54 protein-coding genes, 4 pseudogenes and 1 riboswitch (2 of these 59 only partly in view) are annotated in these 56,487 nt (G+C 70.7%); of the genes and pseudogenes, 23 read left to right on the top strand and 35 right to left on the bottom strand.

The window, feature by feature from the left end; translation table 11 throughout:
• Positions 1-54 carry the final stretch of a Mut7-C RNAse domain-containing protein gene (locus QMO76_RS19785; RefSeq protein ID WP_306362803.1) on the top strand. The gene continues 741 nt to the left of window position 1, outside the view, so the window shows 54 of its 795 coding nt (coding positions 742-795); its start codon lies beyond the left edge, outside the window; the stop codon is at positions 52-54.
• 184 nt (positions 55-238) lie between these two features.
• Here the strand turns inward: QMO76_RS19785 and QMO76_RS19790 are convergent, their stop codons facing one another.
• From QMO76_RS19790 to QMO76_RS19800, 3 genes and pseudogenes are all read right to left on the bottom strand, one after another.
• Positions 239-1,261, bottom strand: coding sequence for an alpha/beta hydrolase family protein (locus QMO76_RS19790; RefSeq protein ID WP_306362804.1), 1,023 nt, complete (start codon positions 1,259-1,261; stop codon positions 239-241).
• 93 nt (positions 1,262-1,354) lie between these two features.
• Positions 1,355-1,555, bottom strand: a pseudogene (locus QMO76_RS19795) (3-hydroxyacyl-CoA dehydrogenase); the annotation flags it as partial.
• 166 nt (positions 1,556-1,721) lie between these two features.
• A complete protein-coding gene (locus QMO76_RS19800; RefSeq protein WP_306362805.1) occupies positions 1,722-3,227 on the bottom strand; it encodes an NAD(P)/FAD-dependent oxidoreductase in 1,506 nt (501 codons plus the stop codon).
• 209 nt (positions 3,228-3,436) lie between these two features.
• Here QMO76_RS19800 and QMO76_RS19805 point away from each other — a divergent pair, with 209 nt between their 5' ends.
• Positions 3,437-4,819, top strand: coding sequence for an AIM24 family protein (locus QMO76_RS19805; protein WP_306362806.1), 1,383 nt, complete (start codon positions 3,437-3,439; stop codon positions 4,817-4,819).
• A gap of 46 nt (positions 4,820-4,865) precedes the next feature.
• Here the strand turns inward: QMO76_RS19805 and QMO76_RS19810 are convergent, their stop codons facing one another.
• From QMO76_RS19810 to QMO76_RS19825, 4 genes are all read right to left on the bottom strand, one after another.
• Positions 4,866-5,708: a hypothetical protein gene (locus tag QMO76_RS19810; RefSeq protein ID WP_306362807.1), complete on the bottom strand. Its 843-nt coding sequence runs from the start codon at positions 5,706-5,708 to the stop codon at positions 4,866-4,868.
• A gap of 42 nt (positions 5,709-5,750) precedes the next feature.
• Positions 5,751-6,101: an HPF/RaiA family ribosome-associated protein gene (locus tag QMO76_RS19815; RefSeq protein ID WP_306362808.1), complete on the bottom strand. Its 351-nt coding sequence runs from the start codon at positions 6,099-6,101 to the stop codon at positions 5,751-5,753.
• Between the two features lie 77 nt (positions 6,102-6,178).
• The gene (locus QMO76_RS19820) at positions 6,179-6,955 is read right to left on the bottom strand and encodes a helix-turn-helix transcriptional regulator (RefSeq protein WP_306362809.1); all 777 of its coding nucleotides are present in this window, start codon (positions 6,953-6,955) and stop codon (positions 6,179-6,181) included.
• A gap of 206 nt (positions 6,956-7,161) precedes the next feature.
• Positions 7,162-7,647 carry a PaaI family thioesterase gene (locus QMO76_RS19825; protein ID WP_306362810.1) on the bottom strand — a complete coding sequence of 162 codons (486 nt, stop codon included), beginning with the start codon at positions 7,645-7,647 and terminating at the stop codon, positions 7,162-7,164.
• A gap of 79 nt (positions 7,648-7,726) precedes the next feature.
• Here QMO76_RS19825 and QMO76_RS19830 point away from each other — a divergent pair, with 79 nt between their 5' ends.
• Positions 7,727-8,575, top strand: coding sequence for an NAD(P)H-binding protein (locus tag QMO76_RS19830; protein WP_306362811.1), 849 nt, complete (start codon positions 7,727-7,729; stop codon positions 8,573-8,575).
• A 68-nt stretch (positions 8,576-8,643) separates the two neighbouring features.
• On the opposite strand, the gene thpD is transcribed toward QMO76_RS19830, so the two are convergent.
• The 6 genes from thpD to QMO76_RS19860 form a co-directional block, all read right to left on the bottom strand.
• Positions 8,644-9,528: an ectoine hydroxylase gene (gene thpD, locus QMO76_RS19835; protein WP_306362812.1), complete on the bottom strand. Its 885-nt coding sequence runs from the start codon at positions 9,526-9,528 to the stop codon at positions 8,644-8,646.
• A 23-nt stretch (positions 9,529-9,551) separates the two neighbouring features.
• Positions 9,552-9,947: an ectoine synthase gene (locus QMO76_RS19840; RefSeq protein ID WP_306362813.1), complete on the bottom strand. Its 396-nt coding sequence runs from the start codon at positions 9,945-9,947 to the stop codon at positions 9,552-9,554.
• Position 9,948: 1 nt separating this feature from the next.
• A complete protein-coding gene (gene ectB, locus QMO76_RS19845; protein WP_306362814.1) occupies positions 9,949-11,220 on the bottom strand; it encodes a diaminobutyrate--2-oxoglutarate transaminase in 1,272 nt (423 codons plus the stop codon).
• Positions 11,217-11,642, bottom strand: a complete 426-nt coding sequence (gene ectA, locus QMO76_RS19850) for a diaminobutyrate acetyltransferase (RefSeq protein WP_372342023.1) — start codon at positions 11,640-11,642, stop codon at positions 11,217-11,219. The genes ectB and ectA overlap by 4 nt, the downstream gene beginning before the upstream one ends.
• Before the next feature lie 209 nt (positions 11,643-11,851).
• Positions 11,852-12,631 carry a cell wall metabolism sensor histidine kinase WalK gene (locus QMO76_RS19855; RefSeq protein WP_306362815.1) on the bottom strand — a complete coding sequence of 260 codons (780 nt, stop codon included), beginning with the start codon at positions 12,629-12,631 and terminating at the stop codon, positions 11,852-11,854.
• On the bottom strand, positions 12,628-13,359 hold the full coding sequence (locus tag QMO76_RS19860; protein ID WP_306362816.1) for a response regulator transcription factor: 732 nt from the start codon (positions 13,357-13,359) through the stop codon (positions 12,628-12,630). Before QMO76_RS19860 ends, QMO76_RS19855 begins: the two co-directional genes overlap by 4 nt.
• Positions 13,360-13,536: 177 nt before the next feature.
• Here QMO76_RS19860 and QMO76_RS19865 point away from each other — a divergent pair, with 177 nt between their 5' ends.
• The 3 genes and pseudogenes from QMO76_RS19865 (at position 13,537) to QMO76_RS19875 (ending at position 15,814) form a co-directional block, all read left to right on the top strand.
• Complete coding sequence (locus tag QMO76_RS19865; protein ID WP_306362817.1) at positions 13,537-13,929, top strand: hypothetical protein; 393 nt, start codon at positions 13,537-13,539, stop codon at positions 13,927-13,929.
• Positions 13,930-14,155: 226 nt separating this feature from the next.
• A pseudogene (locus QMO76_RS19870) lies at positions 14,156-14,459 on the top strand (sigma factor-like helix-turn-helix DNA-binding protein); the annotation flags it as partial.
• A gap of 302 nt (positions 14,460-14,761) precedes the next feature.
• Positions 14,762-15,814, top strand: coding sequence for a DoxX family membrane protein (locus QMO76_RS19875; RefSeq protein ID WP_306362818.1), 1,053 nt, complete (start codon positions 14,762-14,764; stop codon positions 15,812-15,814).
• A gap of 129 nt (positions 15,815-15,943) precedes the next feature.
• Here QMO76_RS19875 and QMO76_RS19880 read toward each other — a convergent pair whose 3' ends face one another.
• Positions 15,944-17,128, bottom strand: a complete 1,185-nt coding sequence (locus tag QMO76_RS19880; protein ID WP_306362819.1) for a hypothetical protein — start codon at positions 17,126-17,128, stop codon at positions 15,944-15,946.
• A 209-nt stretch (positions 17,129-17,337) separates the two neighbouring features.
• Positions 17,338-17,814 (bottom strand): annotated as a pseudogene (locus tag QMO76_RS19885) (hypothetical protein); the annotation flags it as partial.
• Between the two features lie 71 nt (positions 17,815-17,885).
• Between QMO76_RS19885 and QMO76_RS19890 the strand changes: the two are divergent.
• Positions 17,886-19,847, top strand: coding sequence for a molybdopterin-dependent oxidoreductase (locus tag QMO76_RS19890; RefSeq protein ID WP_306362820.1), 1,962 nt, complete (start codon positions 17,886-17,888; stop codon positions 19,845-19,847).
• Positions 19,844-22,396, top strand: coding sequence for an ATP-dependent helicase HrpB (hrpB, locus tag QMO76_RS19895; RefSeq protein ID WP_306362821.1), 2,553 nt, complete (start codon positions 19,844-19,846; stop codon positions 22,394-22,396). Before QMO76_RS19890 ends, hrpB begins: the two co-directional genes overlap by 4 nt.
• On the opposite strand, the gene QMO76_RS19900 is transcribed toward hrpB, so the two are convergent.
• Positions 22,397-22,624 (bottom strand): hypothetical protein, encoded by a 228-nt coding sequence (locus QMO76_RS19900; protein ID WP_306362822.1) that lies wholly within the window; start codon positions 22,622-22,624, stop codon positions 22,397-22,399.
• Positions 22,625-22,666: 42 nt separating this feature from the next.
• On the opposite strand from QMO76_RS19900, the gene QMO76_RS19905 reads away from it, so the two are divergent.
• A complete protein-coding gene (locus tag QMO76_RS19905; protein WP_306362823.1) occupies positions 22,667-22,939 on the top strand; it encodes an FAD-dependent oxidoreductase in 273 nt (90 codons plus the stop codon).
• On the opposite strand, the gene QMO76_RS19910 is transcribed toward QMO76_RS19905, so the two are convergent.
• From QMO76_RS19910 to QMO76_RS19925, 4 genes and pseudogenes are all read right to left on the bottom strand, one after another.
• Positions 22,927-23,697, bottom strand: coding sequence for an SDR family NAD(P)-dependent oxidoreductase (locus tag QMO76_RS19910; RefSeq protein ID WP_306362824.1), 771 nt, complete (start codon positions 23,695-23,697; stop codon positions 22,927-22,929). The two genes, QMO76_RS19905 and QMO76_RS19910, sit on opposite strands and share 13 nt — an antisense overlap.
• Before the next feature lie 44 nt (positions 23,698-23,741).
• The gene (locus tag QMO76_RS19915; protein WP_306362825.1) at positions 23,742-26,102 is read right to left on the bottom strand and encodes a glycoside hydrolase family 65 protein; all 2,361 of its coding nucleotides are present in this window, start codon (positions 26,100-26,102) and stop codon (positions 23,742-23,744) included.
• Positions 26,099-26,839 (bottom strand): HAD family phosphatase, encoded by a 741-nt coding sequence (locus QMO76_RS19920; protein WP_306362954.1) that lies wholly within the window; start codon positions 26,837-26,839, stop codon positions 26,099-26,101. The genes QMO76_RS19915 and QMO76_RS19920 overlap by 4 nt, the downstream gene beginning before the upstream one ends.
• A 197-nt stretch (positions 26,840-27,036) precedes the next feature.
• Positions 27,037-27,609, bottom strand: a pseudogene (locus QMO76_RS19925) (alpha-hydroxy-acid oxidizing protein); the annotation flags it as partial.
• On the opposite strand from QMO76_RS19925, the gene QMO76_RS19930 reads away from it, so the two are divergent.
• The gene (locus tag QMO76_RS19930; protein ID WP_306362826.1) at positions 27,592-28,161 is read left to right on the top strand and encodes an Lrp/AsnC family transcriptional regulator; all 570 of its coding nucleotides are present in this window, start codon (positions 27,592-27,594) and stop codon (positions 28,159-28,161) included. The pseudogene QMO76_RS19925 and the gene QMO76_RS19930 sit on opposite strands and share 18 nt — an antisense overlap.
• A gap of 8 nt (positions 28,162-28,169) precedes the next feature.
• Here the strand turns inward: QMO76_RS19930 and QMO76_RS19935 are convergent, their stop codons facing one another.
• Positions 28,170-29,024, bottom strand: a complete 855-nt coding sequence (locus tag QMO76_RS19935) for a bifunctional 2-polyprenyl-6-hydroxyphenol methylase/3-demethylubiquinol 3-O-methyltransferase UbiG (protein WP_306362827.1) — start codon at positions 29,022-29,024, stop codon at positions 28,170-28,172.
• Positions 29,025-29,266: 242 nt separating this feature from the next.
• A riboswitch (cobalamin riboswitch) is annotated at positions 29,267-29,457 on the top strand.
• A 28-nt stretch (positions 29,458-29,485) separates the two neighbouring features.
• Here QMO76_RS19935 and QMO76_RS19940 point away from each other — a divergent pair.
• The 5 genes from QMO76_RS19940 to QMO76_RS19960 are packed head-to-tail and all read left to right on the top strand — an operon-like array spanning position 29,486 to position 33,999.
• Positions 29,486-30,523, top strand: a complete 1,038-nt coding sequence (locus QMO76_RS19940; protein WP_306362828.1) for an ABC transporter substrate-binding protein — start codon at positions 29,486-29,488, stop codon at positions 30,521-30,523.
• On the top strand, positions 30,520-31,518 hold the full coding sequence (locus QMO76_RS19945; protein ID WP_306362829.1) for an iron ABC transporter permease: 999 nt from the start codon (positions 30,520-30,522) through the stop codon (positions 31,516-31,518). The genes QMO76_RS19940 and QMO76_RS19945 overlap by 4 nt, the downstream gene beginning before the upstream one ends.
• The gene (locus QMO76_RS19950) at positions 31,515-32,582 is read left to right on the top strand and encodes an iron chelate uptake ABC transporter family permease subunit (protein WP_306362830.1); all 1,068 of its coding nucleotides are present in this window, start codon (positions 31,515-31,517) and stop codon (positions 32,580-32,582) included. The genes QMO76_RS19945 and QMO76_RS19950 overlap by 4 nt, the downstream gene beginning before the upstream one ends.
• Entirely contained in the window at positions 32,579-33,382 is an 804-nt protein-coding gene (locus QMO76_RS19955; RefSeq protein ID WP_306362831.1) for an ABC transporter ATP-binding protein, read from the top strand. Before QMO76_RS19950 ends, QMO76_RS19955 begins: the two co-directional genes overlap by 4 nt.
• Positions 33,379-33,999: a (2Fe-2S) ferredoxin domain-containing protein gene (locus QMO76_RS19960; protein ID WP_306362832.1), complete on the top strand. Its 621-nt coding sequence runs from the start codon at positions 33,379-33,381 to the stop codon at positions 33,997-33,999. The genes QMO76_RS19955 and QMO76_RS19960 overlap by 4 nt, the downstream gene beginning before the upstream one ends.
• Before the next feature lie 116 nt (positions 34,000-34,115).
• Here QMO76_RS19960 and QMO76_RS19965 read toward each other — a convergent pair whose 3' ends face one another.
• The 7 genes from QMO76_RS19965 to QMO76_RS19995 form a co-directional block, all read right to left on the bottom strand.
• Positions 34,116-35,564 carry an NADH-quinone oxidoreductase subunit N gene (locus QMO76_RS19965; protein ID WP_306362833.1) on the bottom strand — a complete coding sequence of 483 codons (1,449 nt, stop codon included), beginning with the start codon at positions 35,562-35,564 and terminating at the stop codon, positions 34,116-34,118.
• A gap of 10 nt (positions 35,565-35,574) precedes the next feature.
• A complete protein-coding gene (locus QMO76_RS19970) occupies positions 35,575-37,068 on the bottom strand; it encodes a NuoM family protein (RefSeq protein WP_306362834.1) in 1,494 nt (497 codons plus the stop codon).
• Positions 37,069-37,479: 411 nt separating this feature from the next.
• Positions 37,480-39,411: a proton-conducting transporter membrane subunit gene (locus QMO76_RS19975; RefSeq protein WP_306362835.1), complete on the bottom strand. Its 1,932-nt coding sequence runs from the start codon at positions 39,409-39,411 to the stop codon at positions 37,480-37,482.
• 4 nt (positions 39,412-39,415) lie between these two features.
• Entirely contained in the window at positions 39,416-39,718 is a 303-nt protein-coding gene (gene nuoK, locus QMO76_RS19980) for an NADH-quinone oxidoreductase subunit NuoK (RefSeq protein WP_306362836.1), read from the bottom strand.
• A complete protein-coding gene (locus QMO76_RS19985) occupies positions 39,715-40,278 on the bottom strand; it encodes an NADH-quinone oxidoreductase subunit J (protein WP_306362837.1) in 564 nt (187 codons plus the stop codon). Before QMO76_RS19985 ends, nuoK begins: the two co-directional genes overlap by 4 nt.
• Before the next feature lie 19 nt (positions 40,279-40,297).
• On the bottom strand, positions 40,298-41,221 hold the full coding sequence (locus tag QMO76_RS19990) for a complex I subunit 1 family protein (RefSeq protein WP_306362838.1): 924 nt from the start codon (positions 41,219-41,221) through the stop codon (positions 40,298-40,300).
• Positions 41,214-42,287: a hypothetical protein gene (locus tag QMO76_RS19995; protein WP_306362839.1), complete on the bottom strand. Its 1,074-nt coding sequence runs from the start codon at positions 42,285-42,287 to the stop codon at positions 41,214-41,216. Before QMO76_RS19995 ends, QMO76_RS19990 begins: the two co-directional genes overlap by 8 nt.
• Positions 42,288-42,308: 21 nt before the next feature.
• Here QMO76_RS19995 and QMO76_RS20000 point away from each other — a divergent pair, with 21 nt between their 5' ends.
• On the top strand, positions 42,309-42,701 hold the full coding sequence (locus QMO76_RS20000; protein ID WP_306362840.1) for a hypothetical protein: 393 nt from the start codon (positions 42,309-42,311) through the stop codon (positions 42,699-42,701).
• Positions 42,702-43,018: 317 nt separating this feature from the next.
• Here QMO76_RS20000 and QMO76_RS20005 read toward each other — a convergent pair whose 3' ends face one another.
• Positions 43,019-43,360 carry an NADH-quinone oxidoreductase subunit A gene (locus QMO76_RS20005; RefSeq protein WP_306362841.1) on the bottom strand — a complete coding sequence of 114 codons (342 nt, stop codon included), beginning with the start codon at positions 43,358-43,360 and terminating at the stop codon, positions 43,019-43,021.
• Positions 43,361-43,680: 320 nt separating this feature from the next.
• Here QMO76_RS20005 and QMO76_RS20010 point away from each other — a divergent pair, with 320 nt between their 5' ends.
• Positions 43,681-43,857: a hypothetical protein gene (locus QMO76_RS20010; RefSeq protein WP_372342027.1), complete on the top strand. Its 177-nt coding sequence runs from the start codon at positions 43,681-43,683 to the stop codon at positions 43,855-43,857.
• 136 nt (positions 43,858-43,993) lie between these two features.
• Here the strand turns inward: QMO76_RS20010 and QMO76_RS20015 are convergent, their stop codons facing one another.
• Complete coding sequence (locus tag QMO76_RS20015; protein ID WP_306362842.1) at positions 43,994-44,230, bottom strand: hypothetical protein; 237 nt, start codon at positions 44,228-44,230, stop codon at positions 43,994-43,996.
• A gap of 268 nt (positions 44,231-44,498) precedes the next feature.
• On the opposite strand from QMO76_RS20015, the gene QMO76_RS20020 reads away from it, so the two are divergent.
• Positions 44,499-45,164 carry a helix-turn-helix domain-containing protein gene (locus QMO76_RS20020; protein WP_306362843.1) on the top strand — a complete coding sequence of 222 codons (666 nt, stop codon included), beginning with the start codon at positions 44,499-44,501 and terminating at the stop codon, positions 45,162-45,164.
• Positions 45,165-45,206: 42 nt separating this feature from the next.
• Here QMO76_RS20020 and QMO76_RS20025 read toward each other — a convergent pair whose 3' ends face one another.
• A complete protein-coding gene (locus QMO76_RS20025) occupies positions 45,207-46,109 on the bottom strand; it encodes an alpha/beta hydrolase (protein ID WP_306362844.1) in 903 nt (300 codons plus the stop codon).
• A gap of 227 nt (positions 46,110-46,336) precedes the next feature.
• On the opposite strand from QMO76_RS20025, the gene QMO76_RS20030 reads away from it, so the two are divergent.
• From QMO76_RS20030 to QMO76_RS20050, 5 genes are all read left to right on the top strand, one after another.
• On the top strand, positions 46,337-47,200 hold the full coding sequence (locus QMO76_RS20030) for an ADP-ribosylglycohydrolase family protein (RefSeq protein WP_306362845.1): 864 nt from the start codon (positions 46,337-46,339) through the stop codon (positions 47,198-47,200).
• A 92-nt stretch (positions 47,201-47,292) separates the two neighbouring features.
• Positions 47,293-48,138, top strand: a complete 846-nt coding sequence (locus QMO76_RS20035) for a 3-hydroxybutyryl-CoA dehydrogenase (protein WP_306362846.1) — start codon at positions 47,293-47,295, stop codon at positions 48,136-48,138.
• A gap of 177 nt (positions 48,139-48,315) precedes the next feature.
• Complete coding sequence (gene ligA, locus QMO76_RS20040) at positions 48,316-50,307, top strand: NAD-dependent DNA ligase LigA (RefSeq protein ID WP_306362847.1); 1,992 nt, start codon at positions 48,316-48,318, stop codon at positions 50,305-50,307.
• Between the two features lie 133 nt (positions 50,308-50,440).
• Positions 50,441-51,793: a diguanylate cyclase domain-containing protein gene (locus tag QMO76_RS20045; protein ID WP_306362848.1), complete on the top strand. Its 1,353-nt coding sequence runs from the start codon at positions 50,441-50,443 to the stop codon at positions 51,791-51,793.
• Positions 51,790-52,599 (top strand): SAM-dependent methyltransferase, encoded by an 810-nt coding sequence (locus QMO76_RS20050; protein WP_306362849.1) that lies wholly within the window; start codon positions 51,790-51,792, stop codon positions 52,597-52,599. Before QMO76_RS20045 ends, QMO76_RS20050 begins: the two co-directional genes overlap by 4 nt.
• Positions 52,600-52,633: 34 nt before the next feature.
• Here the strand turns inward: QMO76_RS20050 and QMO76_RS20055 are convergent, their stop codons facing one another.
• The 4 genes from QMO76_RS20055 to QMO76_RS20070 all read right to left on the bottom strand — a co-directional run.
• Complete coding sequence (locus QMO76_RS20055; RefSeq protein WP_306362850.1) at positions 52,634-53,854, bottom strand: cytochrome P450; 1,221 nt, start codon at positions 53,852-53,854, stop codon at positions 52,634-52,636.
• Between the two features lie 75 nt (positions 53,855-53,929).
• On the bottom strand, positions 53,930-54,424 hold the full coding sequence (locus QMO76_RS20060; RefSeq protein WP_306362851.1) for an SRPBCC domain-containing protein: 495 nt from the start codon (positions 54,422-54,424) through the stop codon (positions 53,930-53,932).
• Positions 54,425-54,535: 111 nt separating this feature from the next.
• A complete protein-coding gene (locus QMO76_RS20065) occupies positions 54,536-55,753 on the bottom strand; it encodes an RNA polymerase sigma factor (protein WP_306362955.1) in 1,218 nt (405 codons plus the stop codon).
• Positions 55,750-56,487, bottom strand: partial view of a LysR substrate-binding domain-containing protein gene (locus tag QMO76_RS20070; protein WP_306362852.1) — the 3' portion only. It continues 567 nt past the right edge of the window; 738 of the gene's 1,305 nt are visible here — the last part of the coding sequence; its start codon lies beyond the right edge, outside the window — the gene reads right to left on this strand; the stop codon is at positions 55,750-55,752. Before QMO76_RS20070 ends, QMO76_RS20065 begins: the two co-directional genes overlap by 4 nt.

Below are 56,487 nucleotides of genomic sequence, written 5' to 3' on the forward strand. Positions count from 1 at the left end.
CACGCCCGGCTGGACGCGATCGTGATGCACGCCCAACAACGGTACGGCGCTTGAACTTTCGCCCCGCACCCAGGGCGTCACCCGCTGCGCGACCCGTGCGCACCGGACAGGTGGAAGTTGCGCCGGGTGCCGTTCTCACAGCGGCAGCCGAGTTGCTCGAAGGCGCTGGATCGCAACATTCTCGACGCGGCGGCATCGCGCGGTGCGACGAGCGCTGCTCGCGCTGCTGCGGACGTGATCAGGCGGGCAGGCCCAGTCCCGCCGCCAGCACCGGCCAGGACTTCTCCATGGCGTCCTGCCAGTACCCCCACGAGTGGGTGCCGGTCGGCGTGAAGTCGTAGGTGGCCGGAATGCCCAAACCGTTCAATCTGGTCTGGAGGTTGCGCGTGCAGTAGTCGGTCGCGGCCTCGAGGCTGCCGCCGACCACGACCTGGTTGGCGAGCCCACCCGGACCGGGCAGGGCGTACTGCCCGTCGAGCGTGTCGTAGCGGCCGGGCATGCCGGAGCCGCTGGAGATGAACAGGTTCACCCCGCGCAGCTGGTCGGCGTGCACGTACGGATCGTTCGCGGCCCACATCGGATCGCCCTGCGGCCCGTACATGTTCGCGGAATCTCCGCCACCCGCCGCCACCACGGTATTGACGAAGTTGTAGCCGACGGGATCGCTGATCTGCGCGCAGCCGCTGTAGGAGGCCACCGACCCGTACAGCCCCGGGGCGGCGATGGGCAGTTGCAGCACCGAGGTGCCCGCCATGGACAGTCCGGCGATGGCATTGCGCCCGGTGGTGTGCAGCGCGCGGTCGACGAGCGGCGGCAGCTCCTCGGTGAGGAAGGTCTTCCACTTGTTGACGCCCAGTGCGGGATCCGGTGCGCGCCAATCGGTGTAGTAGCTGAACCCGCCGCCGATCGGCTGCACCACATTGACGTCCTTGTCCGCCAGGAAGCCCAGCACGTCGGTCTGCTTGTTCCAGGTGGCGCTGTCCTCACCGCCGCCCGCGCCGTTGAGCAGATAGAGCGTCGGCGCGGCGGCCGAGGTGTCGGCGGGCCGCTGCACGTCGACCTCGATGTTCTTGTCCATGGCGGCCGAGTACACCCGGAGGGTCAGATGGCGGTCGTCGACGGCGTGCACCGAGACGATCTTCGATCCGTCCGCCGAGGTGCCCGCGGGCGCCACCGCGGCGGGTGCCTCGACCGCGAAGGCGGGTCCCGCCGCCGCGACGGGGAGAAGTGCGGCGGTCGCCGCCACGGCCAGGGCTGTCATGGTTCGATGTCTCGGTAAGCGCACGCGACCCACCGTGCCGCAGTGAACTGAGAATTTGCTGGACGCGACCTGGCACGGTCATAAGAGGCCAGCTCAGCGAACCGCCAAGCGGATGCCGCCATCCAACCGGATCACCTCGCCGTTCAGCATGGGATTGCTCACGATATGCGCGACCAGTGCGGCGAACTCGTCGGGATCACCGAGCCGCCGCGGATGCGGCACCTGCTGCCCCAGCGATTCCCGGGCCTGCTCCGGCAGCGCGGCCAGCAGCGGCGTATCGAACATGCCCGGCGCGGCTCCTTCCGAGCGTTCCGAACGACACCATGAGTATCAGAATCAATTCTTGCTATCAACAAGAGTTCTTTTCCATACTTCGGAACGCGCTGCTCCCACGCCGAGCCGCCGACCGAACGCGAACGGCCGCCGGCACCCATCCGGCGGCCGTATCGTCGACGAGTGATCAGGCGGAACGGGATTCTGCCGTCGCCACCGCGGCGGCGCGGGCCGCCCCACGGCTGAAGCGCAGCACGCCGTCCTCCAGCGCGCCCTTGCGCAGCAGCGCGCGGTCCCGGAAGTAGTTGTTCACGACCAGCCACGGGCCGCGGGTGCCCTGGCGCGGCATGACGCCGTCGCCACGCTGGATGTAGCCGGAGGTGAGCGCGCCGCCCATGAGCGACGCCTCGGACTTGTCGCCCGCTTCGGGCACCGCGACCACCTTGGTGAATCCCTTGTCCCGCATATGGTTCAGCAGTCGGCAGAAGTATTCGGCGGCGAGGTCGGCCTTGAGGGTCCAGGAGGCGTTGGTGTAGCCGAGCACCACCATGGCATTGGGGACATTGCCGAGCAGCGACCCCTTGTAGGCGACCAGGTCGCGGGTGGCGAGGGTGTCGCCGTCCACCATCAGGGTCGCGCCGCCGAGCATCTGCACGGTCAGGCCGGTGGCGCTGATGACGATATCGGCGGGAATCTCGTCACCGGACTCGAGCTGGATGCCGGTCTCGGTGAAGGTGGCGATGCGATCGGTGACGATGGACGCCTTGCCGCCGCGCAGCACCCGGAACAGATCGCCGTTGGGCACCACGCACAGCCGCTGATCCCACGGGTCGTAGCTGGGCGTGAAGTGGCGCATGTCGATGCCGGGCCCGATCTGGGCGCGCACGGCCGCCAGCATGAGCTTGCGGGAGAGCACCGGATTGGTGCGCGAGAGCTGGTAGCTGGCCCGCTGCAGGGCGATATTGCGGGCGCGGCCCACCTTGTAGGCGAGCTTGGCGGGCACCTTCGCCAGCTTCATGCCCACGGCGACCGGATCGTCGGCGGGCAGGGCGGCGATATAGGTGGGCGAGCGCTGCAGCATGGTCACATGCCCGGCGGTGTCGCTCATGGCCGGAACGAGGGTGATGGCGGTCGCACCGCTGCCGATCACCACCACTCGCTTGCCGGTGTAGTCCAGATCCTCGGGCCAGTGCTGCGGATGCACGATCGGCCCCTGGAACCGCTCCTCGCCGGGGAACGTCGGCCGGTAGCCGTTGTCGTAGTCGTAGTAGCCGGTGCAGCCGATCAGGAAGTTGCTGGTGTAGACCTCGGTCTCACCGGTGCGTTCGTCGTGCGCCCGCACCGTCCACAGTTCGGTCGCGCTGTCCCAGCCGGCCTCGACCACGCGGCGGCCGAAGCGGATGCGGTCGGTGACGCCGTATTCGGCGGCGGTGTCCTCGATGTACTGCCGGATGTGCGGGCCGTCGGCGAGCACCTTGGTGCCGACCCACGGACGGAAGCCGTAGCCGAAGGTGTACATATCCGAATCGGAGCGAATGCCCGGGTAGCGGAACAGATCCCAGGTGCCGCCGATGGCGGTGCGGCGCTCCAGGATCAGATAGCTGCGCCCGGTCTCCTCCTTGGCGAGGTGGCAGGCCATGCCGATTCCGGACAGGCCCGCGCCGATGATCAGTACGTCGACATGCCGCGTCATTGAGGTACTCGCTTCGTCTGGTCACGCCCCGTACACCGTCGTCGGAGCCTCCCCGCATGGTAGGTGTTATTTTAGGTTACGTCTACTCTGGCGGCGAGAAAGCCCGGTCCAGCGGCACGCCCGCCGAGTCGGCCTTGCTGGCGCGGCACGCACGGTCACGACAGACTGGAGACCGTGAATGCCATGCAGGACCTTCGAAGGGGCCCGCGATGACAGCGCTCGCTCGCGGCGAGAACCGTCCCGCACCCGGCGACCGCATGACCGTCACGGTGGCCTGCCGAGCACCGGTCGACGTCTCGGCCCTGCTGCTGGGGACCGACGGGCGGGTGCGATCCGACGGCGACTTCATCTTCTTCAACCAACCGGCCGGTCCCGGCGTCACCCACCGTCACGGGCAGGGCCGCGGCGATGTGGTCGACGTGCACACCGGCATGCTGCCGCCCGATGTGCACACCGTCGTGGTCACCGCCAGCCTGGACGGAAGCGGACCGGCGAACTTCGGCGGCGCGGGAGCGCTGACCGCGACCGTCCAATCGCCCACGGGGACATTGACCTTTCCCGTCGGCGGGCTGTCCACCGAGACCGCCGTGGTGTGCGTGGAGATCTACCGGCGCGGCGACGCGTGGAAGGTCCGCGCGGTCGGGCAGGGCTACGACAACGGGCTCGCCGGAATCGCCACCGACTTCGGCGTGAACATCGACGACGAGCCGGACACGCCGCCGCCCGCGCCCGATCCCGCTGTCACGCAGCACCATCCGGTACCACCACCGTCCATGCCACCCAGCGGACCCGGGTACGCGCCCGCGGCCGCCCGGCAGTCCCCCACGCCTGCACCGCACGGAGGAGCACAGCCCATGCAGAGCGATCTGTTCAGCCCCGGTTTCGCCGAGGCCACCGGCCTCGGAATTCAGAAGCAGGGCAGCAAGATGATCAAGGTCGGCCTCGACGGCGAGGTGCTGGCGCGGTCCGGGTCCATGGTCGCCTACCAGGGCGAGCTGCGATTCCAGGCGCTGGGCTCCGGCGGCATCGGACGCGCCATCCAGCAGCGACTCACCGGCGAGGGGGTGCCGCTCATGAAGGTGTCCGGGCGCGGCGATCTGTTCCTGGCCAATGCCGCCACCGAGGTGCACATCATCGACCTGGACGGCAGCGACGGCCTGACCATCAACGGAGCCAATGTGCTCGCCTTCGACCCGACACTGTCCTACAAGATCAAGCGGGTGCAGGGCGCGGCCGGATACGCCAGCAATGCCGGATTCTTCAACTGCGTCTTCACCGGGCGCGGGCGCATCGCCATCACCACCGAGGGTTCCCCGGTCGTCCTCCAGGTCGACCAGCCGACCTACGCCGACCCGCAGGCGGCCGTTGCCTGGTCCTCCAGCCTCCAGACCGGCGTCAAACGCAACGATTCCTTCGGCCTGGGCCGGCTCATCGGCCGCAGCACCGGCGAGGGCATGACGCTGTCGTTCTCCGGCCGCGGCTTCGTCATCGTGCAGCCGTCCGAACTGCCGCCCGGCGGCCTGCTCGGCGGCACGGGCGGCGGGGACGACGCCGGGCAGCGCGGCGGCGCGCTGGGCGGGCTGTTCAGCTAGGCCGTGAGCGAGCGGCGCGGCCGGGGGCAGCACCCGCCTCGGCCGCTCAGAGTGGGTGCGCGCCCATGGGATTCGGGAACGGCACCGCGCCACTGCGGGAGACCAGCCGGGCCGCGGGCGTGATCAGCTTCAGCACGTCCGCGGCGTCGGGGAGGTCTCGGTAGGCGGCTGCGGCCAGGGCGTCGGTGCGGGTCTCGATATGGGCGCGCAGCGCGCGGCCGGCATCGGAGATCTCCTGTCCCGCCAGCAGTCCGCGGTCACGCAGCCGCGCCGCCGCGGCGTCCCAGTCGTCCCGGCTCCAGCCGCGGTTGTCGAGCCAGATCTGCTCGGGCGTGCCGGTGTCGGCGGAGAACAGCACGTGCGCCTCGCAGCCGTCGATGCCCTCGGCGAGCAGACAGGCGATATGGCCGTCCCCGCGATGTTCGCGCAGCGCGGTGGCGGCCTGCCACAGCGCCGCGACCGGGGAGCCCGGTTCGGGCACATCGCGATTGGCGGCGAACAGCGAGCGCCCGCCGGGCGGCGCGCCTGCCACCGCGGCCCGCAGACCGGGCAGCACCCGCTCGGCCAGTTCCTCGATATCGGGCGCCACCCGCATCAGCGCCGCGGCGGCCGAACGCGACCGGTCGGCCAGAATGGCCCCGGGATCGGCGTAGTCCCAGGCGTCCGGGATCGCCCGGCGCACCATGCGCGGGTGGAAGTTGTAGAAGGTGGCCTCCACCACCCCGGGCCGGACCGCGCCGAAGGGGGCCGCGCGGGAACCGAAGTAACCCATCCAGTACCCGCGCAGCCCAAGGGTTTTGCGGTCGGCGACGCATTCGGGGGCGAAGTAGGTCACGGCGTGCAGCGGCTCGAGCACCCGCCACATCTCACGAGCGAAAGCGGTGTCCATGGCCTCGACCCTAATCCCTGACTTCACCCTCGTGAAGTCACATTACTCGGCCGGGATGTGCCGAATACTCTCTCCGCCCTTGACATCTCGCTGCCGCCCGAACCGTGAGCTCAGCAGCGACACCATCTCACGGGCAGCACCGTCGTAGGCTTGTTCGACAGTCGCCGCCTTGTGGGTCACCACCACCGGCCCCTGTCCTGCGGGACGCGCCTCCAGCGTGCACTTCTTGTCGTCCGCGCCGCCCTTGTCCCCGTTCTCGTCGCTCAGATAGACCTCGACGCGGGTGATCCGATCGCCGAACCGCCCCAGCACATCGGCGATCCGCTCCCGGGCCGCATCGATCAGCCCCTGATCACCTTCCACAGCCTTACCGGTATTGACCAGAATCTCCACGGAATCTCTCCTCTTCGAAATGCTCCGGGATGAGCCCCCTCCACAGTAGCCGCACAGTCACTGCCGGATGCTCGCGCTCACTGCCGGATACCCAGGAAGAACTGAATGTGTCCGGGATGACGACCGTAATCCACGCGGAACATTTGCACGGCCAGCGAATACTCGGCACCGGAGTCGATATCGCGCAATAACATACGCGGATCGTCGCGTCCATAGGTTGTCCCACCGGTCGCCCACATGGCCCGGAATTCCGGGTACACGCCGAGCTCCTCCAGGAGATCACCGGCCCAGGCGGTGTCGCCGGACTGCCCGATCAGCCCGCGTAGCCAGTCCACCGTGAGCGAGGCTTCCCGCTGCCATTCCGCCATCACCCGCTGCGAGTTCGCATTGCCGAAGAACCAGCGCAGAATGCTGACGTCCTCGACCAGCCCCGGAAATGTCGCCGCATAGGAACCATTGCAGGCCAGCACATTCCACCGGATGTCGACGAAGGCCGCCGGATTGGGCCCGTGCACCGCCAGACCGGCGCGCATATCGTCGGAGATGCCGGCACGCAGCTCCTCGACGTCGGGAAACGTGTCGTCGTGCAGCCCGGCCAGATCGAACAGGTGACGGCGTTCGGCGTCGGAGAGCGGGTGCACGCGGTCGAGAAATGTGGTGAGCGCCTCGATAACCTGTTTGGTGGGATGCTCGCGAGCGCCGCTCTCCAGGTGCGTTATGTAGCTGGCGCTGACTCCGGCGGCGAATCCCAATCGCTCCCGTGACACCCGGCGATCGTCCCGCAGTTTGCGCAGCAGCCCACCCAGCGTCGGCGGACGCGGTTCATCGGCCCTGTCGTCGGAAGGTATACGCAACAATGGATTCCGCTCCCCCTGTTACTCGGGTCTACACCGCGCCGAAGGCACGCAATTCCGACCTGGACCTACGGCCAGAATCGTAAAACACCTCTCGAACACTTGTTACTTATACAGCAAGTTGTCAGCTACATCACAGATCGACGCAGCGTCGGATGAGCCGATCCGTTCGCGGACCCTTCCGGTCGGCGCGGTGTGCCACCCTGTCAGATTCCCAGTGCCGGAATATCACCCGGCCGCGCACCGTGCGCCAGGAAGTGTTCGGGTTCCACCACGATGAACAGGGCGTCGGCCGTGGCCGCGGTCTCGCCGTCGAGCTCCAGCCGCGCGGCGATGTGCAGCTTGCGGCCTTCCCGGCGGTCCAGCACGGCCCGCACGGTGACGGGGCGGCCGAGCGGCACCGGGCGGGCGAAGGCGATATTCAGCTGCGCCGTGACCGCCGGGAGCGCGTGCCCGATAAGGATCGCGCCCGCCGCCTCGTCGAGCGCGGCCGACGCCACGCCGCCGTGCACCAGTCCGGGCGCGCCCTGATGACGCTCGTCGAAGACGACCGTGCCGGTGACCTCGTCGCCCGCGCGCCGGAAGTCGATGTGCAGGCCGGACGGGCTGTCCGGCCCGCAGCCGAAGCAGTTCCCATGGTGTTTGGCCAGGATGCCCCCGGTCCGGTTCCGCTGAGCCGACGTCCCGGTCACGCGCACCCCTTCATTTGAGAATCATATGTGTCCCGAATAGTACCCGAGCCAGCCGGTAGCGGAGCGATAGCCTGTGGCCATGACCGAAGTGATCGCCGTCTCCGGCGCGAGCGGGCAGATCGGCGGACGGGTGGCACGCCTGCTCTCCGACGCGGGCCTGACAACCCGGCTGCTGGGCCGCAATCCCACCCGGATCCCGGCCATACCGGGCGCGACCACGGCCCGCGCCGACTTCGCCGACCCCGACTCCGTCGCCACCGCCCTGTCCGGTGCGCACACCTTCTTCCTGGTCTCGGCGACCGAATCGGCCGACCGGGCCGCCCAGCAGGTCGCCGTGGTCCAGGCGGCCCGGCGGGCCGGGGTGGAACGCATCGTCTACTTGTCCTTCGTCGCCGCCGCGCCGGACTGCACCTTCACCTTCGGCCGCGACCACTGGTACACCGAACAGGCCATCCGCGCCTCGGGGATGGAGTTCACCATCCTGCGGGACAACCTGTACCAGGACCTGATTCCCGCCCTCGCCGACGAGCACGGCGTCATCCGCGGACCCGCCGGTGACGGCGCGGTGGCGGCGGTGGCCCGCGAGGACGTGGCGGCCGCCGCCGCGGCCGTGCTCACCGGCAAGGGTCACGCGGGTGCGATCCACGATCTCACCGGACCGCGCGCCTTCACCCTGACCGAGGCGGCCGCGCTGATGACCGAGATCCTGGGCCGCCCCTACACCTACGTCCCGGAAACCCTCGCGCAGGCGTACGCCTCCCGCGCGAAATACGATGCGCCCCCGTGGGAGCTGGACGGCTGGGTGACCTCCTACGCGGCCATCGCCGCGGGCGATCTGAATACCGCCACCGATGCGGTGCGGCGGTTGACCGGGCGTCCGCCCACCGATTTCGCGGACTTCCTCACCACGCTGCGGCCCCGGGCCTAGCCAGCGCCCCGAACCCGGACAGCACCGCACCCCGCCCGGATTCGAGCGGGGTGCGGTGCCGTCATGACTCAGCCGATGGGCGTGAAATCCCGGCTGCCGATGTAGGTCGGCCGCGGAGCATCCGCCGCGAACGGCGCGACCAGTGTGTTCTCCACGCTGTTGAACACCAGGAAGATGTTCGAGCGCGGGAACGGCGTGATGTTGTTCGACGAGCCGTGCATGATGTTCGAGTCGAACAGCAACGCCGAGCCCGCGGCACCGGTGAACTGGTTGATGCCGTAGGTGCTGGCGAGCTTGGCGATGTCGTCTTGGGTGGGCACACCGATCTGCTGCTCGCGCAGCGAATCCCGGTAGTGCTCGGCCGGGGTCTCACCCTGGCAGGGCACGAAGGTGCGGTGCGACCCGGGCATCAGCATCAGGCTGCCGTTGTAGGGGTAGTTGTCGGTCAGTGCGATCGACAGGCTCACCGCGCGGGGGGCGGGCATACCGTCCTCCGCGTGCCAGGTCTCGAAGTCCGAATGCCAGTAGAAACCGGCCCCCCGGAATCCGGGCATGTAGTTCACCCGACTCTGGTGGATATAGACCTCGGAACCCAGAATCTGTTCGGCGAGTCCTCGAATCCGGCTCTGGCGCACCAGGTCCGCGATGGCATCACTGAGCTTGTGCACCTCGAAGATGGAGCGCACCCGCCGTGACGTCTTCTCGATGATCAACCGCTCATCGAGCCACAGGTCCGGATCATCCGCCAGACGCCGGGTCTCCGCCGAGAATTCGGCGACCTCGGCCGGGTCGAGCAGCGCATCGATCACGGAGTAGCCGTACGGCTCGAAGGTAGCCAGTTCCGGAGACTCGACGTGACCCCACACGGTGGGATCGGTGCGCTCGATGTGAGCGCGCGGTGTGCTGGTCCGGGTCTGGTAGCGATCGATTACGGTGTTGTCCGACAGCGTCATTCGTTCCTGACTCCCAATTCTCCCTACTCGGCGGCGACGGCGACCAGCGGGTAGACGCCGTTCTCGTCGTGGACCTCCTGTCCGGTGACAGGCGGATTGAACACGCACATCATGCGCATCCGCTCACGCACCTCGAGGCGGTGGCGTTCGTGACCGTCGAGCAGGTACATCGAACCCGGACCCAACTCGTACTTCACGCCGTTGTCGAGGTCGACGAGCGTACCCTCGCCCTCGACCAGCCACACCGCCTCGATGTGGTTGAGATAGTGGAACTCGTGCTCGGTTCCGGCCTCGATGGTGGTCTCGTGGAAGGAGAAGCCGACACCGTCGCCACCCAGCACGATGCGCTTGCTGCGCCACCCCTCCCCCGCCACATCGCGGTCGGTCCCGGTGATTTCCGCGGTGGTGCGAACGATCACGTCAGGCCGCCTTTCCGGTGCAGACCGAATCCACGGCGCCCGCCAGGATCTCCAGACCGTGGTCGAGTTCGGCCGGCGTGATGGTCAGCGGCGGCAGCAGTTTCACCACTTCGTCCTCCGCGCCGGAGGTCTCCACCAGCAGACCGCGCTCGAAGGCCACCTGGCACACCTTGCCCGCCTGCGAGGCGTCGTCGAAGACCAGGCCCTGCACCAGGCCGCGGCCCCGCGTCGACAGGCCGGCGTAGGCGGAGGTCAGGCCGGTCAGCGCCTCCTCGGCGCGCGCGCCCTTCGCCAGCGTGGCCTGCTCCAGGGTGTCGTCGGACCAGAAGTGCTCCAGCGCCACGCGAGCGGTCACGAAGGCCGGGTTGTTGCCGCGGAAGGTGCCGTTGTGCTCACCCGGCGACCACTGGTCGAGTTCGGGCTTCATGAGCACCAGCGCCATCGGCAGGCCGTAGCCGCTGATGGACTTCGACAGCGTCACGATATCCGGCTTGATGCCGGCGATCTCGAAGGAGAAGAACGGGCCGGTGCGGCCGCAGCCCATCTGCACGTCGTCGACGATGAGCAGGATGCCGCGCTCGGCGCACAGCTCCGACAGCTGGCGCAGCCACGCGGCACGGGCCACGTTCACGCCGCCCTCGCCCTGCACGGTCTCGACGATGACGGCCGCCGGGGCGTCCTGACCCGACGAGGAGTCGTCCAGCACGCGCGTCATCCACGCCAGGCCGTCCATGTCGTCGAGGTAGCCGTCGTAGGGCATGGCGGTCGAATGCACCAGCGGAACACCGGCACCCGCGCGCTTGGTCGCATTGCCGGTCACCGACAGGGCACCCAGCGTCATGCCGTGGAAGGCATTGGTGAAGTTGAGGACCGCGGTCCGCCCGGTCACCTTGCGGGCCAGCTTCAGCGCCGCCTCGACGGCGTTGGCACCGGTGGGTCCGGGGAACTGCACCTTGTAGTCCAGCCCGCGCGGGGCCAGCAGGGTGCGGCGCAGGGTGTCCAGCAGGTCGCGCTTGGCGACGGTGGACATGTCCAGGCCGTGGGTGATGCCGTCGCGCCCGATGTAGTCGAGCAGCGCTTCCTTCAGCACCGGGTTGTTGTGCCCGTAGTTGAGCGAACCCGCGCCGGCGAAGAAGTCCAGGTAGTCACGACCGCTCTCGTCGTGCAGCCACGCGCCGCGGGCGGTGTCGAAGAGAGCGGGCCACGAGCGGCAGTAGCCGCGCACGTTCGATTCGAGATCCTCGAAGATGGTCATCGTCTCGGTGGTGGTCATCGGATCTCCTCCAGTGTGGTCGGCGGCGTGATGCGGTACAGGCGCTCGGCCTCGTGCTGGTCGGGGAAGTGTTCCCGCTCGAAGAGTGGATAGTCGGCGATGACGGCCCGGCGGCGCCGTGTCAGCGAGTTGAACATCGCGATGGAGGCCGGATTGTCATCGGAGATGGTGGTCTCCAAGGTCGAAACCCCGTGGGCGGCACAGCTGTTCATCAGGGTGTCGAGCATCTCGACGCCCAGACCGCGGCCGCGGTAGGCATGGTCCACGGCCACCTGCCAGACGAACAGTACGTCGGGGGCTTGTGGACGGCAGTAGCCGATCACGAATCCGGCGATGTCACCGTCGATTTCGGCGACGACGGATGTTCCGGCGAAGTCGCGGCACCACATCAGGTACGCGTAGCTCGTATTGGTATCCAGCACGCGGGAATCGCGGGCGATTCGCCAGATACTGCCACCGTCCTCCACCCGTGGGGATCTGAGTGTGAACGTGGAGCCGTCAGGGGGTTCCACCAGAAGCTGATCGATAGTTACGGGGAATTGGTTGAATGGTGTCTTCATGACCATTTCAGAGTGGCCGCCGAATCTTGAGATGAACCGGTCGGCTTCATTGCGATCGTATGACGAGCCCGTTACCCGCGTGTGTCACATACCGGAAGTCGGATAATGAAACGTGCTCCGCCACCGGGACGTTCACCACATTCGACACGCCCGCCGTGCGCCGACACGGTCTCGGCCACCAGAGCCAACCCGATTCCGGTACCGGTAACCCTCCGACGCCCCGCACGCACCGTCGTAAAGCGATCGAAAACACGTTTACGATCGGCCACGGCCACTCCGGGACCGGCATCGTCGACCATGATGACGGCTTCGTCACCATTTCGTCGCAATGTGATGCCGACAATGCCGCCACCGTGGCGCACGGCATTGTCGAGTAAATTGCCCACGGCACGTTCGAGTTCCAATTTACGGCCGCGAATCATACTGTCTTGCATGACCGTCAACAATTCGGGTGCATGTTTTCGCCCGGACAGCGTGTGAATCAATAATTCTTTCAGCGACAGCGGGTCGGCGTCACCCGCGTGCACCCCCGCCTCCATCCGGGCCAGGGCCAGCATGTCGTCGAGCACCCGGCGCAGATGCTCGATCTCGTCGGTGACCAGGCCCAGCGCCAGACGACAGCGCTCGGGCAGCTCCGCCTGGTAGCGCTGCAATACGCCGACGCTGGTGATGAGCGTGGTCAGCGGGGTGCGCAGTTCGTGACTGACGTCACCGACCAGTCGCCGTTCGCGCTCCACGCTGCTGCGCAGCGAGCGCACCACCGGTTCGAAGGTGCGCCGGCTCACCCACATGCCGAGGACGAGCCCCAGAGCCAGGGCCACCACCGCGGTGACGGCCAGGAGTCCGATCACCGCTGGACGTCGAGTCGGTACCCCAGCCCTCGAACGGTCACGATGAGCTGCGGATCCGAGGCATCCCGCTCGATCTTGGTGCGCAGACGCCGAATGTGCACGTCGACGATGCGTTCATCGCCGAAGAAGCCGCGGTCCCACACTCGTTCCAGCAGCGTGCCGCGGCTGAGCACCCGCCCGGCCGAACCGGCGAGTTCGCACAGCAGCCGGTACTCGGTGAGTGTGAGATGGATCTCCTCGTCACCGCGGCGCACGATCCCGCTCTCCGTGGAGAGCACCAGCGGATTGCCGAACTGCTCGTCGAGCACCATGGTGCCCAGTTCGGAATCCGGATCCTCTTCCGCGGCGGCCTGTTCGGCGAGACGCGCGCGCCTGGCCACGGCGCGCATGCGGGCGGTGATCTCCTTGACCTCGAACGGTTTGGTCACGAAGTCGTCCGCGCCCGCCTCCAGGGCGGCCACCACGTCGTGGGTGTCGTCGCGGGCGCTGACCACGATGATGGGCACGTCGTGGTCGCGGCGGATCTCGCGGATACAGGTGAAGCCGTCCATACCGCCCAGCATCAGATCCACGATCATGAAATCGGGTGCTCCGTTGTCACGCAGCTGCCTGAGCGCGACCTCTGCCTCCTCCGCCTCAGCGACGTCATAGCCCTCGTCCTCCATGGCCAACCGCAGGGCCACGCGAACGCGGTCGTCATCCTCCACGATCATCAGGTTCGCACTCATATCCCAATCCCAGCCGGACGCGTTGCCGCGTCCACCACGCACACCTCTAGTTCGTTCGGACAGTCACGACAAAGTGGAGTACCCGGTTCCACCTCCGTCAAACTCGGACACCGCCGAACCTGTGGCAACCCCTCGCCGCCACCCCTACCGAGCAGCCGGTATGGCAAGGTGTCGCATGTGTCACATTCTCGCGCGCGGGCGGCCTCGGCCGCTTCCCTACGTCTGACGTTACTCCTGGGCGGGGCCGGTGCCATGCACCTACTCACCCCCAGGTTCTTCGACGCCATCGTGCCGCGGTCGCTGCCGGGCAGCGCGCGGGCCTACACCTACGCCTCCGGGGTCGCCGAACTCGGGGTCGCGGGCCTGCTCGCGACGCCCCGCACCCGCCGCACCGGCGGCATGCTCGCCGCCGCGCTCTTCATCGCCGTCTTCCCGGCGAACATCCGGATGGCCGCCGACTGGTGCCGCGATCCCGAACGCGCGCTGCCACTCAAAGCCGGTGCACTGCTGCGCCTTCCGCTCCAGGTACCGCTGGTTACCGAAGCGCTGAAGGTGGCCCGCGCCGGTTAGTCGCGTAACCGTGCGGCCCCGTGCCGGTTAGTCGCGCGACCGTGCGACCCCGTGCCACTCAGCCGCGCGACCGTGCGACCCCGCGCCACTCAGCCGCGCGACCCCGTACCACTCAGCCGCCGCACGATCGGTTCGCGGACAGTGAGCGGGCCGTGGCGGCGACCACGGTTCCTGCCTGTCACATCGAGGTCTCCGGCGTCTGATGCGTGACACCCGGTTGCACTTCACCGTGCCCGACGTGGCCGAGGGCGTCGAACTGGCGGAGCGCGTCTCCATGGCCATACTGCTGGGTGCTGGAGACGCTCGCGCCGACCGAGCGGGCGGTGTTCGTGCTGCGCGACGTGTTCGACCTGGGCTACGACGAGATCGCTGCCGTGGACAAGACCCCGGCGGCGGTGCGCCAGATCGCGCACCGGGCACGGGCGCACGTGGCCGCGCGTCGCCCGCGCGGGGTGGTCTCGCCCGGCGCGACCCGGCACGCGCTGGACGCCTTCCGGGTCGCGGTGGAAACGGGCGACCTGCGCCGCCTCGGCCGCCGCGCCGGACTTCCCGAGGCCGACCTTACGCACCCAACTCTCCGCCGCGACCTGCGTCGCCGCCCGCGGCGTCTGGTTGGACCACCGGGCGGTGAGCGCCGACCGCTCTCCGACCGCCCGCTACGGCACCCTGGACGGGGCCATCGCCACGCTGCAGGACGGCCTCGACGTCCGATCTACGCCCCGCACGCCCCTATACTCGAGTAGCTACAGCGTTGCCCGCCGGTACGTTTGAATTCCGGCGCAGGAGATACCCACGGACAAAGTGACCTATTTCCGAAGCAAGGGGCCCGTTGATGTTGCTACGACGACTTGCCCGGCCGCTGCTGGCCTCCGCCTTTCTCGCGGATGGGGCCGACACCCTCATGCACCCGGACGAACGGGTGAAGGCGGCCAATACCCTCCTGGAGCAGCAGCGTGAATCCCGGTTCGCCGGCATCGCCGAGAAACTGCCCGCCGATCCGGCCACACTGGTGAAAGTCAATGCCGGCGCGCAGATAGCTGGCGGGGTGCTACTCGCCACGGGCAAGGTGCCGCGGCTCGCCTCGCTGATGCTCGCGATGACCGTGGTGCCGTCGGCGGTGACCAATCAGGACTTCTGGCAGGAGACCGATCCGGCCCGCAAGACGGCCAAGCGGACCGCGTTCTTCAAGGATATGAGCCTGCTCGGCGGGCTGCTCATCGCCAGTGCCGATACCGAGGGCAAGCCGTCGCTGGGCTGGCGTGGCCGTCGGGCCGCCCAGCGCACCGCCGCCGCCGTCTCGGCGGCCCTGCCGCTGGCGGGCGACCACTCGAGCGGCCCGGCCGTGCGAGAACGCCTGCACGACACCGCCGTTCGCGCCCGCCACTTCGCCGATATCGCGGCCTCCAAGGGGGCCGAGGCGGCCGGGACCGCCAGGGAGCGCGGCCAGGAATTGGCCGAGGTCGCCCGTGAACGCGGACCGGAGTGGGCCGAGACCGCCCGGGAACGCGGTACCGAACTCGCCGAGACCGCCCGGGAGCGCGGGGCACACCTGGCCGAACTGGCCCGAGAACGCGGACCCGAGTACGCCGAAGCCGCCCGCGAACGCGGCACCCACCTCGCCGAACTCGCCCGCGAACGCGGACCCGAACTCGCCGAAGCCGCCCGCGAACGCGGGGCACACCTGGCCGAACTGGCCCGAGAACGCGGACCCGAGTACGCCGAAGCCGCCCGCGAACGCGGCACCCACCTCGCCGAACTCGCCCGCCAGCGCGGACCCGAGGCGGCCAAGGGACGCGGTGCCGAGTTGGCGGCCGTCACCCGCAAGCGCGGGGAGCGGATCGCGGGGTCGGCGCGCGGTCGCACGAACACATCGCGGCGCAAGTAGTCGAGCGCGATTCTCGACCACGACCGGCTGGCCGAAGTACCGATTTCCTGCCCGCAGCCCTGCCACCGGCGCGGCCGTGAGGTTCACGGCCGCGCGGGTGGTGTTCTCCGCGGCGGCGCCGGGCTGGGATCAGAGCGCCACCGCCGCCGCGTGCAGCCGCGCCAGCGTCGCCTCGTCCGGCCACCGGCGCAGTTCGAAGCGCGGGGGATGCAGTCCCGGGATCGGCACCAGCCCCAGCAGCTGCACCACGGTATCGAACGGCACCGTGCACACCAGGTCGATCTCGCCGTCGGCGTCCATGCGCGCGAAATGCAGGTAATCCGCCTCGGGCAGCAGGTATTCCACGTCCTCACCGACGATGGTGGAGGTGACCGGGCCGTTGTCGGTGGACTGGAACATGACCGCGCCGACCATGGCCGGTTCGACGTCGCTGAGCGGCTCCAGATCGAGGTCCTCCTCGAATTTCGCGGTGAGGATCCGGGTTTGGATGCCGTATTCGGTCACCGCCAGGCCGCTGCGCGCCCGCCGCGCGTACTCGGGCGCCGGTTCCGGACCGGCCTGGTCGTAGGGCACCACCATGCCGAACTCGTCGAGGGTGTATCCCTGCGGGGAGATGGGCCGGACCGCCTCGCCGTACTGCTGCTCCACCATCTCGAAGACGGCGGGGATCAGCTCCGGATCGTCGGGCACCACGAGCAGGGTGTGGTCGTCGGGGATGAACGCCACCGGGCGGTGCTCACCCCCGGCGTAGGTGGCCAGCCACCCGGGCAGCAGCAGCCAGGAGCCGAAGTAGGCGTCCCCGTCGTCGACGAACCGGAGCAGATTCAGTTCCTCCGGTGATCCCGGGCGGGCCAGCTCCGCGAGATTGTCGCGTGCGGCGGCGAATACCGCCTCCGGTTCGACACCCCAGTCCCGCACCATGTCCAGCGTCACGTAGGCCCGGGTGCGCGGCAGGTCGACCACCACCGCCTCGTTGACGAACGGGAACGCGGGGCGGCTCAGCGGCGCGCTCATCCGGTCGAAGTCGTCCAGACCGTAGGTCACCGGCCGCAGCACGGCCCGCAGCAGCGGGCGCACCTGATCCCAATCCTCCGGCGCCTCATCGGAACTGGTCATGGCGACCACGAAGTGGGCGATCCGCTCGGTGCGCTCTGCCTCCTCGTATCCGGCGCACTCCCGGAAGATATTGCCCAGATACACGATCCGGTCACCACTGTGCCGAATCGAGAACTCCGCGGCGAGATACTCCGCGTCCGTCACCCCGTGTTCCCGCAGACTTCCCAGCACCGCCTCGGCGAACCGCTCCTGCTCCATCCCCGCGCTCTCCCCATCGTTCGTCGTGCCGATCGCAGTCCGATTCTGCCGCCACCCACCGACGACCCGCGCCGCCACCGGCAGACGCGGCGGCAGCAGGAAGGAGTGTGGCGGTTCCGATCACACCGTAGACGAGCCACGCGCTGCCGGGGGCCCGCAGCACGATCCGGCCGAACGCGACTCCCCGCCGACCGGGGAGCCGCCGCGGCTCAGGTCCGGGCCCGGTCCACCACCGGCAGTCCGAGGTCGGTGACCAGTCGCCGCACCCGCTGCTCGATGGAGTCGCGGATGGCCCGCACCTCGTCCAAGTCCCGGTCGGCCGGATCGGGCAGCCACCACTGTTCGAAGCGGTGACCGGTCAGAATCGGGTCGGCATCCCCGCAGCCCATGTCGATCACCACATCGGCGGCCCGCACGAGATCGCGGGTCCAGCGCTTCGGATACTCCCCGGAGATGTCGATGCCCCGCTCCGCCATGGCCCGCACCACGAGCGGATTGACCGCGGAACCGGGCGAGGAGCCGCCGGAACAGCCGGTGGCGTGATCGCCCACCAGCCGGTTGAAGAAGCCGAGCGCCATCTGGGAGCGCCCCGCGTTGTGCGTGCACACGAACAGCACGGTGAGACCCGCGGGGGCGTCGGAGGTAGGTGTCGGGGCGTCGACGGGACCGTCTGTCATCTTCCCCTCCTCTGGGTGTGGAGACCTGGGCCGGGCGCATGGCCGCGGCCGGGCATCCTCAGCCAGAATACGATCGTTTCATGAAGGTTCTCGGCGCGTGTCCGCTCGATTGCCCCGATGCCTGCTCCTGGGAGGTGACGGTGGCCGACGGTGTCGCCGTGGGTCTGCGCGGGAACAAGGCCCATCCGGTCACCCGCGGCGCGCTGTGCGTGAAGGTGAATCGCTATCTGGAGCAAGTCGATTCCCCCGATCGGCTGCGTTATCCGCTGCGACGGGTCGGTCCCAAGGGTGCGGGCCGGTTCGAGCGGATCGGCTGGGACGAGGCCCTCGACGAGATCGCCGCGCGAGTGACACGGATCACCGGCGAATTCGGCGGCGAAGCGGTGTGGCCCTTCCACGGCACCGGCAGTCTCGGCTACATCCAGGGCCTGGAGGGCTTCGCCGGGCGGCGGTTCTTCAATGTGTTGGGGGCCAGCCTGCACGATCCGACCATCTGCTCGGTAGCGGGCGGGACCGGATTGAAGTACACCCTCGGCACCTCCGGCGGTATGGATCCCGAGGACTTCGTCCACGCGCGGCTCATCCTGCTGTGGGGCTCCAATCCGCTCACCTCCGGTCATCACCTGTGGAAGTTCATCCAGGACAGCGGCGCGTACACGATCGCCATCGACCCGGTGCGCACCCGCACCGCCGAGCGCTGCGACGAACACCTCGCCCCGCTGCCCGGCACCGATGCGGCGCTGGCGCTGGGTCTCATGCACGTCATCGTGTCGCTGGGTGCGCAGGACGACGCCTACCTCGCCGAGCACACCGAGGGCTGGCCCGAATTCCGTTCCCGCATCGCGGAATACACCCCGGAGCGGGTCGCCGCGATCACCGGGCTGCCGGTGGCGCGCATCGTGGCGCTCGGGGAGCGGATCGCCCGCACCCGGCCCACCGCCATCCGCGCCTCGCAGGGCATGCAGCGCCACGACGGCGGCGGTATGGCGCTGCGGGCGCTGGCCTGCCTGCCCGGTGTCACCGGTGACTGGGCGATTCGCGGTGGCGGGCTGCACTATTCGACCAGCGGGCATTTCCGGCTGCGGGACGCGGAGCTGCGGCGCATGGACCTGTTGCCGCATCCGGTGCGCACGCTGTCCTCGACACGGCTGGGCGAGGCGCTGCTCGACACCGACGATCCGCCGGTCAAGGCGCTGTTCGTAATCGCTGCCAATCCGGTCGGATCGAATCCGGATCAGCGGCGGGTGATCGAGGGGCTGCGGCGGGAGGACCTGTTCACCGTCGTCCTGGAGCATTTCGCCACCGATACCGTGGACTACGCCGATATCGTGCTGCCCGCCACCATGCAGCCCGAACACCTGGATGTGCTCGCCGGATACGGCCACCTGTATCTGGTGTGGAACGAGCCCGCGGTGCACCCACCCGGCGAATGCCTGTCCACCACGGAGACCTTCCGCCGCCTGGCCCGGCGCATGGGCATGACCGAACCGGCCCTCTACGACTCCGACGAGGAGTTGGCGCGACAGCTGCTGAAGGACCACGATATCGAGCGCTTGCGCGCCGACGGGTTCCTGAAGGTCGACAAACGGCCCGTGCCCGAGGGCAGGCTGAGCTTCGTCTCCGACCGGGCGGTGTGCGCGGGGCACGACCGGCTGCCCGATTACACGCCGCCCGGCGATCCGGGCGACGGCCTGGTGCTGATTTCGGCTGCCTCGCATTACTTTCTGAACAGCACGTTCGGCGCGAATCCCGAATTGCGGCGACGGGCGGGCGAATCCACGGTCGCCGTCCATCCCGAGGACGCCGCGGCCCGCGGGCTCACCGACGGCGCACCGGTACTCGTGGCCAATGCCCGGGGCGGTTTCGAGGCCGTCGTCGCGGTCACCGATCGGGTGCGACCCGGCGTCGCCGCCACCACCAAGGGCCGCTGGGCCAAGTTCCAGGGCGGTGCGACGGTGAACGCGACCATCGCCGAACGGGATGCGGACTACGGCGGCGGCGCGGTGTTCCACGACAACCGCGTGCGGATCACGCCGCGATGAGGCTGCCGGACCTACCCGATCTCCCGGTCCGCGCGGCCCTGCCCGAGATCGTCGAGACGCTGCGCGATCGCGGGGCCGCGGTGCTGGTCGCGCCGCCGGGTACCGGGAAGACCACGCTGGTGCCGCTGGCGCTGGGCGCGGCCAGCGCGGGCCGGGTGGTGGTGGCGGAGCCGCGGCGGCTGGCCGCCCGCGCGGCGGCGGCGCGCATGGCGGCGCTGCTGGGCGAACCGGTCGGCGCGACCGTCGGCTACTCGGTGCGCGGCGAGCGGCGGGTGGGGGCGTCGACGCGGATCGAGGTGGTCACCTCAGGTCTGCTGGTGCGCCGGTTGCAGGGCGATCCCGAGCTGGCCGGGGTGGACGCGGTCGTCCTCGACGAATGCCACGAGCGTCATCTCGACGCCGATCTGCTGCTGGCCCTGCTGCTCGACGCCCGCGCCGGACTGCGCCCGGAGCTGCGGGTGCTGGCGACCTCCGCCACCGTGGCCGCGGAGCGTCTGGCCGCACTGCTCGGCGAGGGCGAGGCCGCGGCCCCCGTGCTCGAGGTGCGCGGCCGGACCCATCCGGTGGATATCGCCTATGTGCCGCCGCTGCCCCGCGAGCGCGCCGAGGCGCAGGTCGCCCGGGTCACCCGGGCGGCACTGGCCGCGGCCGACGGCGATGTGCTGGTCTTCCTGCCCGGCGCGGCGGAGATTCGCCGCACCGCCGATCTGCTGGCCGGTGCGGATGCCGATATCGTCCCGCTGCACGGCCGCCTCGCCGCCGCCGCGCAGGACACCGCGCTGCGCCCCGGCGTCCGGCGGCGCATCGTATTGTCCACGGCCGTAGCCGAATCCAGCCTCACCGTGCCCGGGGTGCGCGCGGTCGTCGACTCCGGGCTCGCGCGCGTCCCCCGCGTCGACCACCGGCGCGGACTCTCCGGCCTGGCCACCGTCCGGGTCTCGGCGGCGGTGGCCGACCAGCGCGCGGGCCGCGCCGGGCGGGAAGCGCCCGGATGGGCCTGGCGCTGCTGGCCGGAATACGAGCACACCACCCTGCCCGCCTATCCGGACCCGGAGATCCGCACCGCCGACCTGACCCGGCTCGCCCTGGAGTTGGCGTCCTGGGGAATCCCGGACGGTCACGGCCTGGCCTGGTGGGACGCCCCGCCGTCCGGCGGCCTGGCCGCCGGACGGGAGGTGCTGCGCGCACTGGGCGCGGTGGACGCCGACGGCGCGATCACCGATCGCGGCCGCCGCATGGCCACCGTTGGCCTGCACCCCCGGCTGGCCCGCGCCCTCCTCGACGGCGCCGCCCTGGTCGGCGCGCGCCGCGCCGCCGAGGTGGTGGCGATCCTCGACGAAGACACCGCCGCCCCCAGCGCCGACCTCGCCGCGGCCCTGCGCATCCTGCGCCGCGAACGCCCCGCCCGCTGGCAGCGCGAGGTGGACCGGCTCACCCGCCTGCTCGAGCACTCCGGCGCCCCGGCGACCGCGACCACCGCCCGATCGGACGCCACCGGGACCAAGGCAGCAGATATGCGGGCGCGTGCGGTGGACGATCCGGCGCACCCAGCAGGTAGGCGGGCGCACCCGGTGGATGATCCGGCGGTGGTGGTGGCGCTCGCGCATCCGGAGCGGCTGGCGCGGCGGCGGAGTGCGGGTTCGGCGACCTATCTGACCGCGGGCGGCACCGCCATGGTGCTGCCGCCCGGGTCGGGGCTTGGCGACGGCGAGTGGCTGGCCGTCGCGGTGGCGACCCGCGATCCGGGGCGGTCGGAGGGGCGAATTCGATTGGCCGCCATGGCCGATGCGGACCTCGCACGGCAGGCCGCGCCCGCACTGCTCACCACGGCCGACGAGGTGGACTGGGTCGACGGGGAGGTGGTCGCGCGGCGGGTCGAGCGGATCGGCGCGATCACGCTGTCGGCGCGGCCGCTGCGGAATCCCGATCGGAATCTGCTGGCGGCGGCGGTGCGGCGCGGGTTGCGGGAACACGGGGTGGCGCTGCTGCACTGGGATGCGGACGCGCGCAGCCTGCGGCAGCGGCTGGACTTCCTGCACCGCACCCTCGGCGCACCGTGGCCCGCAGTCGACGACGACAGCCTGCTCGACGATCTGGACCGATGGCTGGGGCCAGAGCTCGACACCGCGCGCCGCCGCGCCGACCTGGAGCGCGTCGACGCCGGACAGGCATTGCGCCGCCTGCTGCCCTGGCCCGCGGCCGCCCGCTTCGACGACCTGGCCCCCGAACGGCTGGAGGTCCCGTCCGGCAGCGCGATTCGCCTCGACTACTCCGCCGATCCCCCGGTGCTGGCGGTGAAGGTCCAGGAGATCTTCGGCTGGACCGAACCACCCCGGCTGGCCGATGGCCGGGTGCCGATCCTGCTGCATCTGCTCTCCCCCGCCCAGCGCCCGGTCGCCGTCACCGCCGACCTGCCGTCCTTCTGGCGCACCGGCTGGCCCCAGGTCCGCGCCGACCTGCGCGGCCGCTACCCCAAACACGCCTGGCCGGAGGACCCCACCACGGTCCCCGCCCACCGCGGCACCGCCCGCCGCGCGGCGCGGGGCTGATCACCCCGCACCGATCCCGAGCGAACGCCACAGCCCGGCCAGCACCCGGCGGCGACGCGCGGCGGGCCACGGCGTGCCCTCGTCGAATCCGCTGAGCACCAGCCCGTCCACCATTACATCGATCAGGTCGACCGCCGCCCGCGGCGCCGCGATCCCGGCCTGCCGCACCAGTGTTCGCGGCCGCGCCGACCACCATTGGTTGAACGCGTCGAGTTCCGCACGCACCACGGGCCCGGTCCCCGCCCCGACCACCAGCGCGAGCCAGAATCGATGGGACTGCTCGGCCGGGAGCGCACCCGCTCGCCCCTGGATTGGCACGAGCGGTCATGGCATCTGGACGCGCACGCGGGCGGCGGGTACACGGCCCTGCCGCGGCCGGGCCACTACGACAACCATTCCGCCGCAACCCCTGTCGGTCCGATCCATCGGGCGGGCACCGAAACCGCGCCGCGCTGGACCGGATATCTGGAGGGCGCGGTCGCCTCCGGCGAACGCGCCGCCCACGAGGTGCGCGAGGCACTCCGGCGCGGTCAGACCCCGTAGCCGCCGTCCACGTCCAGCTTCTGGCCGCTGATGAAGTCGGCGCGGTCGGAGGCGAGGAAGCAGACGGCCTCGGCGATGTCCTCGGCGTCGCCGAAGGTGCGCAGCGGGATGTTGTTCCGGGCCGCGTCCAGGGCTCGGTCATCCAGGTCGCCGCTGCTGATGAGCCGGTCGGCCATGCCGTCGGTGGTCATGCCGGGGCCGACGCAGTTGGCGCGGATGCCGTAGCGCCCCTCTTCGGCGGCGATGGCGCGAATCGCCGCCTCGATCGCCGCCTTGGGAACCGAGGAGAGACTGTCGCGGATGGGGAAGCGGGCCGTGGCGGCGGTGGTGATGGCGACGATATTGCCGCGGCTGGTCCGCAGGGCGGGCAGGGCGGCGTGCACCGCGTTGAAGAATCCGGCGACGTCGGCGTCCACCTGGCGTTGCAGGTCCGCGGGCGCGATACCGCTGAGGTGGCGCATGGGGACGTGCGGCCCGGCCGCGTAGACGAGTGTGTGCAGCCCGCCGAACTCCCGCGTCACCTCGCCGACCACCGCGGCCACCCGGTCGGCTTCACCGAGATCGAGCTGCCAGGCCCGCGCCCTCCGGCCGTGCTCGGCCGCCGCGCCCAGCACGGGGTCGAGCCGTTGCGGGGATCGACGGTAGGTCAGCGCGACCGCGCTGCCGCGCTCGAGCAGCATGCGCGCCGTGGCCCGCCCCAATCCGCCGCTGGCGCCCAGCACCAGCGCCGCGCCACCGCGGTGGCCGAAATCGTCCATGGGTCATTGATAGCCCACCCAACCACACCAAGCAACTGCTTGGTTCACCGCCGGGTCGCTCGTTGCCTGCGGTACGGTTCACGTCCGGGCGGCACCGCGGGCCGCGGCGCGCGCGCACCCTTCGGAACCGGAAAGGTGCGCGGCTCCTCGGCCAGGTCGAAACGGGTGCCGTGATGCGTCAACCGCACCGGCTCCCCGGACAGCAGGGTGTAGGTGGCGACGTGGTCGCGGATCTCCACCGACAGCCGCCGTCCCCGCCACACCAGCCGGAAGGCGATGCGCTCCAGTTCGTCGGGAAGCGCCGGGGCGAAGGAGATCTCGCCGTCGTGGTCGCGCAGTCCCCCGAATCCGCCCACACAGCCCAGCCAGGTGCCCGCCAGCGACGCGATGTGCAGCCCGCTGCCGACATTGTGGTGCAGATCGTGCAGATCGGTCAGCGCCGCCTCCACGCAGTAGTCGTAGGCCAGCGACAGCTGCCCGACCTCGGCCGCGAGCACCGCCTGCGCGGCGGCCGACAGCGACGAATCCCGGACGGTGAGCGCCTCGTAGTAGTCGAAGTTGCGCCGCTTCTGCTCGGCGGTGAACTCGTCCGGGCACAGGTACATGGCGAGCGCCAGATCCGCCTGCTTGACCACCTGTTTGCGGTACAGCGCGAAGTACGGATAGTTCAGCAGCAGCGGATAGTGCTCCGGCGGCGTGGCGTCGAAGTCCCATCGGGCGTAGTGGGTGAAACCCGCCGACTGTTCGTGCACGCCCAGTTCGTCGTTGTGCGGCACCAGCATTCGCGCGGCGCGGTCGCGCCAGCGCGCCGTCTCGTCGGCGTCCACGCCCAGTTCGCGGGCGGTGTCGGGATGGCGCGCACAGGCCGCCGCGGCCGCGTCCAGGTTCCGCCGCGCCATCAGATTGGTGTAGAGATTGTCGTCGGCCAGCGCGGAGTATTCGTCGGGGCCGGTCACCCCGGCGATGCGGAATCCGCCCGCGCCGTCCTCGTGCCCGAGCCCCGCCCACAGTCGCGCGGTCTCGACCAGCAGCGCGAGACCGCAGTCCCGTTCGAACCGCTCGTCGCCGGTGGCCGCGACATAGCGCACCACCGCGTGCGCGATATCGGCGTTCACATGCACCGCGGCGGTCCCCGTCGGCCAGTAGCCCGACCCCTCGGCCCCGTCGATGGTGCGCCACGGGAACATGGCCCCCGGCTGTCCGAGCCGCCGCGCGTGCTCGCGGGCGTGGTCCAGGGTGGTGTGCCGCCAGCGCAGCGCGTCGCGAGCCACCGTCGGCCGGGTGTAGGTGAACACCGGCAGCACGAAGGTCTCGGTGTCCCAGAACGCGTGGCCGTCGTAGCCGGTGCCGGTCAGCCCCTTCGCGGGGATGGCCCGGCTCTCGCCGCGCGCGCCCGCCTGGAGCACATGGAACAGCGCGAAGCGCACCGCCTGCTGCAATTCCGGATCGCCGCCGATCTCGATATCGGCGTCGGCCCAATAGCTGTCGAGGAAGGCGCGCTGACGCCGGCGCAGCGTCTCCCATCCGGTCTCCATCCCGGCGGCCAGCGCCGCCTCCGCCTGGGCGCGCAGTGCGGGGGTGGAGCGGCGGCTGGACCACCCGTAGGCGAGGTATTTGGTCAGGCGCACCCGGTCGCCCCGGGCGAGGTCCACCGCGATCGTGAGCCGCGCCAGATCGTCCTCGGCGAAGATCTCGCAGCGCGGTGTGGCCTCCACGGCCAGTTCGTGGTTCATGGCGGCGGCCATGCGCAGCCCGGAGCGGCGGGTGTGATGGCACAGCGTGGCCGAGTAGTCCCGGGCGGTGGCGAAGTCCGCGGCCAGGGGCCGGTCCAGGGCCGCCGCCAGGCGTGGATCGTCGCGCGGCACGCTGATCGGCTCGTTGACCAGCAGATCCGACTGCACCACCAGTTCGAGGTCCGCGTCCAGCGGTTCGACCTCGAAGTGGACGACCGCCAGCGCCCGCTCGGTGAAGGAGACCAGCCGTTCGGAGTCGATGCGCACGCGCCGCCCGGTGGGCGACTCCCACACCGTGGAACGGCGCAGCGTCCCCGAGCGGAAATCCAGGATTCGTTCGTGCGCGAGGGTTTTGCCATAGCGCAGATCCATGGGCTCGTCCTCGACCAGCAGCCGGATGATCTTCCCGTCGGTCACGTTGACCACCGTCTGCCCCTCTTCCGGATAGCCGTATCCGGCCTCGGCGTAGGGCAGGGTGCGTTTTTCGTGGAAGCCGTTGAGGTAGGTGCCCGGGGTGCCCACCGGTTCGCCCTCCTCCAGCGTGCCGCGCATGCCGATATGGCCGTTCGAGAGCGCGAAGATGGATTCGGTGCGGTGCAGCGAGTCCAGATCCAGTCCCTGCCAGCGCAGCTGCCAGGGCGCGACCTCGAACCCGGGTCCCGGTGCCGTCATCCTGCGTCCCCGAGCCGGGCCAGATCGGGCACCACCACATCCGCGCCCGCGGCGCGCAGCGCCTGGTCGTGGCGGCCGTCGCGCACCCGGTCCACGCCGACCACGTATCCGAATCCCCCGGCGCGCCCGGCGCGCACGCCCGAGACGGCGTCCTCGAAGACGGCGGCGTGCGCGGGCGCGACCCCCAGCGCCGCGGCGGCGGCGAGGAAGGAATCGGGCGCGGGTTTGCCGCGCAACTCCCGCTGCCGGATGACCGTGCCGTCGACGCGGGCCTGGAACGCCTCGCCCAATCCGGCGGCGGCCAGCACGACCCCGGCATTGGCCGACGAGGTCACCACCGCCACCGCGAGTCCGGCGGCGCGCACCGCCGCGAGGTAGTCGACCGACCCGGGATACACCCGCACCCCCTCCCGCTCCAGCAGGTCCAGCAGCAGGCGGTTCTTGGCTTCCCCCAGCGCGGTCACCGTCCACGCCTCCGATGGGTCGCCGGGCGCGCCGTCCGGTAGCGCGATATCCCGGGACCGCAGGAACTCGCGCACCCCGTCCAGGCGGGGCCGACCGTCCACGTAGTCCAGGTAGTCCGTTTCGGTGAAGGGCCGAAACCCTTCTCCCACATACTGTTCGAGGAATCCGTCGAATGTCCGCTGCCAGGCCCGGCGGTGTACCGCGGCGGTATCGGTCAGCACCCCGTCGAGATCGAACAATCCGGCGGAGATGGATTCCGGCAGCCCCTGCACCTCTCGCGTCACCCGCCAGCGATACCCCCTGGTCCGCTACCCAAACCCGAGCGTTCCCGCCATCTCCGCACCGCGCGTCGGCGATATCCGGAATCCGCGCACCCGGTGCGGCTGAACCCCGCGACGATCGCGGGCCGACGACCTCGCCCGCCGGTGCGCCCGGACCGCGGCCGCGGGCCGACCGCCCGCGGCGCGGATCAGCGCACGGTACGCAGGGCCTCCGGCGTCAGATCCCGCAGCGGCGGATACCCGTCCACCGCCATGATCAGATCCGCCTCCGCGAGCAGGGAGCGCAGCACGTGCACGATGCCGTCGGCCCCACCGAGCGCCAGACCGTAGGCGTACGGGCGGCCGATACCGACCGCCGACGCCCCCAGCGCGAGCGCCTTGACGATATCGGCCCCGGAGCGGACGCCGGAGTCGAACAGCACCGGCGCCCCGTCCGCGGCCGCGACCACCTCGGGCAGCACGTCGAGCGCGGGCAGTCCGCCGTTCGCCTGCCGCCCACCGTGATTGGAGCAGTAGATGCCGTCGACGCCGCCGTCCACCGCACGGCGGGCATCGTCGGGATGGCAGATGCCCTTGACGATGAGCGGCAGGTCGGTGAGCGACCGCAGCCACGGGAGATCGTCCCAGGTGAGCGGATTGCCGAAGAGCTGGATCCAGCGCAGGATGGCCGCCTGCGGATCCTCCTCGGGGGTGCGGTCGAGTCCGGCGCGGAACACCGGATCGGTGAAGTAGTTGGCCAGGCAGTGCCCGCGCGCACCCGGCTCGCCGCGCCGCCCGCCCGGTCACCGGCCGATCGCGACCGCTCCCGGCTCACCGAGGTCGATCGCGCCCTGCTCGGCCTGCTCGCCCGCGACGGCCGCACGCCCTACGCCGAACTTGCCGACGCGCTGCGGATCAGCACGTCCACGGTCAAACGCCGGGTCGACGACCTGACCGGACTCGGCCTGTTCCGCTTCCGCTGCGATTTCGCCCGTCCGCTCGGCGGCTGGCCGGTCGCGGTCACCTTCCGCGCCACCGTTCCCGCCGCGGATCTGCCCCGCGTCGGGCACGCCGTGGTGGCGCTCCCCCAGACCCGCAACTGCGCCGCCACCACCGGGGCACACAACCTGCTCGTCCAGGCGGGCCTGCACACCATGGCCGATGTGCTGCGTTTCGAGAACACGCTCACCGCACTGCATCCCGCCATGACGATCGCCGAGCGCGTCATCACGCTGCGCCACGACAAACTCCTGGGCCACCTGCTGGACCGGTACGGCCGCACCGAATCCGTGGTGCCGGCCGATATCTGGTCCGAACCCGGCACCGGTTCCTGACTCGGCGGTCAGCGCGGACGCCGCGCGACGACGGCGAAGTTCAGGGGGATGTGCGGCGCGCCAGCGGGCAGCGTCCACCCTTCGGGGCAGGCGACGAGTTCCGGGAAGGCGCGCCAGTCCATGTAGGGCAGTTCGCGCAGCGACTCCAGCACCAGCCCGGCGCGCAGCAGGGCCGTGACGATCTCCTCGAGGTCGTGGCGCCACTCGTGATTCGTCGTGTGCGCGATCCGCCCCGCCGAACCCGGTGTGTAGCTGCCCGAATCGGTGTAGGTCCGCACGCCGCCGCCGGACAGGTAGTCCTCGCTGATCTCCCAGGGTTCGAAGCCGAGCGCCCCGAGCAGCGGGTGGTCGTCGCGGATCAGGAACACCCCGTCCGGTTCCAGCAGCTCGTGGACGGACCGCGCCCACGCGTCGAGTTCCGGCAGCCACACGATGGTTCCGGCACTGGTCACGATGGTGCTGAAACGGCGGTCGAGCAGTGTGGCGGCGAACCGCGCGTCACCCTCCACCCAGGTGATCTCGCGCCCGTCCGCCGCCGCGATGTGCCGGGCGTGGCGCAGTGAGTTCGGCGACAGGTCCAGACCGTGGACGTCGACCGCCCCGAGCCGTGCCCAGGAAACGGTGTCGGTGCCGATATGGCATTGCAGGTGCAGCAGCGACCGGCCTCGGATGCCGGTGTCCGGGAGGTGCGGGGCCAGGACGGACAGGTCGTTGCGCACCACCGTCGAGATGCGCGTCGAATCGCCGAGAAATCCCGCGACGTCGTACATGTCCGAGCGCGCGTGTACCTCGGCCCGGTCGTCCCAGTTCGCCCGGTTGTCGGCTATCGCGGCGTCGTCGGCCATCGCGGTGGCATCATGCATGCCTTCCGGTCTACTACCGCGTGTGGCCGTCGCACCACTGGATTTCGGCGACCTGGGCGCGCACCTCGTCGACGTGTTCGCCGCATCCGGCCCACGTCGTCTTGCCACACGTCTGGCACGGCACCGGGTAGCACATGGGTTCATCTCCTCACTTCGGCCGGGTCGAGCATACCGGCGGCATACCGGCGGTTCATCGGGCGGACCACCGGGTACGAGCGCGACTGCCCGGTTCGCACACTCTGCTACATTCGCCGGGCCGTGGTGTTCGGGAAACCGGTGTGGAACCGGTGCGGCCCTCGCCACTGTGATCGGGAGCGACGAATCGTTCCGGGCGACACGGTCGTCCGGAGCCACTGGGGCCCGGCCCTGGGAAGGTGGATTCGCCGCGCGACACCCGTCAGCCAGGAGACCGGCCACGGCGCTGCGGTACCCGTTCCACGAGGACCTGGAAGGCGGTCGTCTTGACCACGTTTGTTTCCGCGCGCCTGCGCATCGGCGCGCTGCTCGCCGGTGCGATCGCACTCGCCGGGTGCGGTGCGCCCACCGGCGACGGCGCGCTCGGCGACTCCGCCGTCACGCGCGTCAACTGCGGTATCGACATCGGCGTCGATTCCCCACCGCAACGCGTCTACGCCGCCTATCAGCCGTCCATCGAGATCGCGCACGCCCTCGGGGTCACCGACCGGCTGGTGGGCACGGCCTTCCTGGATGCGGCGGTGCTGCCCGAATACCAGGACGCGCAGGCGCGGGTCCCCTATGTCGAGAAGCTGCCGAGCCGCGACGAATTGCTGTCCCAGCAGCCCGATTTCGTGCTCTCCGGCTACAACGGGGTATTCGCGAAATCCGCCCAGTCCAGTGTCGGCACCCGCGCCAGCCTGCACGAGCTCGGGGTGCGCACCTGGGTGCTGAGCCCGCTGTGCCCGAGCGCCGACGGACTGGCGGACGAGGCCATCGACCCCGCGACCGTGCGGTTCGAGAACGTGTACGCGGATCTGCGCGATCTCGGAGCGCTGTGGGGCGTGTCCGAACGCGCCGACCGGGTGGCGACCGATCTGCGCGACCGGATCGAGGCGGTGCGCGCGGCCGTCGCCGGAGCCGAACGCCCCCGGGTCGCGGTGGTGACGCCCAAGGACGACGGCTCCTACACCGTCGCGGGCGGCATCGACTTCGTCACCCGGATCATCGAGGCCGCGGGCGGGGAGAACGCCTTCGCCGACCTGACCGACCGCCGCAATGTGCCGATCGGCGCGGAGGAGATCATCGCCCGCGATCCGGACATCATTCTGACCAGCCTGTGCTGCCGGGCCGACTACACCCGCGCCGACGGGCAGTCGCAGGTCGACACCATCACCGGCAATCCGGCCTTCGCCAATCTGAGCGCGGTGCGCGCGGGGGCGGTGCACCCCTTCCTGTTCGCCGACCGGGCGGCGGGGGTGCGGATCGCCCACGCGACCGAACTGGTCGCCGAGTTGATCCACCCCGACCTGTTCGGGCGGTGACCCGCGGTCTTCGCGGCGTCGGCATGCCGGTGGCCCTCGCCGCGCTCGCACTGGTCTGCCTGGCCTCGCTGCGGGTCGGGACGCATCCGCTCACCGTCGATCAGGTGGTGGCGGCGTTCACCGACTTCCGGGGGACCGATGCCGACCGGGTGGTGCGCTACATCCGGCTGCCCCGCACGGTGGCCGGCCTGCTGGCGGGTATCGCGCTCGCCCTGGCCGGAGCCGTCATGCAGGGGCTGACCCGCAATCCGCTGGCCGGGCCCGGACTGCTCGGCATCAATTCGGGCGCGTCGCTGGCGATCGTCATCGCCATGGGCGTGCTCGGCCTGAGCGCGCCGGGCGGCGTCGTCTGGTTCGCCTTCGTCGGTGCGGCCGTCGCTGCGGTATTCGTGTACACGCTGGGCTCGCTCGGCTTCGGCGGAGCCACCCCGGTGAAGCTGGCCCTGGCCGGTGCGGCCTGCGCCGCGCTGTGCGGTTCGGTCACCACCGCCGTCACGCTGCTGGACCGCACCACCTTCGACAACTTCCGGTTCTGGGTGGTGGGTTCGCTGACCCGCGCGGATCTCGAATCCGTCTGGGCCGTAGCGCCGTTCATCGCGGTCGGGACCGTGTTGGCGGTGGCGGTGGCGCGCTCGCTCAACGCGCTCGCCATGGGCGAGGATATGGCACGCACCCTCGGCACCCGGCTCGTCACGGTGCGCGCCGGCGGCGCGGCGGCCGTGGTGCTGCTGGCGGGTGCCGCGGTGGCCATCGCCGGACCCGTCGCGTTCATCGGTCTGGCGATCCCGCATATCGCGCGGACCCTGGCCGGACAGGACTACCGCTGGATCCTGGCCTGGTGTGCGGTGCTCGGCCCGACGCTGCTGCTGGCGGCGGATGTGCTCGGGCGCGTGATCGCACGGCCGCAGGAGATCCAGGTCGGCATCATCACCGCCCTCGCGGGATCGCCGTTCTTCCTCTATCTGGTCCGCAACCGGAAGGTGGCGACGCTGTGACGCCCGTCCGGTCCGCGGTGCTGCCGTCGGGCACCGTGCTGCTGCGCTCTCCCGGCGGGCGGATTGCCCTGCGCGCACAACGTCGTTCGGCCCTGCTCACCGCGCTGTGCACGGTGGCCGCACTGGCCGTGGCGGCGTGGTCGCTCACCGTCGGCCACTTCCCGCTCACGGTCGGCGATGTGCTGCGGGTACTCGGCGGGGGCGGCACCCTCATCGAATACGACGTGGTGGTGCGGGATCGGCTGCCGCGCGTGCTCACCGGGCTCTGCGTCGGGGCGGCCTTCGCGGTCTCCGGCGCGATTCTCCAGCGCATCGCGACCAATCCGCTGGTCAGCCCGGAGATCATCGGAATCAATACCGGCGCGTCGCTCGGCGCGCTGGTGGTGAGCGTGGTGCTGGGCGGTTCGGGTCCGGTGCTGGTCGGCGGCGCGCTGGCGGGATCGCTGCTGGCCATGGCGATCATCGTGGCGGTGGCGACCACCAACGGTCTGGACGGCTACCGGCTCGTCCTGGTCGGCATCGGCGTGACGGCCATGCTGTCGGCGGCCATCTCCTTCGTGCTCACCCGGGCGAACATCTACGAGGCGCACACCGCCGCCCGCTGGCTGACGGGCAGCCTCGCCAATCGCGATTGGAGCCATGTCGCGCTCGGGGTCGCGGCGCTGGCCGCGGTGACGCCGCCGCTGCTGGTGCTGGCCCGCACCCTGCGGCTGCTCGAACTCGGCGACGACCTGGCGGCCACCCTGTCCGGACGGCGCGCGCCGTACCGCACCACCCTCATCGTCCTCGCCGCCGTGGCGGCCGCCCTGGCCACGGCGGCCGCCGGACCCGTCGCCTTCGTGGCACTGGTCGCACCGCAGATCGTGCGGCGGTTGCTCGCCGAGCGCGATGCCGGGCTGGTCCCGGCCGCCGCCGCGGGCGCGCTGCTGGTGGTCACCGCCGACCTGGCCGCCCGGATGCTGTTTCCCGCCGAACTCCCGGTCGGGGTGGTGACCGCCGTGCTCGGCGCTCCCGTTCTCGTCTATCTCCTGGCCCGCGCAACCCGGATCGGACACGCTGGATGACCGCCCACCTCACCACCGCTCACCTCACCACGTCTGCGCTCACCCTCGCCTACGGCGACACCCCGGCCGTCACCGACGCCACCGTGGACTTCCCCGCCGGGGCGCTGACCGTCATCGTCGGCCGCAACGGCTGCGGCAAATCGACGCTGCTGCGCGGGCTGGCCCGCCTGATACCGCCCGCGGCGGGCGCGGTCCTGCTGGACGGCGGCGATATCGCGCGGCTGCCCGCCCGCACCCTGGCCCGCCGACTCGGCATGCTGCCGCAGCAGCCGACCGCCCCCGACGGCATCACGGTCGCCGAACTGGTGGGTCGCGGCCGCCATCCGCACCAGCGCTGGTTCCGCCAGTGGTCCGACGCCGACGAGGCCGCGGTGCACCGGGCCATGGCCGCGACGGACACCCTCGAACTCGCCGACCGCACCCTCGACGAGCTCTCCGGCGGCCAGCGCCAGCGGGTGTGGGTCGCCCTGGCCGTGGCCCAGGACCCGGAGGTGATGCTGCTCGACGAGCCGACCACCTTCCTGGATCTGACCCATCAGCTCGATGTGCTGGATCTGCTCCGAAATCTGTTGCCGCGCACCATCGTCGTGGTGCTGCACGATCTCAACCTGGCCGCCCGCTACGCCGATCACCTCGTCGCCGTGAAGGACGGCCGCGTGGTGGCACAGGGCGCGCCGACCGAGATCGTGCGGCCCGACCTGGTGGCCGAGGTGTTCGACCTCGACTGCACCGTGATCGACGACCCGGCCACCGGCACACCGCTGGTGGTTCCCGCCGCGCGAAAGGTCCGTACCGCATGACCCGCCGTCATATCCTGGTCGCCCGCCCCACTCCCGCCGGTGTCGACCTGCCCGCCGTTGCCGCCCTGGCCCGCGCCTGCGGTCTGGGCTACGCGCTGCTGGATCAGGGTGAGCCGACCATCCACGAGGTGCTGGACGCGGCCGCCGCCGACGACGCGGCCGTCACCCTCATCCCCCTGGCCGTCCCGCGCGACCGCTATCTGGAGACCTGGATCGCCCGCGCGGTAGCCAACTGGAAGGAGACCCGCGACCGCGACCTCGACGTCCGCATGACCGAGAGTATCGACGGCGCACCGGATTTCGCCGCCCTGATCCGCTCCCGCAAGCAGGAAGCGGGTACCCCCGTCACGGCGAGCCCGCGCGCCTTCCGCAGCCCCGCTTGGTCGGAGATCCCCGAGCACAGCACCCATATCCTGGTCTGCCGCGGCCCCCGCTGCACCGTCTACGGCGCGGCGGAACTCCACCGCACCCTGCGCGACACCCACCCGGATGCCCTCATCACCCCGACCGGCTGTCTGCATCCGTGCAATCTGGGGCCGCTGTACATCACCTACCCCGACGGGCGGTGGCATTCGGGGGCGGCGGTGGAGACCGCCGAGGCGGATCGGGTCGGCTAGCCGCTCGTCAGCGGCACCGGCTGCGCTACGGGAAATCCAGCGCGGCTCGGCGGGCAGCCCCGATCAGCACGGCGGCAGCCCAATCAGCACGGCGGGCGGCCCAATCAGCACAGCCGCTATCCGAATTCCAGTGCGTCCCAGACCGGTCCGGCGAGCAACCCGATCAGCACGGACAGCACGGCCGCCGCATAGGCGGTGACGGCGGCCGCGCCCGGCGGGGACGGTTCGATATCGCCGCCGCCGCGCACGACCGGAACCACCCAGCGCAGGTAGTAGAAGACGCTGGCGACCGTATTGACCAGCGCCAGCACGGCCAACCAGCCCAGCCCGGCGTCGAAGGCCGCGGTGAAGACGGTCAGCTTGCCGACGAACACACCGGTGGGCGGGGTGCCGATCAGGCCGAACAGACACACCAGCAACGCCGTTGCGAGCGCGGGTCGACGCCGCAGCAGCCCGGTGTAGTCACCGAGGGCGCGCCGGGCGGGCAGCGCGCACACCACCGCGAAGGCACCGAGATTGGTGACCGCGTAGGCGGCCAGATACAGCAGGATCGCGGGCACGGCCAACTCCGACCGGCCCACGGCGGCGACGCCGGCCAGCAGGTATCCGGCCTGGCTGATGGTGGAGTAGGCGAGCAGGCGGCGCACATCGGTCTGGAAGAAGGCGGCGAGGTTGCCCAGGGTCATGGTGGCGGCGGCGATGACCGCGATCAGCACCCCCCAGCGCAGCTCCCCGTCCGCCGACACCACCGTGCCGAATCGCGAGATCGCCACGATGGCACCGAGTTTCGGCACGGTGCTGACCACGGCGGCCACGGCGGGATGGGTGCCCTGGGTGACGTCGGGCACCCAGAAGTGCGCCGGTACCGCCCCGGCCTTGAACAGCAGCGCGCCCAGCAGTGCGACCGCGCCCACCGCCAGGGCGGCGCGCGGGGCCGTCGGCGCGGCCTCGGCCAGCGCCGCATAGGTGGTCGCTCCGCCCGCGCCGAGCACCAGGGCCGCGCCGAGCAGCATGGTGGTGCCGAACAGCGCGCCGAGCAGGTAGTACTTGAGGGCGGCCTCCACCCCCTCGGCGTCCTTGTCGAATGCCGTGAGGGCGTAGAGCGGAATACTCGCCAGCAGGTACGCGGCGATGAGCACCAGCAGATCGGCGGCCCCGGCCAGCAGTACCGCGCCGAGTCCGGCCAGGGTCAGCAGCACCACGAACTCGGATTCGCGGGCGGCGGCCCGGGTGCCCGGAATCGACAGCGCCAGCAGGAGCAGCAGGGAAACGGCCACCGTCAGGCGTACCGCGTTGGTCGCCGTGTCGACGTCGTAGCTGCCCTCGAATATGGTCGCGGGTGGGTCGTTCCACACCGCGATCGTCGTCACCACTGCCGTGAGCGCGGCCACGGCGGCCAGCAATCGCACCGGCCACTGCCGGGCGCGCGGCAGAAACGAACCGAGCAGCAGCCCCGCCACCGCGGCGACGGCCAGCGCCGCCTCCGGGGCGAGCGCCGCCAGATCCGCGCCCATCTCACCGCTGGCGGCGAGCACGACGGTTGCTCCGACCGCGGACGTGGTCACCTCCACCGCCTCAGCCCTCCACCACCAGGCCGAGCAGCCGTGCCGACGGCTCGATCACGTCGAGCAGGAAGCGCGGGGTCACACCGATGACGAGCGATCCGGCCAGCAGCGGAATGATCGACACCGCCTCCGGCGCGCTGACATCGGTGAACTCCCCGGCCCGCCGCGGTCCCAGGAAGAGGCTCTGATAGGCGCGCAGCAACAGCGCGGCGGTGATCAGAATGCCGGTGAGCGCGATGGCGGTGAGGACCGGTGCGGGCGCGAAAGAGCCCAGGAAAACCTGGAATTCGGCAATGAACCCGGAGAAGCCCGGCAGCCCGAGCGAGGCCATGGACGCCACCGCCGTGGCCGCCGCCAGCACCGGGGCGCTCGCGGCGAGACCGCCGTAGGCGTCCAGGTCGTAGGTCTCGCGTCGCGCGTACAGCACGCCCGCGATCAGGAACAGCGCGCCGGTGATCAGCCCGTGGCTGACCATCTGCGTGACCGCACCGGAAATCGCCAGCGTGCGAGCCTGTTCGGAATTGCCCGCCAGCAGACCGGCCGCGCCCAGGGCGAGCAGGATATAGCCCATGTGATTGACCGAGGTGTAGGCGATCATGCGCTTGAAGTTCCGCTGTGCCAGGGCGACCAGCGCGCCGTACAGCACGCTCACCACACCGACGATCACCATGGCCAGCGCGAAGCGCCGCCACGCCTCCGGCAGCAGCGGCATGGCGATGCGGACGAAACCGTAGGTGCCCAGTTTCAGCAGCACACCGGCGAGCACGGCCGAACCGGCGGCCGGCGCCTCGGTGTGCGCGGGCGGCAACCAGGTGTGGAAGGGCACCGTCGGCGTCTTGACGGCCAGCCCGAGCACGATCGCCGCCAGCGCGAGTGCGCCGCGTGCCACGTTGTCCGCCAGGGGATTCGCGGCGGTCAACTCGACGATGTCGAAGGTGTGCGGGTCGGCGGACAGGTACAGGACGATGAAGCCGAGCAGCAGCGCCAGCGACCCGATGAAGGTGTAGAGGAAGAACTGCAAGGCCGCCCGGCGTGCCTGCCCGTGCCCCCACCCGTTGATCACGAAGTACATGCCCACGATCGACAGGTCGAAGAAGACGAAGAACAGCACCAGATCCAGGGAGACGAACACTCCCAGGCAGACGGTCTCCAGAAAGAGGAACAGCCCCGCGAACCAGCGCACCCGCCGGTTCTCCCGCAGCGAGTAGACCGCACAGGCCAGGAACAGCACGGTGGTCATGGCGACCAGCGGCAGGCTGAATCCGTCCAGCCCGACGTGATAGCTCGCGCGCAGGCTCGGAATCCAGGCGGCCCGCTCCTCGAAGGCGAAGTCGCCGGGTGCGGGCGGAGTGCGCCGATACGACCACCACAGCGCCGCCACCAGCATGACCTCGGCCGCACTCACCGCCACCCACACCCAGCGGACGACACGATCGCCCAGTCGGGGTACCGCCGCCAGGACCAGCGCCGCCGCCAGCGGTAGGAACACCAGCACACTGATCATCTCGCACCTCCTCTCGTCTCGGTCACCCCGTGCCTGCGTGGGGAACTCACCGCCACACCCGACATCCGCCGTCCGCTACGCCTGCCCCCGTGCGGCGCATTCCGCTGTCTCCACTTACGGGTCTCGATCTCCGTCACTCGTGCCTCCCGCCGCTGCGGTCCGCTGCCCTTTCGGCCCGAACCCGCACGGCCGGGCCCGAACTCACGCCCGCCGAACCGCACCGCCCACACTCCGGACGCCCCGACCCACGGCTGCTCGGCTTCGCCTTCGGTTGCGCACGGCACCCGAAGCCGCCGGTATATCGGTCGCGCGGTCCGCACCCCCTGTCCCGAAGTCCATGTCGTTCGATCACCCGCCGCCCGCTGGCCGGGCGGCGGCCGAACGGCATCCACCCGTGCCGCGCGCTCCACCTCACGCCAGCACCAGCAGCACCGCTGCCATCAGCACCATGAGCACTGTCGCCTGGGCGTAGTACTGGTGCAGCGCACCGGTTTCCGGGCGGCGTGCCCACCGGCCCAACGCGCGTGCGCCGGCGGCGGCTGCCCCGACACCGCGATCGATGACGCGCTCCGGGCCGTGAGCGGTCGCGCGGGCCACGGCCAGACCCGCGGTGGCGACCGCGCGCACCGCCGCGGCCAGTGCCCGATCGTCGAAACCGCCGAGTCTCCCGGCGAATTCGGTGCTGCCCCGCGCGATCGAGTGGGTCCCGGCGGCGAGCACCCGATCGTCGAATCGAGCCAGTGCGTGCGCCGCCGCCAGTACCGGTGCGGCCACGAAGCGTCGCACCGCCGATTCCAGGCCGAGCCATCCGGCGAACGAGGCGGGGGCGGGCACATCGCCGCGCCACCGGAGCACGGCGGCCGCCCCGGCGACCCCGGCGGCCGCCACCGCACCCGAGAGCAGCAGTTCCGGCCCGGTGATCGCCGGTGCCGGTAGCCCCAGCAGGTCGGCGAAACCGGTGCGGACCGCGGGCAGGGCCGCCGCACCGCCCACCACGGTGGCGGCGGCCAGCACCGGCAGCGGCAGCGCCTGCGCGGCGTTCACCCGGCGGGATCCGGATTCCTCCTCGTCCCAATGCTTTTCGGTATCAGCGACCGGCCGCGACCACACCAGTGTCAGTGCGCGCCCGGCGTACAGCGCACCGAGTACGGCGGCGGCGTACCCGGCGATGAACAGCGGTGTCGATATCTCGTGCGCCGCCGCCAGCACCCCTTCCTTGGTCGGCCACAGCGCCAGCGGCGGCATCTCGGCCAGGCTCAGCGCCCCGATCGTGAACGTCACGCCGACAACGGGATAGGTGCGGGCGGCACCGCGCAGTCCGGTCAGGTTCCGGGTGCCCAGGGCGCTCAGCCACGCGCCCGCACCGAGGAACAGCAGGCTCTTGGTGACCGCGTGCGCCACCAGATGACCGGTCCCCGCGACCACGCCGCCCATGCCCGCGGCCGCCACCATCAGCCCCACCTGGGCGCAGGTAGACGCCGCGAGCAGTTGTTTGAGATCGCTCTGGCACACCGCCACCGCGCCCAGCGCGACGGCGGTCCCCAGTCCGCCCCAGGCCGCCACCGAGCCCGCCCACGACGTGGCGGTGAGCAGGGGTTCCAGGCGCAGCAGCAGATATGCGCCCGCCGCCACCATGGTGGCCGAATGCAGCAGCGCCGACACCGGACCGGGGCCCACCATGGCCCGCGACAGCCAGAAGCTGAACGGCAGCTGCGCCGATTTCCCGAACGCCGCCAGCAGGATTCCGGCGGCCGCCGCATCCCGCCAGCCGCCGCCGGTGTCGGCCAGGGTGTCGAGTGCGAGCGTGGACGCGCCCCCGGCCAGCACCGCGCCCGCGGCGAGATAGAGGCCCAGATCCCCGGCGCGGGTGGCGAGGAAGGCGACCAGGCCGGAGGCGACCCGGTGCGAATCGTGTCGGCGGAATCCGATGAGGGCGTAGGAGGCCGCGCCCATGATCTCCCATGCCAGCAGCAGCGTGACCAGGTTCCGCGCGGTCACCGTGACCAGCATGGCGGCGGCGAATATCAGCATGAGGCCGTGGAATCGGGCCAGCGGCTCCCCGGGGCCGAGATCTCCGGCGGCGAAGACCAGGACGGCGACGACGATGGCGGCCACCGTCACGATCATGACCGCGGAGAGCCCGTCCACGCCGAGCGCCAGCGGGATACCGGACAGCAGCGGTGCCGACACCTCGCCCCGCTCCACGGCGTTCAGCACCGCGAGCACCGTGGTGAGCGCGGCGGCGACCAGGGCGGCGGCGGGGGCGAGGCGGTCGGCGCGGCGGCCGCACAGCAGCAGGGCGGCACCGGCCAGCGCGGGCACGGCGATCAGCGGCCACAGCACGGCCTCACCCCCTCAGATCCGTCGCGTCATCGACCGTGTCGATATCGCGGGCCCGGAAAACGGCGGTGGCCACGGCGAATCCGGCCGCCATCTCCACCGCCATGGCCGTCACCGCGACCACCACCAGCACCTGCGCGTCGGCGCTCGGCCAGGCGAAGTACCAGAACGCGGCGGCGGCGACGAGCACGGCGTTGATCATGAGTTCCAGCCCCATCATGATCATCACGATGGACTGCTGGGAGAGCACGCCGTAGAGGCCGACGCTGAACAGCGCGGCGGCCAACACCAGGAATTCGGGCAGGTTCACGGCCGCACCCCGCCGTCCACCGGATCGTCGGGAATCCTGCGGTCGAGCCGGTCACCGTAGCGGTCGTAGCGGCCGCGGTGGGTGGCCAGCACCACCGTGGCCACCATGGTGGTGAACAGCACCAGTCCGACAATGATCATCACCAGCATCTTCGAGCCCATCAGCGCCTCGCCCAGGGCGCGGGTCGGGTCGGGGGGCGGTGCGCTCTCGCGGCGTGGCCAGTCGGCCAGCAGGGCCACGGCGCTCAACGCGACGAAGACGACGGCCGAGATGACGAGCGCGCCGATTCTGTTGTGCACCATGCTCATCGGCATGAGCCCGGCCGGATTCATCATGTACATGACCATGAACAGCACCATGATCACCATTTCCATGATCATCATGAGCACCACGAGGACACCCAGGTAGGCCAACTCCACCAGGAATACCGTGCCCGCGGCGAACAGGAACGACAGCAGCAGCGCGAAGGTGGCCCGCGCCATCGAGTCCACCCGGAACACCGCAACGGCGGCGGCCACGGCTCCGACCGCGCACACCCAGAACAGGATGTGGGACATCATCTTCCGGTCGCCTCCCGTCTCAGAGCGTCACCATGAGCGACACCGCCAGGGCCTGTAGCAGGGTCAGCGGCAGCAGCACCAGCCAGGCCACCTCCATATAGCGCGACATCCGGATCGTGGGCCACGAGCGCCCGAGCCGGACCAGGACCGCCAGCACCGCAAGGGTTTTCACCAGGGTCCACAGCCAGCCCGGCAGCCACGGCCCGGCACCGCCGCCGAGGAACAGCGGCACCGCCATGGCCGCCGCGGCCACGAACAGCACCCGCCGCGCCACCCGCAGCAGCAGCCGATCCGGTCCCGACGTCTCCGCGAACACTCCCCCGGCGATCTCCGATCCCGCCGGCGCGTCGAACGGGCGGGTGAACGCCATGGCGGGCACCGACAGCAGATAGACCGCGAATGCCGCCGGCATGGTCACCACGAACCATCGATCCTGTTGCGCCGCCACGATATCGGCGATGCGCAGCGATCCGGCCCCCACCGCGGCACAGGTCAGCGCGAACATGTGCGGCAGTTCGTAGGCCACCCCCTGCGCCACGAACCGATAGCCGCCCACCAGCGCGAATACCGAATTCGATCCCCACCCGGCCGACCACACCGCCACCCAGGCCACCACTTCGAGCGCATTGAACCAGACCAGGCTCACCCCACCGTCCAGCACGACGGCCCCGCCGACCGGCACCAGCGCGGCGGCCAGTATCCCGGCCACCAGCACGACGACTCCGGCGGTGCGCCACAGGAGTGCATCCGCACCCGCGGTCCGGCGACGCTGCTGAGACAGCCCCAGCACCGCATCCCGCCAAGGCGCGCCGACCGCGGCCCCCACGGGCGCACCCGCCGCCCGAGCGCGCAGCACGGCCTCGACCGTCGCGGTACCCCACGCCATCACCGACACCACGACCGGCACCAGCACGGCCAGCCACCACGGCGCGAGCTCAACCACGCCCGACCTCCCGCGATGCCAGCACATCCAGATCGGGATCCACCCCGGCCACGATCAACCGTGCCTCCGCGAGCGTGACACCGGTGAGCAGTTCGGGCAGCACCGCGACAATCCATTCCACGCGCGCCACTTCCAGCGCGGGAAGTTCCGCCGCCCACCCACCGGCCGCCCGATCCCGCTCGGCCAACCCCCGATCCCGCTCGGCCACCTCCGTATCCCCCTCGGCCGTGTCCCAATCCGGCTCGGCCAGCTTCCGGTCCCGCGTCGCCTCCCGATCCCCCTCGGCCACCAGCCGATCCCGCGGCACCTCCCGATCGCGTCCGGCCCGCTGCCGATTCCACGTCGCCGCCTCATCCGGCCCCGCCGATCCGCGATCGCGCGGGGTCGCCATGGTGTCCCGGCCCCCGGGCGCGCGATCCGACCTGTCGATGCCGGAGGCGATCGTCCCCGAGCCCGACAGCAAGCACCCGATCTCGGCGAGCCGGGCGTCGAGGCGATCCCAGGTATCTCCGGCACAGCCGGGCGGCACCCCCGGTCCGTCCGCGACCGTGCCCACGCCACGCAACGACCACCGCAATGTCCGAGATCGCCGTATTCGGCGAATCCACCGGTGCCCCAGCGCCTTCTCATCCGCATCGAAATCACCGCAGGCAGCCCGCACACCCGCCTCCGACCCTCGTGCCGCACCCATGCCCCTGTCGGTGAGCAGCAGATCACGCAGCCTCCACCCGGCCCACGCGACATCCCCCCACCCCGCGACGGCCGAGAGCATCGCCACCGAATCCACCCGTCGCGCCGCCGCGTACCGACGCCGCACCCGCCCGCCGTCCACCACCCCGGTGCGCCCCGCCCACGGCTGCAGCCAGAACGATTCGACCCCTTCCGGCACGGCCAGCGTGGAAACCGTTGCACCGGTGACGATCCCGCCCTGCAATCGAGCGGTGACCACCAACCCGGCGGGCCACGACGCCAGCACCGGCCCCAGCGAAACGGTCACCTCGTCCAGCGTCAGCCCATCCCGATCCGCCGCCCGCTCGGCCATCGCCAAGCCCCCCGGCATCTCCATGCCACCGTGCTCGTGCCCACCATGACCAGGCCCGCCGTGGCCCGCATGCCCGCCATCCGCGTGCTCACGGTAGTCGTCCCGCCGGTCATCACTCCGCTGCTCTTCATGACGACCACGCTCCGCACCGTCGCCGCTCCCGCCGTGGTCGCCGTGCCCAGGCTCATCGTGGTCGTCCCGCCGGTCGACGCTCCCACCGCGCGGGCTTACCCCGCCCCGACCGTTATGCTCGCCGCCCTCGTCGCGTTCACCGTGCTCGCCGCGCGTACCGTCTTCACCGTGCGCCGCGCGTTCGCTGTGCTCCATCCGGTCGCATCCGGCGGGGTCAGCGGGTTGAGCGAATGTGCCGCCCACCACGGGATGCGCGGCGCGGGCAAACGCCGTACGGCGGTGAATGTCGGCGTGGTGCGGCGGTAGTCCACCCACGCTCGCACCACCCGCGCCGGACAACAGCCGTTTCCTCGCGAAAGCGAGTTCACTTGCGGCGCTGCTTGGTTCATGGATGTCGACGCGAACTGCGGGCAGGGGCATGGACTCGTGGACGCGCCCGACGCGGTCCTCGAACTCCGCGTCGCCGCGCCCGGCCACGATCAGCAGGTTCGCGGCGGCGGGGCTGTCCGCCCACTGCCACCCCTGCTCCCGCACCGCACATTCGACGGCGACCCGCACCCCCGTCCCACCGGGTGCGACCGCCAGCAGCGGCACGATGGCCATCCGCCCGCGCAGCCATCCGGTCAGGTCCACCGCAGCGCCCCCTCACGCCAGGCGTAGAGCACCGCGACCATGAGCACGGCCAGGAAGCCGAACATCTCGATCACCGCGCTCATGCCGAGGTCGGCGACCACCACGGCCCACGGATACATGTAGGCCATTTCCATATCGAAGGCCAGGAACAGCATGGTGACCGCATACCACCGCACGTGGTACCGCGATACCGCGTGCTCGCGCGCGCCCGCGCCGGACAGGAAGGGCATCACCTCCACCTGCGCCGCGGGCCGCACGGCGCGGGCCGCCGCGTACAGCACCGCCGTGGACGCCAGCCCGATCCCGACGAGGACGAGCAGATGCAGCGCCACCGCCGATCACCTCCCGTCCGTGTATCGGCGGCCGCGTGATCCCGCGACCGCGTATCACAGTCAGCGCCCCGGCCAGAGAACATCTCCGCTCACGGTACCCCGCATACACCCGGCCACACGGCGACCGCCGCGCCGCGCCAGCGCCCGCCCGTCTCCGCGACCGATCCGGACTGGCTCCCCCGATACCGGGCATCCGACGCACAGCTACGTGTATCCCGACCACCCCGTGTCCCCCGGGAACCGCAGTCGACCCACGAGGAGGTGTCAGCCAGTCGTGTCCATGGATCCGGACCCCGAACGCACCCCCGATCTCGAACCGGGTGGCGGCATCGCCCCCGGCTCCACCCCCGCCGGAGACCTCCCAGACCTCCGGCCTCTCCGCTCCGGAACCCCCTACCCGCCATCATTTCCCACCGACCGGCGTACTCACGATCGCCGCGGCCCTGTTGCTGGTGGCCGTCTTCGTGGTGGTGGCGACCGCGGTCGCCATCGGCTGACCGAGCGGCCGCCCCACCGTCACCACGGTGCGCGAACGGGATGCCAGCCGCGCTCACGTCAGCCGTCGTCCCGGGGTCGGCCCCACCCTGGGCGGGACCGACCCCGGCCTATCTCGGTCCGGCCGGAACCTCCCGGTCAGGCCCGACAGATCATGTCGAACGATCCGGTCGTCAGACAGGCGAGGAACGCCTGCAGCGGGCTGTAGCCGAAGAGTTCCAAGACGACAGGCGTGCCGTCCTGGCCCGTGAGCGTCTGCTCGGCGGGCGCGGGCTCCAGCGTGGGCGCGGCGGCGGCCAGGCCGGGCCCCACGGCGAGGGCGGCCGCCAGCGCTGTCGTCGCGGCCGCGATTCGTATTGTTCTGGTTCGTTTCAAGGGGTGTCCTTCCACGGGGACGAGGGATTTCGGCCGAGCCACGCTGCTCGGGCCGACTGTGGAGCGCGCGCCGCCTCCGATTGAACGGCAGCGTCCCCGGTACGACAAGGCAGCGGTCCGCACGCCGGACCGCTCGTCGGGTACGCACACGGGGCCCGCGAGTCGGGTAGTCCACTACCCGTGTGTGTCCGAGACAGCGGATCGTAGGCTGGTCACAGTGATTGGAAGGGCCTGGTTTCACCGTTCGTCACGCATATGGGGGTGCGAAATGCCTCTTCCCACACCAGCTTCCCCAGACCCCGGCGCAACCGGTGGCGAGTTGGGCGGCCACGAGCGCGGCGTACTCGGCGGCGCCTTCGCGTTGTTGGACAGCCTGGTGTCGGCCTCGGACGGGCTCGGTCTGAGCGCCCTGTCCCGGGCGAGTGGCCTGCCGAAGTCGTCCACGTACCGGATCGCGGAACAGTTGACGCGAGTGGGTGCGGTGCGCCGCGCCGATCGCCGCTATCACCTCGGCCCCCGGATGGCCCGGCTCGGGGGCGGGCAACGGGTGGATCCGATCTTCGCCTTCCTCACCGAATTGTCATGGCTCGGCGGTCTCGAGGGCCTCGACCGGCTCCGTATCGCGCGCAGCCCTTCCGGCCGCGAGTCCCATGCGTTCCGACCGCCCTGCGTGGCACTTCCGGACTCCTGGACCCGCACCGAATGGCACCGGCTGTCCACGGCGATCCCCGCCACTCGGGTCGAGAAAACCACAGCCCGAACCGATTTGCCCCGCCCAGGCTGCGTCGCGGCCCCCATCCGATTGCCGAACGGTGTCTGCGTCGGCGCGGTTTCGGTGGCGCTGTTGGTTCCGCTGCCACCCGGATATCTGTCCGATGTCGTGGTCGCGGCGGCGCGCAGGCTGAGCCATGCCTGCGGCCCTGCGGTGCGATGACCCGCCGCCGGACGCCGTGCGGCGTGCTGTCGACAGCCGGCATCAGACGTCGCTGCGCACCTGATCGTCGGATCGGTCCGCCGCCTCCTTGAACAGCGCGGCCGCAGCGTCCGCGGCCGCGTCGATCAGCCGGGGATCGTCGTAGAAGTCGATCTGGCCGACCGAGTCCAGCCACAGTTCGGTCTTCGGTGAGGTCACCGCCGCGTAGAAGGCGCGCGCCCACGACGGTACCAGGGCGTGCTCGGAATGCACGAGCAGGAACGGCACCGTCAGGCGGGCGGCGGCCTCTTGTGCGTCGAAAACCGCTGTGTGATCGAAGGATTCGACGGCGAAGGCATTGGTGTAGTTGGAGACGGCACCGCGTTCGGTGCCGTAGTACTCGTACGCCTCGCGCAGCGGCATCGCGACGTCGCCGCTGTCGGCCGCGACCGCCGGAATGCTCTCGGCCGCACCGGTGGCCAGCCGCCGTTCCCGGGCCAGGCGACCGCGTTCGATCACGGCCGGATCCGGCGGCGCGGCGGCGGTATCCGGGTAGACTCCCGCGACCCCGGCGAAGGCACGGATCCGCGCATCGTCGGCGACCGCCCGCGCCATATAGCCGCCTCCGGCGCAGACACCCAGCGCGACAACGGTTCTGCCCGCACACCGCTCATCGTGCTCCAGCGCGGACACCGCCGCCGCGATATCGGCGGCCTTGCCCAGCGGATCCTCCAACTGCCGCGGCGTCCCCTCGCTCGCACCGAAGGTGCGGTGATCGAAGGCAAGCGCGGCGAAACCGCGTCGCGCCATCGCCGCCGCGTACACCCCCGCCGCCTGTTCCTTCACCGAAGTCAGCGGCCCGGTCGTGACCACCACCGCCGTCGGCTCCCCCGGCGGCAGGTGCAGCGTGCCCACGAGCCGGTCGCCATCGCGGGTGAAGGTGAACGGAACTGTCGTGACTGTCATGTCGGCTCTCCCGATCGTTGTCGAAACCCACTGTGTTCTCGCCGGATTCGACGGTATCCCCACACCCGCGACGCCGGTAGAAGGCACTTCCGGGTGCCCTTGTCGCGGATCCGCGCGCCCACCGCCGACCGCCATCCGACGCGCGTCTTGCGATGGCATCGGGTGATTGGCACCATGGCAGCGGTATGTCATTGATTACCGATGCCGCTCGGGACAGTCTCGAGGGCTTGTCCGTAGGTGATGCGCTGGGTGCGCAGTTCTTCGTTCCCGGGAGTTCGCTCCCCGATCTGCTAGCCGGTCGGCCACCGGCAGGTCCATGGCAGTGGACCGACGATACCGAGATGGCCTGCTCGGTCTACGCGCAGCTGCGCGTCCGAGACCATATCGACCGCGACACGCTCGCGGCGGCCTTCGCCGACCGCTGCGAGCCCTACCGCGGCTACAGCGGCGGCACCGTCGCCGTGCTGCACCAGATCCGTGACGGCCGCCCCTGGTCCGACGCCGCGGGCGCGCTGTTCGACGGACACGGCTCCTGGGGCAACGGAGCGGCGATGCGAGTCGCTCCGCTGGGCGCGCGTTTCGCGGGGGATCCGGACCGGGCGGCGGCGCAGGGCGCGCTGACGGCCGAGGTGACCCACCGGCATCCGGAGGCGATCCTGGCGGCCATGCTCGTCGCCGTCGCGGCGAGCCACGCGGCGGCCACCCGCGGCAGGCACTGCCCGCCGACCGAATTGCTGGAGGCGGTGGAACCGTACCTGATCGACGGCCGCACCTCGGACGGCGTTCGCCGCGCCCGCCGCCTGCTGGGCCGATCGGTCGCCGAAGCGGCCCACGAGCTCGGCAACGGCGCTCAGGTCAGTGCGCAGGACACGGTGCCGTTCACGCTGTGGGCGGCCGCCACCTTCCTCGACGACTATCCGGCCGCCGTCACCGCGTGCGTCGAAGCCGGGGGCGATGCGGACACCACGGCCGCCATCGTCGGCGGCATCGTGGCGGCCCGCACCGGAATCGGCACCGAGAACGGCGTCCGCGGCGTACCGGCGCGCTGGCTGTCGGCGCGCGAGCCGCTGCCGACCTGGGCGACCGGCTGAGACCGCGCACAACCCGCGCCCAGGTGAAGGTGAGCGCGCCCGATCGAGCAAGATGGGTCGGCGAGAATCCCGAGTACAAGGAGACAGCGACAGTGCAACGCATCGGAGTGATCGGCGGCGGAACCATGGGTGCCGGTATCGCGGAGGTGGCGGCCCGCGCCGGCGGATCGGTCCTGGTTCTGGAACGCGACACCGAGGCGGCCGACGCCGCTGTGGCCCGCATCGAGAAGTCCCTGGCGCGGGCGGTGAAGTCGGGCCGCCTCGAGCAGGGCGCGGCCGACGAGGCCCGCGCGCGCATCACCCTCACCACGGCAATCGACGATTTCGCCGACCGCGAGCTGGTCATCGAGGCGGCCCCCGAGATCGAGTCGCTGAAGACGGACTTCTTCACCAAACTCGACGCCATCGTGTCCCCGGAGACCATCCTGGCCACCAACACCTCCTCGATCCCGGTGATCCGGCTGGCCAACGCCACCGCCAACCCGGGCCGCGTGGTCGGTGTGCACTTCTTCAACCCGGTCCCGGTGCTGCCGCTGGTCGAGGTCGTGGTGACGCTCAAGACCGACCGCGAGGTCGCCGACAAGGTGACCGCCTACGCCCGCGACATCCTGGGCAAGCGCACCATCGAATCCAAGGATCAGGCCGGGTTCATCGTCAACGCCCTGCTGATCCCGTACCTGTGCGGTGCGATCCGCATGTACGAGACCGGTTTCGCCAGCGCCGAGGATATCGACGAGGGCATGGTCAGCGGCTGCGCCCACCCGATGGGTCCGCTGCGCCTGACCGACACCGTCGGTCTCGACGTCACCCTGGCCGTCGCCGAATCCCTGTTCGCCGAATTCGGCGAACCGCAGTACGCGCCCCCGGTGCTGCTGCGCCGCATGGTCGATGCGGGCTACCTCGGTCGCAAGACCGGTCGCGGGTTCTACACCTACTGACGCCGCGCACCGGGATCGGCGTTCGGATGCCGTCGCCGGTCCCGGTCCCGGTCCCGGAGCACAATCGCGCGGCATCCGGCCGCGGCGCGTGCACACGGCGCGGCGGATCGGCGGGCATGCCGGAATCAGCGCCGTCCTGCCCGTCGATGTCGGTCGGTATGGGTAGCGTCAGCGGTTGTGGAGACTGGGGAACGCATACAACAGCTCGCGGACCGCATCATGGTGCTGCGGGACGCCTACTATCAGGGCTCGCCGCTGGTCGCGGACGCCGAGTACGACGCGATCGAGGATGAGCTGCGGGCGCTGGTCGAGGCGCATCCGGAGCTGACGCCCGATCCGAATCCGCTGGAGCAGGTGGGCGCGCCCAACGTATTGCACGCCCCGATCCGGCATGCGCGTCCCATGTTGTCGCTGGAGAAGGCGACCACGCCCGAGCAGGTCGAGGCGTTCTTCAACCGCTTCCCCGGCCAGCCGGTGGTGGTGATGCCGAAACTCGACGGCCTGTCCCTGTCGCTGGTGTACGAGGACGGGCGGCTGACCCGTGCGGTGACCCGCGGCGACGGCACCACCGGCGATGACGTGACCGTGCTGGTCCGCGCCCTGGTCGACGGGGTGCCCGAGCGGATCGATGCCCCGGGCCGGGTGGAGGTGCGCGGCGAGGCGGTGATGCTGCGCTCGACCTTCGCCGCCTACAACACCGCGCATCCGGACAAACCGCTGATCAACCCGCGCAATGCCGCGGCGGGCACACTGCGTGCCAAGGATCCGGCCACCGTCGCCGAACGGCGGCTGCGGTTCTTCGGTTTCGATCTGGACACCTCCGAGGGTGGAGCCGCGCTCGATCTGGAGGAGGGCCTGACGACGCTGGGCATCGCGGGCGCGCGGATGCGCCACTGCACCGACGCCGAGCAGGCGCAGGCCGCCATCACCGCCGTCGAGCAGGGCCGCAACGAACTCGACTACGACCTCGACGGCGCGGTGCTGCGCCTGGCCGACCGCGACGCCTACGCCGCGGCCGGAACGCGGTCGAACTCCCCGCGCGGTGCGCTGGCATTCAAGTTCGCCGCCGAGGAGAAGACGACGCTGCTGGCCGACGTGGTCTGGGATGTGGGCAAGACCGGCAAGATCGTCCCGGTCGCCTGGCTGGAACCGGTGTTCGTGGGCGGCACCACGGTCACCAAGGCCACCCTGGCCAATCAGGAGGTGATCCGCGCCCGCGACATCAAGATCGGTGACACGGTGCTGGTGCGCCGCGCGGGCGATGTGATCCCGTTCGTGGCGGGCGTGCTCGACGCCTCGAAACGCACCGGCTCCGAACGCGAGATCGTGCCGCCCACCGCCTGCCCCTCCTGCGAACAGCCGGTGGTCGAACAGGGCAACAGCCGAGAACTGTTCTGCACCAATGTGTCCTGCTCGGCGCAGACGGTGCGCAGGCTCATTCACTGGGCCTCGCGGGCGGCCGCCGATATCGACGCCATCGGACCGGTGTGGATCGAGCGTCTGGCCGACGCGGGCATCCTCACCGCCCCCTCGGACTTCTACACCCTCACCAAGGAGCGCCTGCTCGAATTCGACCGCATCGGCGAGGTCTCGGCACAGCGCATGATCGATTCGATCGACGCCAGCCGCGCGGTCGGCCTGCGCCGCGCCCTGATCGGGTTGGCGATCCCGATGGCCTCCGACGGCACCGCCGCCCGCCTGGCCCGTGCCGGATTCGGCTCCCTGGAGGAGGTCGCCGACGCGGGCGAGGAGCGCTTGGTGGCGGTGGAGGACATCGGCGCGAAGGTCGCCGCCTCTCTCGTCACCCACCTCACGCGGCTGCGCCCGGAACTCGAGCGGCTGCGCGCGGCGGGTGTCTCCCTCGACGTCCGCGCGGAGGACCTGCCCCCGGTCGTGGCCGCGGGCGCACCCCTGGCGGGCAAGACGGTGGTCATCACCGGCGCGATCAGCGACCCCCGCTCCGGCGAGAAGGTCGCCCGCCCGACCTTCCAGCGCCTGTGCGAGAAGGCCGGCGCCACGGCCGCGTCCTCGGTGTCGGCGAATACCGACCTGCTCATCACCGGCGCGGGTGTCGGCGACGCCAAACTGACCAAGGCGGACAAGCTCGGCGTCGAGGTCGTCGACCAGGGCCGGATCTGGACCATGCTGATCGAGGCCAATATCGTCTGAACCGCCACTCCGCTTCCCCTGTGGCGCAGCGATATTCGTGACGTCCAGTCCTTTTCGGGCGGCGCGGGGCGGCGTCTGGTAGAACGAGGTGATCGGCCGGGCCGACCTCGGCCGGGACAGGGAGAGGACGCGGGTGGGACCGATCGACGGTGCCGAAGTGCGCAGCCTGGCCCGTCACTGGCGAAAAGCGCTGTCGGACACCAGCTTCGTACCCAAGTCGACCGACGAGGTGGAAGGCGGGCTGGCGCGGTGGATCCGGCAGCTCGCGGCGGCGCTCGACCGGGAGAACTTCGATCCCGAGACCGGATCCGAGATCGGGATGGGCCTGGTGGAAATGGGCTACAGCGCGCCCGTCGTCGTCACCCGTTCCGCCGCCGTGCTGAACCGACTACCCACCCTGCTGCATCGACTGCCGGAGTACACCTATCGCGCCCGCCTCGCCGAACTCATCGGCGGGCTGGGCACCGGGTACGCCGACGCCCTGCGCGAGCGCACCCTCGCCGAGCAGGAGGCGATCATGCGCGGCATCGCCGAGGCCCGGCACGCGACCGCGGAAGCCTTGCAGGCCAGCGAGAAACGTTTCCGGGTCATCTTCGACAACGCCCCCGCCGCCATCGCGGTCGGCGATGTCTTCGGCCGGATCATCGACGCCAACGCCGCACTGTGCGCCATGCTGCGACTGCCGGTCGAGCGGCTGCTCGGCACGGCCGTGCTGGACTATCTGCATCCCGACGACCTGCCCGACGTACAGGAGATGATCTACCGTGACCTGGTCACCTCCGGCTCCGGAACCGTCCGCTTCGAGAAGAGATTCCGTAGCGCCGACGGCGAATGGCTGTGGGGCGCACTGGCGGTGACCTTCGTGACCGGCATCGGCGACGGCCAGGACTATCTGCTCGCCATCGGCGAGGACGTCACCGAGCGACGCCGCGTGCAGTCGGCCCTGCATCACCAGGCGCGACACGATCCGCTCACCGGTCTGCCCAACCGGCTGCTGCTGGCCGAGGAGTTCGCCGCCGTCCGGCAGCGCGCGGCGACCGAGCTGATCGGCCTGTGCCTGCTGGACCTGGACGGCTTCAAACAGGTCAACGACCGCAACGGGCACGGCGTCGGCGACCGGCTGCTGATCGCTGTCGCCGAGCGGCTGCGCGAGCGGGCGGGCTGCCCGGGCCGGCTGCTGGTCCGGCTCGGCGGTGACGAGTTCGTCGTCCTGATCACCCCGCCGACGACCACCCCGGATGTCATTGCCGCCGCGAACGCGCTGATCACCGCGCTGGCGGAGCCGATCCCGCTCGACGACGAGGCGATCCGCGTCTCCGGCAGCGTGGGAGTGACGGTGCGGCGCGCCGACGCCGGCGACCTCGACACCTTCATCGCCGCCGCCGACCGCGGCCTCTACCGCGCCAAGTCCCGCCATCGCGGCACCTGGACCCTCGACACCGATCCCGATCCGATCACCACGACCGAAAGACGCGTATCCCCATGACCACCCTTCCCGACTGGGCGCCGCCCACCGTCGACCCCACCGTCCCCTGCGCGGCGCGCATCTACGACTACTGCGTCGGCGGCATGCACAATTTCGAGGTCGACCGCGAGTTCGTGCGCCGCGGCTCGGTGCTGTGGCCGGAGCTGCCCTCGATCATGCGCGCCAACCGCGCCTTCCTACGCCGCGCGACGCTGGAACTGAGCCGTGCGGGGGTGCGGCAGTTCCTCGACATCGGTTCCGGCATTCCCACCTCCGGCAATGTGCACGAGGTCGTGCAGGCGCTCGATCCGGCGGCGCGGGTGGCCTATGTGGACATCGATCCGGTCGCGGTGTCGATGAGCCGGTCTCTGCTGACCGATGTGCCGAATACCGTCGCGGTGCACGGTGATTTCCGCAAGATCGACGATATTCTCGCCGACCCGGACGTCCGCGGTCTGATCGACTTCGACCAACCCGTCGCCGTGCTCCTGGTGGCCATCCTGCATTTCATCCCCGACTCCGCCGATCCCGCCGGTCTGATCGCCCGCATCCGCGACACCCTGCCGAAGGGCAGCTACCTGGCGCTGTCGCACTTCAGCAGCGACGGTCCGCCCGAGGCGGTGCAGGGCGTCATCGATATGACCCGCGCGACCCCCACCCCGCTCCAGCTGCGCCCCTACGACCGGGTGCACGCGCTGTTCGACGGATTCGACCTCCTCGAGCCCGGACTGGTCACCCTCGAGCGCTGGCGGCCCGACTCCGAGGAACCCGCCGAACCGGCCACCAACCGCTTCCACGATTACGCGGGCGTCGGCATGACCCGCTGACCACGCCGACGTCGATGCCCGCCCACCGGATCGGTCAGTCGTAGGCGACCTTCCAGCTCTTGATCGCGTTCAGCCAGCCCGAGCGCAGGCGGACGGGCGGGGAGATCTCCCGCAGGTCGGGCATCACGTCGGCGATGGTGTCGAACATCAGGTCGATTTCCAGGCGGGCCAGATTGGCGCCGGCGCAGTGGTGGTTGCCGGAGCCGCCGAACGCGACGTGCGGATTGTGCTCGCGCAGGATGTCGAACCGGAAGGGGTCGTCGAAGGCTGATTCGTCGAAATTGGCCGAGGCGTAGAACAATCCGATCCGGTCCCCCTTCGCGATGGGCCGACCGCCGATCTCGGTGTCGCGCAGCGCGGTGCGCTGAATCGCCACCACCGGGGTCGCCCAGCGCACGATCTCGTCGGGCGCGGTGCGCGGACGCCGCGCCTTGTAGATCTCCCATTGCTCCGGGTGGTCGACGAACGCCTTCATGCCGAGGCTGATGGCATTGCGGGTGGTCTCGTTGCCGCCGACGATGAGCAGCACCACGAACCACGCGAACTCCTCCGAGGTCAGGCCCGCGCCGTCGACATCGGCCCGCAGCAGCGAGGTGACGATGTCGTCGGCCGGACAGCCGCGCTTGTGCTCGGCGAGGTTCCACGCGTAGCCCATGACCCCGGCGGTGGCCATCCGGTGGTCGCCCTCGTAGTCCGGATCGTCGTAGCCCATCATCTGATTGGTCCACTCGAACAGCTGCCCGCGGTCGTCCGGCGGCACCCCCAGCAGCTCAGCGATGGCCTGCACCGGCAGCTCGGCGGCCACCTGTTCGACGAAGTCACCGCCACCGGATGCCCTGGCCTCGTGCACGATTCGCTCGGCGCGCGCCCGCAGCGCATCCCGCAGCGACGCCACCGCGCGCGGCGTGAAGCCCCTGGCGATGATGCGCCGATACCGGGTGTGCTTGGGCGGGTCCATATTCAGCAGCATCGCGCGCTGGATCTCGATCTCCGCCCGGGTGGCGTCGCTGGGTTGCCGGATGACCGCGGTGTTCTCCTCGGCGGAGAACACCTCCGGGTTCCGCGAAATCTCCTTGATGTCTTCGAGTCTGGTGACGACCCAGTAACCGCCGGTATCGAATCCGCTACTGGCGTCGGACTGCGGATTCCAGTACACCGGTGCGGTGCGGCGCAGTTCGGCGAATTCCTCGACGGGCAGCCGCTGGGCGAGCAGGTCCGGATCGGTGAAATCGAAACCGGGGGGCAGAGACGGCACGAAACCTCCTGTGACACATGATCACCAGAAGTGAACCACGCTGTATCCACAGTTGCGCGCTGGGACGGCACCGATTCAGGAGTCGTACTTCGTAATGGGATCGCCGGTGCCGGTGGTGATCAGCTGCGGCAGGCTCTTGGTGATGTAGAAGTTCCAGCCGCCGTAGCAGGCTTCGAAGCACTCCGATGCCGCGGCGTCGAGACCCACATGGGTGAAATGGAGGGTGGCGCCCTCCGGGGTGGCGCGGAGATCGAAGACGACGTCGGTGCCGGTCCACTCGTCCCGGTCGGCGATGAAGGTGAGCACCGAGTCCACGACGTGCCAGACCATCCGCTCGCCGGGGACGGCCTCGGTGATGCGGAATCGGCAGTAGCGGATGCCGGTCTTGTCCCGGACGGTCTCGCCCGCGTACTTGCTGTCGTCGGTGAAGATGAATTCGTCGTGCACCGCGACGGTGTCGCCGATGATGTTCTCGTTCCACCAGCCGCGGACATCGGTGATGGCCGCGTAGACCTCGTCGGGGGTGCGGTCGACGGACATGGTGGCGGTCAGGTGCTGGGTGTTCGACATTGTCGTTCCTCTCCATCGGGTGGTTTTGCCCCACCGACGAAGGGCCATGCGCGGGATCGACATCGGCGCGAGAAATTTCCCGAGAATCTTGTGGAACGGCCGAGGCGCAGGTCAGAGCCCGCGCAGCCGGTCGGCGAGATAGCGGCGCTCGGCATCGGTCGGTGCCAGCGTCAACGCTTCCTCGTAGGCCGAGGCCGCCGCGTCGGCCCGGCCGTCCCGGCGCAGCAGGTCCGCCCGGGTCGCGGGCAGCAGGTAGTAGCCGTCCAGGCGTCCGGACGCGGCGAGCTCGTCGACCAGGGCCAGACCCTCCGGGATGCCCGCGGACATGGCCACCGCCACCGCGCGATTGAGCTCGACCACGGGTGAGGGCGCCAGCCGCGCCAGCTCGCCGTAGAGCAGCGCGATCTGCGCCCAGTCGGTGCCCGCGGCATCGGGCGCGGTGGCGTGGCAGGCGGCGATCGCGGCCTGCACCTGATACGGCCCGGGACGCCGCAGGGTCAGCGCCTCGTCCAGCGTGGCCACGCCCTCCGCGATCAGCGCGCGATCCCAGCGGGACCGGTCCTGGTCCTCCAGCGTGACCAGCACGCCGTCGGCGGTGCGCTGGTCCCGGCGCGCCTCGTGCAACAGCATCAGCGCCAGCAGACCGCGCACCTCGGGCTCGGCGGGCAGCAGTCGGGCCAGCATCCGGGCGAGGTGGATGCCCTCGCCCGTCAGCGCACGCTGTCCGTCCTCGTCGCCGTACCCCTGATTGAAGATCAGATAGAGCACCGCCAGCACCGCGGGCAGCCGGTGCGGCAACAGTTCCGCCGGTGGCACCCGATACGGGATCCCGGCCTCGACGATCTTGCGCTTGGCGCGCACCAGGCGCTGCGCCATGGTGGACTCGGCGGTCAGGAACGCCCGCGCGATCTCGGCCGTACTCAGCCCCGCCAGCGTCCGCAGGGTGAGCGCGACCCGGGCCGGAAACGGCAGCGCGGGATGGCAACACGTGAAGATCAGCCGCAACAGCTCGTCCGGGATGGCGGTCGTCGCGGGTTCGACGGGATCCCGGATCAGCACGGCGAGCTGCCGCAGTTTCCTGCTCGCGGCGGTGTCGCGGCGCAGCCGGTCGGTGGCGCGGTTGCGCGCCGTCGTGGTGAGCCACGCCCCCGGACGATTCGGAACGCCGTCGCGCTCCCACGCCACCAATGCCGCGGCGAACGCGTCCTGCGCGCAGTCCTCGGCCAGTTGCCAGTCCCCCGTCGCCCCGATCAGGGTGGCGACCACCTGCCCCCACTCGTCCCGGTACGCCGCCGCGACGGCGTCTCGAACCTGCTGCGGCGCGGTCATTCCCACACGGGCCGGACCTCGACGCACCCCCGGCTCGCATACGGGTGCCGCGCCGCGATCTCGATCGCCTCGTCCAGATCCGCGCACTCGATGATGTCGATACCGCCGATGAAGTCCTTCGTCTCCGCGAACGGCCCATCGGACACCAGCGTCTCCCCGTCCCGCACCCGCACCGTCGTCGCATCGGCCACCGGCCGCAACCGCGCACCGCCCAACACGCCGCCGCGTCGTTCCACCTCCGCGGAGTACTCCGCGAACGCCGGATCCGCCGCGATCTCCGCCATGCTCGGCACGATCTTCTCGTCGTCGCAGATCAGCAAGACGTACTTCATGCCCCCAATATGCCGGACCGACCCGTCGCGAACCAGCGAAACGCGGGACCCCGACACCGACTCCGCACGCTCGGTCCAGGTCGAGACGCCCTCGCGCAGCGCGGACATCAGGGCGCGGATGAGCGGCCCCTCCGCGGCGGCGCGCCAGACCATCCGGATATCCCGGCGCAGCGGTGTGGCACAGCGAACGAACCGCACCCCCGGCGGTGCGGCGCGCTGTGCGAGTTCCGGAATCAGCGCGGCCGCCAGACCGGCTGCGACCAGACTCAATTGGGTGGCGTAATCGGCCACCGTATAACGGATTTCGGGTTCCACACCGCACCCGCGGCCCCAGTGCAGGAGGGCGTCGTACGGGTCGGTTCCGGCCGGGCAGTTCGTCCACGCCAGGTCACCCAGAGCCGC

Origin of the sequence: Nocardia sp. CC227C (assembly GCF_030767025.1) — a bacterium.
GTDB lineage: Bacteria > Actinomycetota > Actinomycetes > Mycobacteriales > Mycobacteriaceae > Nocardia.

Excerpts from the sequence above, each read along its gene's own strand:
- hrpB (WP_306362821.1), top strand. The coding sequence starts at position 19,844 with ATGAGGCTGCCGGACCTACCCGATCTCCCGGTCCGCGCGGCCCTGCCC.
- QMO76_RS20025 (WP_306362844.1), bottom strand. The coding sequence starts at position 46,109 with ATGACAGTCACGACAGTTCCGTTCACCTTCACCCGCGATGGCGACCGG.
- QMO76_RS20065 (WP_306362955.1), bottom strand. The coding sequence starts at position 55,753 with ATGACCGCGCCGCAGCAGGTTCGAGACGCCGTCGCGGCGGCGTACCGG.
- thpD (WP_306362812.1), bottom strand. The coding sequence starts at position 9,528 with ATGACGCTGTCGGACAACACCGTAATCGATCGCTACCAGACCCGGACC.
- QMO76_RS19810 (WP_306362807.1), bottom strand. The coding sequence starts at position 5,708 with ATGGACACCGCTTTCGCTCGTGAGATGTGGCGGGTGCTCGAGCCGCTG.
- QMO76_RS19790 (WP_306362804.1), bottom strand. The coding sequence starts at position 1,261 with ATGACAGCCCTGGCCGTGGCGGCGACCGCCGCACTTCTCCCCGTCGCG.
- QMO76_RS19875 (WP_306362818.1), top strand. The coding sequence starts at position 14,762 with ATGTTGCTACGACGACTTGCCCGGCCGCTGCTGGCCTCCGCCTTTCTC.
- QMO76_RS19935 (WP_306362827.1), bottom strand. The coding sequence starts at position 29,024 with ATGCATGATGCCACCGCGATGGCCGACGACGCCGCGATAGCCGACAAC.
- QMO76_RS20000 (WP_306362840.1), top strand. The coding sequence starts at position 42,309 with ATGACCAGGCCCGCCGTGGCCCGCATGCCCGCCATCCGCGTGCTCACG.
- QMO76_RS20060 (WP_306362851.1), bottom strand. The coding sequence starts at position 54,424 with ATGTCGAACACCCAGCACCTGACCGCCACCATGTCCGTCGACCGCACC.
- QMO76_RS19995 (WP_306362839.1), bottom strand. The coding sequence starts at position 42,287 with ATGGAGATGCCGGGGGGCTTGGCGATGGCCGAGCGGGCGGCGGATCGG.
- QMO76_RS20050 (WP_306362849.1), top strand. The coding sequence starts at position 51,790 with ATGACCACCCTTCCCGACTGGGCGCCGCCCACCGTCGACCCCACCGTC.
- QMO76_RS19805 (WP_306362806.1), top strand. The coding sequence starts at position 3,437 with ATGACAGCGCTCGCTCGCGGCGAGAACCGTCCCGCACCCGGCGACCGC.
- QMO76_RS19830 (WP_306362811.1), top strand. The coding sequence starts at position 7,727 with ATGACCGAAGTGATCGCCGTCTCCGGCGCGAGCGGGCAGATCGGCGGA.
- QMO76_RS19800 (WP_306362805.1), bottom strand. The coding sequence starts at position 3,227 with ATGACGCGGCATGTCGACGTACTGATCATCGGCGCGGGCCTGTCCGGA.
- QMO76_RS19960 (WP_306362832.1), top strand. The coding sequence starts at position 33,379 with ATGACCCGCCGTCATATCCTGGTCGCCCGCCCCACTCCCGCCGGTGTC.
- ectB (WP_306362814.1), bottom strand. The coding sequence starts at position 11,220 with ATGACCACCACCGAGACGATGACCATCTTCGAGGATCTCGAATCGAAC.
- QMO76_RS19880 (WP_306362819.1), bottom strand. The coding sequence starts at position 17,128 with ATGGAGCAGGAGCGGTTCGCCGAGGCGGTGCTGGGAAGTCTGCGGGAA.
- QMO76_RS19905 (WP_306362823.1), top strand. The coding sequence starts at position 22,667 with ATGGGACTGCTCGGCCGGGAGCGCACCCGCTCGCCCCTGGATTGGCAC.
- QMO76_RS19970 (WP_306362834.1), bottom strand. The coding sequence starts at position 37,068 with ATGATCAGTGTGCTGGTGTTCCTACCGCTGGCGGCGGCGCTGGTCCTG.
- QMO76_RS19985 (WP_306362837.1), bottom strand. The coding sequence starts at position 40,278 with ATGATGTCCCACATCCTGTTCTGGGTGTGCGCGGTCGGAGCCGTGGCC.
- QMO76_RS19860 (WP_306362816.1), bottom strand. The coding sequence starts at position 13,359 with ATGAGTGCGAACCTGATGATCGTGGAGGATGACGACCGCGTTCGCGTG.
- QMO76_RS19910 (WP_306362824.1), bottom strand. The coding sequence starts at position 23,697 with ATGGACGATTTCGGCCACCGCGGTGGCGCGGCGCTGGTGCTGGGCGCC.
- QMO76_RS20020 (WP_306362843.1), top strand. The coding sequence starts at position 44,499 with ATGCCTCTTCCCACACCAGCTTCCCCAGACCCCGGCGCAACCGGTGGC.
- QMO76_RS19915 (WP_306362825.1), bottom strand. The coding sequence starts at position 26,102 with ATGACGGCACCGGGACCCGGGTTCGAGGTCGCGCCCTGGCAGCTGCGC.
- QMO76_RS19890 (WP_306362820.1), top strand. The coding sequence starts at position 17,886 with ATGAAGGTTCTCGGCGCGTGTCCGCTCGATTGCCCCGATGCCTGCTCC.
- QMO76_RS19955 (WP_306362831.1), top strand. The coding sequence starts at position 32,579 with ATGACCGCCCACCTCACCACCGCTCACCTCACCACGTCTGCGCTCACC.